Genomic DNA, 57671 nt, shown 5'->3' with positions numbered 1-57671 from the left:
GAGTTTCCTCGTCACTAATAACCGTTACTTTTTCATCTGACACAGTGACTGTATCGATTTTCACGCGAGAATCAATCTGGCTAGGATCTATCTCTGGCACAACGATTACATTGTCTCGTTTTGCTTTTTTACCGACCTTCACTGTTATCTTTTGCGGTGTTGCAACAGCGGTCAAACCACTTGGTAGATTTTCTATGGTTAGAGGAACTTCTATTGTTCCAACACCAGCATTTGTCAAGTCAGCTGTCACCTTGAATTTGCGCGTGCTTTCCTGCATTTCACTTGCCAAAGCAACTCGATTGGAACCTGTCAAGAAAACAGTTACTTCTGACGTGAAGCCACTAATAAAGTACTGATCACTGTCATAGCGGATATCAATTGGTACATTGAGTACTGTATTGGTATAGGTTTCCGTCCGCACCTGTCTGGCACTATTATTATTCTGATAGTTTGTAGAAGTCGCATAGATAAAAAGGATGCAGGCGAAAAAGAAGGAAGAAATAATATAAAGACTATTTTTTCTCATGTTTCAATCCTCCTAGCAAGCGCTCTTTCAGACTATGTTTTTCCTCTGATGCTGGAAGTAGGATTCTTCTCAACTCAGATTCAAACTCTTCCAAGGTCAAATCGTGCTTAAAGACTCCATTATAGGTGATTGAGATTCCACCTGTCTCCTCCGAAACCACAAATGTAAGAGCATCTGATACTTCCGACAAACCAATCGCCGCCCTGTGGCGTGTTCCAAACTCTTTGGAAATCTCTGTATTTTCAGTTAGTGGTAGATAGGCTGAAGTTACAGCAATCCGATCTTCTCGGATAATGACCGCACCATCGTGCAAGGGAGTATTGGGAATGAAAATATTGATAAGCAATTCAGCCGAAATCTTTGCATCTAAGGGAATCCCCGTCGAAATGTATTCCTGCAAGGTTCTCACTCGCTGAACAGCAACCAAAGCACCAATCTTACGCGGACTCATGTACTCGACTGATTTGACAAAGGCACGAATCATTTGCTCTTCTGCGCTAATTGGAGTATTGGAAAAGAAATCTGTCGCCCGACCCAATCTCTCCAAACCAGTCCGAATCTCTGGTGAAAAGATAACCACCGCTGCGATGACCCCGTAGGTGATGATCTGATTGATCAACCAGGAAATGGTCGTTAAACCAATCATATTAGAAAGAATCTGAGCTAGAATAAAGATCAAAACTCCCCGAACCAAGACCATGATTTTGGTACCTGCAATGGCCTTTGTAAAATGATACAAAATATAAGTCACAATGAGAATATCAATCAGATTGATGACTATAGTCCAAGGGCTTGAAAACAAACTCGTCCAGTATTGTAAATTGGATAATTGTTGAAAATTCATCCCTGGCCTCCTCCCTGTCAAAACACGTTCCGAACTATTATACCATTTTTTGCCCATTTTTTCTCTATCCTACCTCATTTTAAATTAAGCAAAAATATGATAAAATAAACTGACTAGAAAAAATGAAGGAGAAACCATGTCTCAACTCTATGATATTACCATTGTAGGGGGCGGTCCTGTCGGCCTCTTTGCTGCCTTTTACGCCCACCTACGCCAAGCCAAAGTCCAAATCATCGACTCTCTTCCCCAGCTCGGTGGTCAGCCTGCCATCCTCTATCCTGAAAAGCAAATCCTTGATGTGCCAGGTTTTCCAAACTTAACTGGAGAAGAGTTAACCAATCGTTTGCTTGAGCAGCTAGATGGCTTTGACACACCTATTCACCTCAACGAAACCGTTCTTGAGATTGAGAAACAAGATGGAGGTTTTGCCATTAAAACCAACAAAGGAACCCACCTGACTAAAACCGTCATTATTGCCATGGGTGGGGGTGCCTTTAAACCACGTCCGCTCGAATTAGACGGTGTTGAGGACTATGAAAATATCCACTACCACGTGTCCAACATTCAGCAATACGCTGATAAGAAAGTGACCATCCTTGGTGGAGGGGACTCAGCAGTTGACTGGGCATTGGCTTTTGAAAAAATTGCCCCAACTACTCTCATTCACCGTCGAGATAACTTCCGCGCCTTAGAACACAGTGTGCAAGCCCTGCAAGAATCATCAGTGACTATCAAGACACCATTCGTTCCTAGTCAACTCCTTGGAGATGGAAAAACACTTGATAAACTTGAAATCACAAAAGTCAAATCTGATGAATCCGAAACGATTGACTTAGATCACCTCTTTGTCAACTACGGCTTCAAGTCTTCTGTCGGAAATCTTAAAAAATGGGGTCTGGATCTCAACCGTCATAAGATTATCGTCAATAGCAAGCAAGAATCCAGCCAAGCGGGTATTTACGCCATTGGAGACTGCTGCTACTATGAAGGTAAGATTGATTTGATTGCGACAGGACTGGGAGAAGCACCTACTGCCGTCAACAATGCTATCAACTACATCGACCCTGACCAAAAAGTGCAACCCAAACACTCAACCAGTTTATAAGAAAATAACCACGAATCAATGATTCGTGGTTTTATAGTTCATCTGCAATCTTGTTTATTTTTCTGAGTCTGTGGTTGACACCACTTTTGGTCAGGGGATTGCTGAGGCTATCTGCCAACTGCTGGATAGAGTAGTCTGGGTGCTGGATTCGTAAGCGAGCCACCTCCTGCAAATCCACTGGTAGATTTTCTAGACCCATTCTATCTTTGATTTTACTGATATTGTTGATGGTCTTCATGCTAGCAGAAACCGTCCGAGCGATATTGGCTGTTTCAGCGTTATTGGCTCGATTGAGATCATTACGGGTTTCACGCAAAATCTTGACGCGCTCAAAGTTATCACGCGCCTGCATGGCCCCAATCACAATCAAGAAATCCATGATGTCCTCTGCACGCTGGAGATAGGTAACTGCACCTTTCTTTCGCTCAATAACCTTGGCGTCCAGCAAAAACTGCTGAAGGAGAGATGCCAGTCCTTGGGCGTGGTCCAGATAAACAGAACTGATTTCCAATTGGTATTTGCCAGACTCAGGATCACGAATGCTACCATTTGCCAGAAAGGCCCCACATAAGTAGGCACGACCTGCTTCTTCATCTGCTAAAATATCAGGATCGATACCCGTCTCCAAACCAAAGAAGGAATCCGCAAGCCGCAAATCAGCTAAAAGCTCCTGCACTCTCTCTTCAGTATAGACCGTATAGACACGGTTCTTGCGAAGATTGCTTCTCTGATGGTGACGAATCTCTGACTTGATTTCATAAAAATGGAGAAAGGACTCATAAAGGTGCCGAGCTAACTTGGCATTTTCAGTCACAACAGACAAGGTCAAGCCTGAAGTCGAGAGACCAATACTACCAGACATCTTGATGATGGCTGATAATTCATGACGACTGAGATGGTGTTGACCAAGAATTTCTTCTTTTACTGCAACTGTAAAACTCATTTTCGCACCTGTATAATTCGCATCAATTCATCAACAATCAAATCCCCATCGTGGAAGGCTCCTCCATTTTCCAAACGAAGGAAGTTGGATGAAATCACACGAGGAACCTGCTTGCAAAGACCAGCAAAATCATGTTCCACCTGAACCAAATATTCATCAAAACGATTGGTATCCATATACTCTCTAGGGACTTTTTCGATATTAACTAAGACTGTATCAATAAAAGGCCGACCTAAGTGTCGATGGAGGACTTCCACGTGGTCACTGTCTGAAAAGTGCTCTGTTTCCCCACGCTGGGTCATGATATTGCAGACATAGGCTATCTCCGCCTTGGTCTCTAAGAGTGCTTGCCCGATCTCCTCAATGACAATATTGGGCAAAATCGATGTAAAGAGGGAACCAGGCCCCAAGACGATCATGTCACTCTCAAGAATAGTATTGACTACTCGACGGCTAGCTTGTGGTGTTTCATCATTCAAAGTATTAGTCACATAAACATGATCAATCATGCCGGGATGATCCGCAATATGGCTCTCACCAGCTACTTCCGAACCATCCTTAAAAACTGCATGCAGCGTCAAAGGGCGGTCACTTGAGGGGTAAATCTTTCCTGTTGTATGAAAAAACTTACTGAGTAATTGCATAGCATTATAGGTAGAACCTTGCATTTCAGAGAGTCCTGCTATAACGATATTTCCTAGTGGATGGCCCGCAAAAGCTCCAGCCTCTTCTGAAAATCGGTACTGAAAAACCTTCTCATAAAACTTTGGCATATCCGACATGGCTACTAGGACATTACGGAGGTCACCTGGTGGTGTCAGCTGTTGGATATTCTTCCTTAGCTCACCAGAAGAACCACCATCATCGGCGACCGTTACGATGGCTGCGATGTCAACATCCTTTTCTCGCAAACTTTTCAAAATGACAGGGATACCAGTTCCTCCACCAATCACCGTTATCTTTGGTTTCCTCATGAACGGTTTACCGTTTCCTTTCTTCGGTCTTTGTCACGATGACTTTCATTGACAGGCCAGTTTTTAGCAAGGTCCTCAGCTATGCGCTTGGCAAAGGCTACACTACGGTGCTGTCCACCTGTACATCCCACTGCAATGGTCAAAACGGACTTGCCTTCTTTTTTGTAACTAGGCAAAATAGGTTCGATCAAAGCTAGTAAGTGCTGATAGAAACTTTCCGATTCTGCATGTTTCATCACATAGTCATAAACTGCTCGATCCTCACCTGTCTGATTACGGAGTTCTGGTAGGTAATAGGGATTTGGCAAGAAACGGACATCAAATACCAAATCCGCATCGATAGGAATACCATACTTGAATCCAAAAGACATGACCTCGATACGGAAAGACTGGGCTTGTTCTTGGTCCGAAAATTGCTCAGCAATAGTTTTACGAAGTTCACGCGGGGTGAGTTCTGTCGTATCCACCACATTTTGGCTCATGTTTTTCAAAGGTGCTAAAAGTTCACGTTCCAGCTTGATGCCATCTAAAATCCGACCATCTGCGGCTAGAGGGTGACTCCGTCTGGTTTCCTTATAGCGCGCGACTAATTCTTTATCCGCTGCATCTAAAAATAGAATTTTGAAATCCAAATCATCTTGGTTTTCCAATTCATCCAAAACAGCCTGAATCTCCGAGAAGAAGGAACGGCTACGCATATCTACAACCAAGGCCAGTTTGTGGTCATCATCCTTGGTTTCGACCAACTGTAAAAACTTTGGCAAGAGGGCTGGCGGCATGTTGTCAATGGTAAAATATCCCAAATCTTCAAAAGACTGAATGGCTACCGTTTTCCCTGCACCACTCATCCCTGTCACAATCACTAGGTGAAGTTGTTTTTTTGTCATCTATCTCTCCTTATATCAAAAGAAGTTTGGCAAAACCAAACTTCAACTAGCTTATCCAATCTCTGCGATGACTTCAATTTCGACTTTCACATCGCGAGGAAGACGAGCTACTTCCACAGCTGAACGAGCTGGGAATTCCTCTTTGAAGGCCGTTTGGTAAACCTCATTAAAAGGAACAAAGTCGTTCATATCGCTCAAGAAGCAAGTTGTTTTGACAACGTGGTCAAAGTCTGTTCCTGCTTCAGCCAAAATAGCACCGATGTTTTTCAAGACTTGTTCTGTCTGTTCTTGGATGGTTTCTCCAACGATTTCTCCAGTTTCAGGAGATAGGGGAACTTGACCGCTAGCAAATAAAAGATTGCCAACGATTTTCCCTTGAACATAAGGTCCGATAGCCTTTGGTGCCTTATCTGTATGAATTGTTTTTGCCATTTCTTTCCCTCACAATTTTTCTAATATTGCATCCCAAGCCTGATCCATCCCTGCCTTGCTGACAGATGAAAAGAGGATGAAGTCATCACTTGGATCAAAGTTTAATTTCTTTTTGATTGCAGATTCGTGCTTGTTCCACTTTCCACGAGGAATCTTATCTGCCTTAGTCGCAACGATGATAACCGGAATCTCATAATACTTGAGAAATTCGTACATCTGCACATCATCTGCTGATGGGTCGTGACGGAGGTCCACCAGACTGACCACTGCACGGAGATTTTCACGAGTTGTGAGGTACTCCTCAATCATGCGGCCCCACTTTTCTCGTTCCTTTTTAGAAACGCGAGCGTAGCCATAGCCAGGAACATCCACAAAGCGCATCTTGTCATCGATGTTAAAAAAGTTAAGAAGCTGGGTTTTCCCAGGTTTCCCTGATGTACGGGCTAGATTCTTGCGGTTGAGCATGGTGTTGATAAAGCTGGACTTCCCAACATTTGACCGCCCTGCAAGGGCAATCTCTGGCAGTTCATCCTGCGGATAGTGGGATTTGTTCGCCGCACTGAGCAAGATTTCTGCATTGTGTGTATTGATTTCCATAGTCACCTCTAGGCTGTTTCTAGGATTGGTTTTTCCGTTCCATCGACAGCTTCTTTTGTGATGCGGACTAATTTCACATTTTCCTGACTCGGTACTTCAAACATAACATCTAGCATGGTCTCTTCGATAATCGAGCGAAGACCACGCGCGCCAGTTTTGCGTTCAATGGCTTTATGGGCAATTTCTTGAAGAGCTTCGTCGTCAAATTCCAACTCAACATCATCATAAGATAGCAAGGTTTGGTATTGTTTAACCAAGGCATTTCTTGGCTCTTTCAAGATGCGAACCAAGTCATCGACCGTCAATTGCTCAAGAGCTGCAAAGACAGGCAAGCGTCCAATCAACTCTGGAATAATACCGAATTTTTGAATATCTTCTGCGATGATTTCTTGCATGTAGGAGCTGTTTTCGTCAATCGCCTTGTTATTTTGGCCAAAACCAATAACCTTTTCACCCAGACGTTGTTTGACAATTTCTTCGATGCCATCAAAAGCACCACCCACGATGAAGAGGATGTTTTTAGTATCCACCTGAATCATCTCTTGTTGCGGATGTTTGCGGCCACCTTGAGGCGGCACACTAGCAACAGTTCCCTCGATAATCTTAAGAAGGGCTTGTTGCACTCCTTCACCTGAAACGTCACGTGTGATAGAAACGTTCTCGCTCTTCTTGGCAATCTTGTCAATTTCATCCACGTAGATAATCCCACGTTCTGCACGTTCGATGTTAAAGTCAGCAGCCTGCAAGAGTTTGAGGAGGATGTTTTCCACGTCCTCACCCACATAACCAGCCTCAGTAAGAGCTGTCGCATCTGCGATAGCAAAAGGCACGTTCAAGCTCTTAGCCAATGTCTGGGCCAAGAAAGTTTTCCCTGAACCCGTTGGGCCAATCATCAAGATGTTTGACTTCTGTAAATCCACATCTTCTGACTCTTCACGCGTATCGTGGAAATTAATGCGTTTGTAATGGTTGTATACAGCCACTGCCAAGGCACGTTTGGCACGATCTTGACCAATCACATAGTGGTTCAAGATATTAAGGAGCTCGATTGGTTTTGGTACTTCAGACAAGTCTGCCAAGACTTCCTCAGCCAACTCCTCTCGAATGATTTCTTGAGCCAACTCCACACATTCATTACAGATAAAGGCGTTGTTCCCAGCGATTATTTTCTTTACTTCTTCTTGGCTCTTGCCACAAAATGAGCAATAAACCATCATATCATTTTTCCTATTTGTAGGCATGATTTCCTTCCATTCTAATTTATCATTCTATCTAAAATAAGGTCATATAAAAAGCGTGGATACTGTTTACTAAATTGGTAAAAGCATTCAACCAGAGTAAGGCAGACAGTCCATAGCGCTTCTTACGAAAAGCCTGTGCTCCTGCCAAAATCAGATTACACATAAGAAAGCTGTAAAAAATCCAAATATACTGCGCTCCATTAGACTTCCTTTCTCTTTCGGTATTGGATGGTAAAATCATAGTTGTTTTTCTCATCTCGCTCATAAGATTTGCTTGCAACTGTCTCAAAAAGAGACAAGTCAAAATCCTCAGGAAAATAGGTGTCTCCTTCCACCTGAGCATGAATCTGTGTCACGATGATTTCATCTAAATAGGGCTCAAAAGCCTGAAAAATCTGTTTCCCACCAATGATATAGAGATTTTTTTCCTGACTCTGATACCAAGTTAAAACAGACTTCACATCTTGAAATACGAGCGCACCATCCACGACTTCGTCACTGTTTCGTGTCAAAATCAAGGTTTGGCGTTTAGGAAGCAGACGACGCCCCATTCCATCAAAAGTCACTCGTCCCATCAAGATGGCGTGGTTCAAAGTTGTTTCCTTAAAATGTTGTAATTCTGCTGGCAAATGCCAAGGAAGACGGTCTTCTTTACCAATCACACCTCTTTCATCTTGGGCCCAAATGGCTACGATTTTCTTTGTCATGCTTCCATCCTTTTTATTGATACTACTATTTTATCAAAAATCTCCCAAAAAGACTGTTTTCAAATGCTCCCCAAAGAGATAAAAAAAGCAGGCTAACCTTAGCCTGCTTCTCTTGTCACTAGGACATGCGTTTTTTTGCTTCTGATTCAATTTTTTCGACTACTTCTTGGATACTTAGTCCAGTTGTGTCGAGGTAAACTGCATCCTCTGCTTGTTTGAGAGGCGAGGTTTCGCGATGACTATCTTTGTAATCACGCGCCGCAATCTCTTCTTTCAGAGTTTCTAGGTCTGTCTCGATACCTTTAGCAATATTTTCCTTGTAACGACGCTCTGCTCTTTCTTCAACAGAAGCCACCAAGAAAATTTTGAGCTCAGCTTGGGGCAAAACAACCGTTCCGATATCACGTCCATCCATGACAATACCACCTTGCTGGGCAATCTCCTGCTGGAGAGATACTAGTTTTTCACGTACTTCTGGAATAGCAGCAATGCTTGAAACCTTGTTGGTCACTTCATTTTCACGGATAGGATGAGTAATATCAACATCGCCAACAAAGACAAGTTGTTCACCTGTTTCTGAACGTCCAAAACTAATGGGGTGTTGGTTAAGAAGCTCAAGAAGTTGATCTACATTTTCTGCGTCCAACTGGTGTTTGAGCGCTATATAAGTCGCAGCACGGTACATAGCACCCGTATCGAGATAAGTGTATCCAAAATCCTTAGCGATAATCTTTGCGACCGTACTCTTACCACTCGAAGCTGGACCATCGATAGCAATTTGAATTGTCTTCATGACCTGCTCCTATCTTGTTTTAATCACATCACCTGGGTTAGCAAACCAAGAGCCAGATGACATATGAGAAGGATTCAAAGCTTCCAACTGGGCAATAGAAATTCCTGCACGTTGTGCAAGAGCTGCTTCACCCTCTCCTGGATGAACAGTAATTGTTCCTTCACCGTCGGTATGCTCTTCAGAGCTACTTTCTGACGGAGTTGTTTCAGAAGAAGATGTTTCTTCTACCTTGCTGCTTGACGATGAAGACTCTTCCACTTTTGAAGTGGAGCTGCTAGCAGGTGCTGAAGGATCATAAAAATCCTTCAAGGCAGCTGTGCGGTTGCTTCCTCCGGTAGAAAGGTAAATCAATACAACAACCATTGCTACAACGATTACAAAGAAGAGGCTAGCTAGGACTGTCAAGACACGATTGGCAACAACGCCTTTCCCCTTTTGTTTACGGCGACGACGATCTGTTCTTGATTCTTCCTCATTATTTTCATAAATATCTTCTTGCCATGGTTCTTTTTCCATACCTTACTCCTTGTATTTTTTAAACTTTCTTATTACAATATAAATATGAAACTCACACTTATACCTGAACGATGCATCGCCTGTGGGCTTTGCCAAACCTATTCTGAACTCTTTGATTATCACGATAATGGAATCGTTCGATTTTACGATGATCCAGTTGAATTGCAAAGAGAAATCACTGAGACCAGTGATGTTCTGGAGGCCATTAAAAATTGTCCTACACGTGCACTTCTAAAAGATCCGTCATAGTTTAAAAGGGAGACTGATTTTGTAAATTCTTTTTTATCACTTTAACCCCTTCATCTACTAGTTTAGCATATTTCTAGGTAAAATTATAGTCTTTTTCGGTTATTTTTCCTTCAAAATAGAAAGATCACTTTTTTCTTTAATGAGATAGAGTGGTCTTTTTTTGGTCTCTAGATAAATCTTACTGATATACTTGCCTAGAATCCCGATGGTCAGGAGTTGAATCCCTCCAAGAAAGAGAATCACAGCCATCAGAGAGGTCCAGCCAGATGTCGGATTCCCCAAGATAAGAGTCCGAAACACCACAAAAACAGTCATCATAAAAGAAATAAAACAAGATAGGAGTCCCGCTACAAAGGCTATACTCAAGGGAAAATCTGAAAAATTGAGAATTCCTTCAATCGAGTAGAAAAAGAGTTGCCTAAAACTCCAACTAGTCTTGCCAGCCTGTCTTTCGACATTTGGATAGTCAAGATAGTGCGTTTTAAAACCCACCCAAGCAAAGAGGCCCTTAGAAAAACGATTGGACTCGGTTAAGGTTAAAATAGCATCCACCACAGACCTTCTCATCATGCGAAAATCACGGACACCCGAGGGCAAAGCTACTGGACTAATTTTTTGCATGAGGTGGTAAAAGAGGTCAGCGCAGAAGCTGCGAAAGAAGGGTTCTCCCTCCCGACTGGTTCTCCGTGTCCCAACACAGTCTAAGTCTGCATTCTGGTCCAGTAAGACTTTCATTTCGAGCAACATACTAGGAGGATCCTGAAGGTCTGCATCCATCACGACCACCAAGTCTCCAGTTGCATGCTGCAAACCTGCGTATAAGGCCGCCTCTTTCCCAAAATTTCGTGAGAATGAGACATAACGTACCGCAGGATTTTGCACCCGATAGGACTTCAAAAGCTCCAAGGTCCCATCGCTTGAGCCATCGTCCACAAAGACATACTCAATCTCTGCTCCCAATTCTGGAAGCAAATCTTCAACAGACTGATAAAAAAGAGGAAGTACTTCCTCTTCATTTAAACAGGGGACAATGATTGAAATCATCATCTTAGTCTTCAAATCCATTTGGATGCTTGCTTTGCCAACGCCATGCGTCTTCACACATTTGAGTGATGTCGAGTTCAGCTTCCCAGCCCAGTTCTGCCTTGGCTTTTGCAGGGTCTGAGTAGCAGGCAGCGATATCACCTGGGCGACGGTCTACGATGCGGTAAGGAATGGGACGGCCTACCGCTTTTTCCATATTTTGGATAATTTCAAGAACTGAATAGCCTTTACCTGTTCCAAGGTTGTAAATGTTGAGTCCTGAACCTTTTTGGATCTTTTGTAGAGCCGCTACGTGTCCTTTGGCTAGGTCCACAACGTGGATATAGTCACGAACACCAGTTCCATCTTCCGTATCGTAATCATCTCCAAACACTTGCACTTGCTCTAGTTTGCCCACTGCTACTTGTGAAACATAAGGCAAGAGATTGTTTGGAATTCCGTTAGGATTTTCTCCCAAATCTCCACTTTCATGCGCTCCGATTGGGTTAAAGTAACGAAGCAAGACCACGTTCCATTCTGAGTCTGCCTTGTAGAGATCGGTCAAAATTTCCTCTAGCATGAGCTTGGTACGACCATATGGATTGGTCACTGAAAGCGGGAAATCTTCTAAGATTGGAACTGTATGAGGATCTCCGTAAACTGTCGCAGAAGAACTGAAGATGATGTTCTTACAGTTGTTTTCTTCCATAGCTTTCAAAAGGCTGACAGTTCCTGCGATATTATTGTCATAATAGGCAAGAGGGATACGTGTTGATTCACCAACAGCCTTCAAACCAGCAAAGTGAATGACACCAGTCGGCTCTTCCTGCTTGAAAATATCTCTGAGGGTATCTGTGTCACGGATATCTGCCTCATAGAAAGGAATCTCAACTCCTGTAATTTTTTCAACAACTTCTAAACTCTTACGATTGCTGTTGACAAGATTATCCACCACAACGACTTGATGACCTGCTTGGATCAACTCAATAACAGTGTGGGTTCCGATAAATCCGGCACCGCCAGTTACCAAAATCTTTTCTTGCATCTTTTTTCCTCGATTCTCGGATTATTTTTTCTTATTTTACCATTTTTGATAGGGAATGTCATTTGCCATCCTAGAGGGAAGGATAAAATTTCAGTAAAATTCTTATTCGCTTTTTACTCGTTTGACATAGTTTGCAATTGGATAATTTATTGGGTCCAAGGTCAACTCCTTGTCTTGGATCAGTTGAGCTAAGTGGTAACCAATGATAGGACCCGTTGTGAGACCTGATGACCCTAGTCCGCTAGCCGCATAGACACCTGCTAAACCTGGGACTTGCCCAAAGAAAGGAGAGAAATCACTGGTATAGGCACGGGTTCCTACTCGCTCACCTCTTATAGTAGCTTCAGCCAAGACTGGGTAGTATGGTAAGGCTGCTTCCCCCATTTGTTGGAGTAAGCCTTCATCTACCGTCAAGTCAAATCCCATGTCATTTTCATGGGTAGCTCCTAGGGACAATTTCCCACCTGCAAAAGGAATCAAATCCCACTCCCCTTCTGGCATGACAACAGGGTAAGATTCTATATCTTTGGAAATCTGATAATCTCGGAGTTGCCCTTTCTGAGGACGAACATCTACCTCATATCCTAAAGGTTCCAAAATGTCCCCCAACCAAGCTCCCGTCGCTAAAACAACCCGTTCAAACACCTCTTCGCCAATCTGATAGCCGGATGCTAATGGTGTCAGACTCACTTTTTCTTTGACATGCTTGACCTGACTGGCTTCTAGCAAACGAGTCACTAATAGGTGACCATCTACTCTCGCCCCACCAGAAGCATAGAGCAGGTGGTCAAATCCCTGCAAGCCAGGAAATAATTCATTAGCTGAGGCTTGGTCCAGAATAGCTAACTGGCCTATCAAGGGGGATTCTTCTCTACGCTGAAGGGCTAGCTCATAGAGTTCTTCCAACTTGGATTCATCCTTTTTCAAGAGAAAGACTCCCGAACGCTGGTAAAAGTCGATTTCCTGACCAGACTTTTCTAAATCAGCCAACAAATCCACATAAAAGTCAGCTCCCAAGCGAGCCATCTTATACCAGGCTTTATTTCGGCGTTTGGAAAACCAAGGACTGATAATTCCCGCTGCTGCCTTGGTTGCCTGCCCCTGTCCATGGTCAAAAACGGTTACCTCTAGCTCGCTTTCTTTAGATAGGTAGTAGGCAGCTGTCGCCCCCACAATCCCTGCTCCAATAATGGCAACTTTTTTCATTGTCTTCACCTTCTAACTAGATATGGTGGAAAGGATTGGTCGATGCTTGACTAGGCAAGATATCAATGTCCCAGCCTTTCTCTTCCTTCCATTGAGTAAGGAGTGCAGCGATTCTTTCCACAAAAAGCACTTCAATATAATGACCTGGGTCCAGCGCCAACAAGCCATCAGACAGCATATCCTGTGCTGTATGGTAGTAGATATCACCAGTAATATAGACATCTGCCCCCTTTGCCAAAGCATCAGGATAGAAAGATTGCCCGCTACCACCACAAATGGCCACTCTTGAAATCGGCTTCTGCAAATCACTCTCTTGATAATGCACCATTCGAAGACTATCTAGGCCAAAGACTTCTTTGACATGCTGGGCCAATTCTCCAAAGGTCTGAGTCGGAATATTCCCAATCCGCCCAATCCCACGTTCAGGACCTGTCGCCTGCAGATAAGTCGCCTCCTCAATTCCCAGCATCTGGCAGAACCAGTCATTGAGGCCATTTTCAACGATATCAATATTGGTATGGCTGACATAAACTGCGATGTCATGCTTGATGAGATCGATGTAAATCTGATTTTGTGGACGGCTGGCGACCAAGTCCTTGATGGGACGAAAGATCGGCGCGTGCTTGACGATAATCAAATCCACACCCTTTTCAATGGCCTCTGCCACCGTCTCTTCACGAATATCGAGGGCAACCATGACCCTTTGGATATCCTTGTCTAGAGTCCCGATTTGCAGACCACGACTATCCCCTTCCATAGAAAATTCCTGAGGGCAAAAGGCTTCATAGCGTTTAATCACTTCATTTGCTAGCATGGAGTACCTCCTTGATGGCTTGAATTTTATCTACCAGAACTTGACGTTCCACCAGATTTTTTTCTGGGATTTGACCAAGAGCAAATTCTAGCTTAGTTGCTTCTTTTTGCCACTTTTGAACGAAGACTGGGCTGACTTCTTTGGACAAGAAAGGTCCAAATCGAATATCACTGGCTGATAGCTTCATTTGTCCTGCTTCCACCACTAGAATTTCATAAAACTTGCCAGCTTCTTCTAGGATACTTTCGGCTACAATCCGAAAATCATGGTCTTGTAACCAGATACGCAAGTCATCTTCACGATTATTAGGCTGGAGAATTAAACGCTGGATATTCGATAACTTGTCCAAGCCTTCTTCTAGGATAGTTGCAATCAAACGCCCGCCCATACCAGCAACGGTGATGACCGACACTTGGTCTTCCTCTTCAAAGGCTGCCAAGCCATTGGCTAAACGAACTTGGATTTTCTCCTTTAACCCGTGAGCTTCAACATTTTTAACCGCGGACTGGCAGGGTCCTTCTACAACCTCACCTGCAATGGCACGCTCAATTTGCCCTTTTTCTACCAACTCAATAGGCAGATAAGCATGGTCACTCCCCACATCTAGTAAAATGGTCCCCTGTGGCACAAAGGAAGCCACTAATTCTAATCTCTTTGAAATCATCTTTTCTCACTTTCCAAAACTCTATTACCTCTTATTATACCATATTTCAGTTAGCAATCTTGCTCCTAAAAAGACCGCAATCCACAGATTACAGTCTTACTTTATTTTTTCGTTTGGTAACGACTGGTTAGAATGAAAATCACCGTAAAGACCAGCATCATAACTCCATAAACAGGCAGCGTTTGTCCTGTCAAGGTCGAAATTTCAAGCAGTTTCTGGATCCTCGGGAAAAGAGCCGTAGCTAGAAAGCCTCCTACTGACCAGACAATCAAGAGGACACGCCAGAGGGTGAATGGCATGCAGGCTCTAAATACGGATAAGAATCCAATAGACCCAAGGAGATAATAGAGTAGGGTTGAGATTTCTAACTCAGACCAACCTTGACTAGTTCCAAATATTTTCACAAAGAGAACGCTGAACACAACCATGAGGGCACTTGGTAGGGCACGAAGCATGGATCTTCTGAGGAAATTTGGCTCAACAGGTTTGATATTTCGCTCAAAAGTCAAGACAAATGGCGGGAAACCTTCCACGAACTGGTCGATCATGGTAATCTGAATCGGGATGAAAGGGAAAATCAAAATCCACTCAGACCGTCCCAGAAGAACACTGGCGATACAGATCACAGCGAGCAAGAAGGAATAGATGGTCTTTATCAAGAAAATCGGGGCGATATGGGCAATGTTATTGACCACGCGACGACCTTCAAAGAGAATCTCAGGAACATCATTAAAGTCTGAGTTCAATAGAACCAGATTAGCAATCTGACGAGTCGCAGGATCTCCCTCAGCCATCACGATAGAACAATCTGCTTCACGAAGAGCTAAGATATCATTAACCCCGTCCCCCGTCATAGCCGTTGTATGACCCGCTTTTTTCAGCGTTTGGATGATGAGTTTCTTTTGATGAGGAGAAACACGTCCGAAAATAGCTGTTTCTTCAGCCATGGCGATCAATTCCTCATCGGTAATTTTTGAACAATCTACATAGCTGTGATAGTCTGCAAAGCCAGCCTTCTGGGCAATGCTGGATACAGTAACCGGATTATCCCCAGAGATAATCTTGAGTCCCACTTCCTGAGAACGGAGATAGTCTAGCGTCTCAGCAGCTCCCTCTCGAATCGGATCTAAAATCTCCAGCAAGGCCAAAGCTTGAATATCAGAAGGTTTCTGGGGCTTGTGATGGTCCAGTTTTTCGTGACTGAGAGCCAAGACCAAGACACGAGAACCTCTCTCCAAGGCCTCTCTGGCTTCAGGGACTTCATTTTCCAGCAACATCTCAGGCGCCCCTAAGAAAACCGTCCCCAAACCTTCTAACTCCATAGCTCCCCACTTGCGGTCGCTAGAGAAGGGAAGATTGGAAATCATAGGATAAGCAACTTCTCCCATAAAACGCTTTCGAATAGCTTGGGCTGTGGGATTTTTATCCTCACTATGAGCTATGTAGCTAGTCAAAATGCTGGCAATAGTCCCTTCGCCATAAGTTTCCGTCAGCGGAAGAACGGCCTCCACCTGCATCTTTCCTTGGGTGATGGTGCCCGTCTTGTCCAGACAGAGCATATCCACGCGCGCCAAGGTCTCAACAGAGTACATCTCCTGCACCAAGACCTTTTTTAGACCCAGCTTAATCACCGCAGTCAAGAGCGAGGTGATGGTCAAAAGGGCGATTCCTTTAGGCAACATGCCCAAAAGTGCTGTCGACGAATTTACAACGGATGACTTGAGAGGTAAGCCTTTTAAAATCAAGGCTTCTAGCAAGAGAGCCAGACCAAAAGGAATGATAATCTTCCCAGTAAAGCCAGCTAGCTTGTCCAGTGATTTCATGATACGGGAGTTGATGGGTCTCACAGTCTTAGCTTCCAGCATGAGTTTGGCAGCATAGTTGTCTGCACCGACATGATGGACACGAGCCAAAACCGACCCACTGGCTAAGAAACTCCCAGACAAAAGCAAGGCGTCCACTTCCTTTTGCACCAAATCACTCTCTCCCGTTAACATAGCTTCATTAACTTCTGCGAAACCTTCCAGAACCAGAGCATCACTAGGGATCTGCTCCCCAGCAGACAAACGAATGACATCTCCTAGAACCAATTCTTCTGGATTAAGAGCGACTTCTTGGCCATCACGGATGGTTTTGACCTTTTCCTTGGTCATGAGATTGAGCTTGTCCACCATGTGTTTGGCCCGTAGCTCTGTCACAATCCCCGAAAATGCGTTAAAACAGATAACCGCAAAAAAGACCAGATTGCTCCAAGCCTGCACAAAGGCAAGTGCTAAAGCAATGGCAAAGTTCAAAGCGTTAAAAAGGGTAAAGACATTTCGTTTGATGATTTGCCAAGTACTGGTACTGGCCGATGCGGTAAAGTCATTGACCAAACCTTGAGCTTGTCTTTCCTTGACTTCTCTTTGGGTTAATCCCATTATCTTATTTTTATCCATAAACTCTATCATATCATTTTTTCTAGCAGAATTCTAATCTCATCCAAAATATCTCCACTGATAACTGAAAAAGTTTGCCAGTAGTCTTTCGATAAGGTATAATAATAAAAGCAATACAATCGAAGGAGAGCTCATGTTTTATACTTATTTGCGTGGACTAGTCATGCTGATCTTGTGGTCCATCAACGGCAATGCCCACTATCATAATACTGATAAAATCCCTAGCCGAGACGAAAACTATATCCTCGTCGCTCCTCATCGTACCTGGTGGGATCCTGTATATATGGCCTTTGCAACCAAGCCAAAACAGTTCATCTTTATGGCCAAAAAAGAGCTGTTTAACAACCGCATCTTTGGCTGGTGGATCCGTATGTGTGGCGCCTTTCCTATAGACCGGGAAAATCCTAGCGCTTCTGCTATCAAGTACCCTATCAACGTCCTCAAAAAAAGAGACCGTTCTCTCATCATGTTCCCAAGTGGGAGCCGCCACTCAAACGATGTCAAGGGGGGCGTAGCCTTGATTGCCAAAATGGCCAAGGTCCGTATCATGCCTGTCACCTACACAGGTCCCATGACCTTGAAAGGCTTGGTTAGCCGTGAACGTGTCGATATGAACTTTGGAAATCCAATCGATATCTCAGACATCAAGAAAATGAATGATGAGGGGATCGAAATGGTTGCAGATCGTATCCAAGCAGAATTCCAACGTTTGGATGAAGAAACCAAACAATGGCACAACGATCAAAAACCAAACCCACTCTGGTGGTTTGTCCGTATCCCTGCCCTTATCCTTGCAGTGCTTGTTGGTATCCTAACAATTATCTTTACCTTCATCGCAAGCTTTATCTGGAATCCAGATAAAAAGAGAGAGGCTCTTGGTTAAGAAAATGAGAACCGCTGGACAAAAACTCGATTTTAAGAGAAAATCCAGCAAGCCTTTCCATAAAAATGCATAGTATCAATGTTTTTGGACACTTGATGCTATGTATTTTTTATGATCTTTATCCCCGTATAACCAGAAGAAAACTCTGCATTCTATATAGAAATTTTTTGACAAATTACTTTGATTTTGATATTATATTATTAAAAAAAGGGGGGATTTTTATAATGAATCATAAACATTCTTTATTTGGGAAGTGCAAGTCTGTTTTATTGACAGTTGCTCTAGCGTCTGCCTTTACAGCAGTGGGGCAAGTTGATGCTGATGAGGTAAAAAAACCAAGTCAAGTTGCTAATGATCTTGCTCAAGTAGGTTCAAATGAACTTTCCACTAAAACTACTCAAACTAATCAGCAAATTTCCGAAACAGTTAAGGAGATTCAAGATAAAGTTAATGTCTCTGTAGTACCACTTGATAAAGCTCAACCTGGTGATATAGTTAAAGTAACTACTACTTCAACGGACGCCAAGGTAGATGCTAAAGAAAACACAGCTGGTACAGAAGCAACTGCCAAAGCAGAGACTTCTGTAAGTGTTGAAACAACTCATTTAGCTGCTAAGGGAACTGCCGTTGGAGAAAAGACACCTGTTACAACAACAAAGACTGTTACAGATCACGTTAATACAGATGACTATGTAGCTAATGTTACTCAAACTATCAAGAAAACTACATTTGAAAAAGTTTTGAAAGAAGCAGATGTAATAATTACTAAACAAGCGGCTGGTTCTGCAGATATCGTCTTTACTATTGATAAGTCAGGTTCAATGGATTCTTCTATTCAAAATGTTGTACAGAATATCGAGAACTTTGTCCGTGATTTGGCTAATAAAAAAGTTGATGCGCGTCTTGGCTTAATCGCGTATGAGTCTGCTGGCAATGTTCAATATTTCGATTTTAATGGATCTAAATTCACTAAGAATGTAGAGGAGTATATTAATGCTCTCAAGTCTATTCGAACAGGTGGCGGAACAGAAGAGCCTACAGTCCCTCTACATCATATCGCAACCTCAAAAGATTATGATTGGTCTACAGCTTCTAATAATCGTCGTTTTGCATTCTTAATTACTGATGAAAGCATTGATTTCCGTAGTCCAGGCATTCCAACAGTAGAAGAGACTCTGAAAGCTCTTAAAGCAGCAGATATTTCTCTATCAGTTGTAGGGATGAGATACGAAGAATCAACCTTCAAACCTTTAGTTGAGGGGACAAAAGGGCTTTATCTTAATATTAATCAAGAATTTTCTAGTCTTTTAAATCGTGATTTTACAAATCATGTTGTTAAGACTGTCCAAGAAGGACGTGTTTACCGCATCGTAACAGAGAAATATGACTTCTTAACAGAGGCGCATGTCGTACTTAAACCAAAACCTATCGGAAGCACAAAGGCAGTTTATCATACTTCTGCACTTTCTAATAAGGTATCTGAATTACCTAAAACTGGTGAAAAGGCATCTTCTAATTTATCCGTACTTGGAGTTGCCTTAATTGCAGTAGCCTCTGGTTTGACTGTTGGTGTTAAGAAAAAAGATTAAAGAGATTTTTTTCATATAGAAGGTAGAGAAAAGGAGTTTTGCACCATTTAGATTCTTTGCCAACTATATAGTTAACAATGAGAGAGGGCCTCTTGGTCTTCTCTTTTAATATATTCAGAGCAAATTTCATATCCTACTCTATCATCTCAAAAAGATTTTGTCTCTCTTTCTTTGGAAATAAAGAAGTATTTTCTTTTATCGAATAAATTCATGATGAAAATGTCGGTCTTCAAAAATACATATTCCTAGTGTTAGTAATATAAAAATGACTGAGATTAAAGTGTGTAATTTTCTATAAATATCTATCATTTCATCAATCCTATAATATTCTTAATAAATCTCGTCTGCTCCTTTACAATGACAATCCAGTCACTTTTCATTATAGAACATGTATTTTTCTGCATTCAAAGAAATTCTAAAATCATAAAAACGCATAATATAAGAAATTCAAAGAGTTCAATATTATGCGTTTTATTGTGGAAAGTTTTACTGGATTTTCTCCTCAAATTTAATTTTTGCCTTGTCTCTCCTCTTACTTTATTCAATCTCCCATTTCTTTGCCAACCAGTTAGAAAAAGCTAGAAATCGCTCAGCCACTTGTTCATGATGCCCATAAGGATCAAAGACAAACTGACCAGTCGGATAGTGTTTCTGAAGACTGGTATGGATCTGCTCAGCATAGGCTGGTGCTTGAGCTAAGCGATTGGTATGATGGGCTCCTTCTGTTTGACCATTCTGTAAATACAGCAAACAGTCCAAATTTTTCACCTTTTCTTCCTTGCAGTAAGTTGCAAATTCAGGATACCAAAAGGACCCGCAAATGGAGAAGACACAGGAGACCTTGTCAAAGCTGAAAAGACTGTGGACGGCCGCCAAACCACCTAGTGAATACCCTCCATAGGCAAGGTGATTTTTGTCCAGTTGATAAAGCGACTTCAACTTATCTAAAAGACCTCCAAACAAATGACCATGATAGGCATTTGCCTGACCGCCAAAATCTGGAGCTCCATCTCTCAGAGCAGATGCCTTCCAGGGAGTGTAGTCATCTAGGCGATTTTCAGAAGTCAAACCCACTAAAATCACAGATTCGGAAAGGGTCGATAGGAAATCCAAGTTTCCATCATTTAAGAGAATAGCTGGATAGGTTTGATTAGGATCATAGGTCGAAGGAAGGCTGATTTTGACTTGGATTCCTTCCCAATCAAACTCATTATTTATTGATAAAGTCATTGATTTTCTCAAGGGAATCAATCACTGCTGGACCATAGTCCATCAACTCATCGTAAGAGATGGTCATGATTTTTTGATTTTTAATTGCAGAAACGTTTCCCAATACCTCATTTGCCTTCATCAACTCTACTGCGTTGGCATCCAATTTTTTATTGCGGTCGCTGGTTACATAGATAATCAATTCGGGATCCATTGACACGAGATTTTCCAAGGTCAAGCCTGATGTTCCCGTTGCAACGTTTGTATAACCAAGTTGATTCAACAAGCTCTCTTGCAAAGCAGACTTGTAAGCACCGAAGGTTTCGTCGTTATATGCAACCATAATCAAAGCCTTTTTCTTCTCACCTTGGCTTGCTGGATTTGCTTTCTTAACAGCCTCAATTTTAGCTTGTAATTGAGCTGCGTATTCATTAGCCTTGTCCTGAACATTGAAAATCATTCCAAGATTTTTGACATCTTCTACAATATTTCCCAAATCTTGCTGAATCGTTGAGAGAGAGGCTTTTTGCGTATAGACTGGGATTTTGTTTTCATTCCAAGTGCTAACTGTCCCCAAGGATTTTTCAGAAAACATCATGTTTCGACCCATCACAGCATCTGGCTCATAAGAAAGGACTGTCTCTTGTGACACTGTTTTTTTATCCCCAATTTGAGGAATCGTCGCAATCGCGTCCTTGTATTTACCTGTTACGGCATTGTCTGGGTTGAGCATGCCAGCAATTTTATCCTTCAACCCTAACTCCAACAAGATTTCAGTGGTTGACAGATTGTTGGTGATAACTTTTTCAGGTGTCTTGTCAAAGACTTGTTCGACTTCATTTCCCTTAGCATCATAGGTTTTGACCGTTAGTGGATAAGTCGTCTCTGTGCTCGCCTTTTGACTTGTTTCTGTACTAGATTGTGTGGTAGCTTTTTCTGTAGTAGTATTGCCACAAGCTGCCATGGTTAAGGTAGCTACTGTTACGAGTAAAATACTGAGTGTTTTTTTCATCTTGTTTTCCTTTTCATTTTTTATAAATAGTGAATCATGGCTTGCTGATCCTCGGTCCAAGTAACCTGACTTTGAACTCCGTATACAGTTTGCAATGACTCTGGAGTAATGGTCTCCTTTGGAGACCCTTGATAAAGGATTTTCCCCTCTTTCATCAGATAGAGATAATCCGAATAGCGACAAGCAAGTTGAATGTCATGCAGGACAGCTAGAACATTGATTTTGAGATCTTTCACAATGGCCAACAAGTCTAGCTGATACTTGATATCCAGGTGATTAGTTGGTTCGTCCAAAAGCAAGAGAGTTGGTTCTTGTGCCAAGGCGCGTGCTAACAAGACTCGCTGTTTCTCTCCCCCCGACAGGGACGAATAGAGACGAGTTTTCTTCTCGAGCATATCCACCTTAACGAGGGCATCTTGAACGAGGGCATAATCCCTTTCCTTTTCCTTCTGTAAAAAAGAAAGGTGGGGAGTTCTTCCCAGCAAGACGATTTCCTCAACTGTACAATCAAACTGCAATTGATTAAACTGGGTTACAACTGCCATCTGCTTAGCCGTTTCTTTGAGCGACCAATGCTCCAGTGGCTTTCCATCTAGGCTTATCAAGCCTTTGTCCGCCTTTTCCTGACGATAGAGGAGTTTAAGAAGGCTGGTTTTTCCACTTCCATTGGGTCCTAGTATCGTATGAAATTGATGTCCCTCAACCTTAAGAGAAACTCCTTTGAGGATTTTTTTCTCTCCTAGTCCAAAGTGGACATCCTGACAAATCAAGTCCATATCAGGCCCTCACCTCCCTTCGCCTACCTCCAACAATGTAGATAAAGAAGGGAGCACCTACTATGGCTGTGAAAATACCAATAGGCAACTCAGCATTTGGAATGATGATACGGGAGAGTACATCTGCCCAGACCACAAAGAGGGCACCAAGTATGGTCGCAACAGGAAAAAGTCTCCTGTAATTCGTTCCTACTAACCCTCGAGCTAAGTGAGGAGTAATCAGACCAACAAATCCAATAATCCCACAAGTTGCCACTAAGACAGCTGTCAGCACAGCCACCACGGTCACGTAAAGATACCAATAGAAGCGTAAGGGAATTCCCAAAGTTAAAGCAGCCTCATCTCCCATCATCATCGCATTGAAAACACGATACTGAGTAGAGAAAAATAGAAAGGCTATTCCTACTACCATAGTTGGCAGGACCAAGTCAGACCATGTGGTCCCAGCAAGCGAACCCATGGTCCAAAATTTAATGGTCATCACACTGTCCGCATTAGCGCCGACTGAGATAATAAAGTTGGAAAAAGCCAGAAAGAGAGCGTTGACCACCGTTCCTGATAAAATCAGGCTGGAAGTTGTCATTCTTCCCTGCATAGAGGCAATGATGAGGACAGCGACTGTTGCCAAAATAGCTCCAAGGAAAGCTCCAAGGCTAATCATCACTTTTAAACCAAGAATGATGCTCAAAGTTGCCCCTAGAGTTGCACCCGCAGAAATTCCTAAGACATAGGGCTCTGCGATGGGATTGTTCACTGTAGACTGCATCACGCTACCACACATAGAAAGTCCAGCCCCTACTATCAGACCGAGCAATACTCGGGGGAATCTCATGTTCCATACAATGGTAAGAGTAGACTTGGAAACCTCTCCTATCTCAAGAGGAAATCCTAACCTGCTTAAAATAATCCGATAGGTATCTCCTAGATCAATCGCAACAGATCCCATTGAAACTGCTAGAAAGAGAGAAATCCCTAAAACACCTAACAAAATACCTAAAAGTAGCACAAATTGCAGGTCCTGTCGGCTTCCAGAAAATTTGGAAAGCATGCAAATCTCCTTTGATAGAATCTTAAAAATTTAGAAAATTCTCATAAAAATTATACCATATTTCCATTAGATGAACAAGAATAGAAACATATATAGAAAAAGCCCTCTGAAATCAGAGAGCCAATTTGAGCTCGGGCTAAAATCCTAGTGAAAAAGATGAAACTCCTTATGTTCATCGAACACGGTGTCGTTTCCCTATTTTCATACGGATTTCTTACGCCCTTAGCATCATGATTCTTGCTGGATAAAACGTTTATAGACTAGGCGACGAGGCGAAGAGTGGACAAAAATTTTAGTGAAACAAAAAAAATCTCCCCGAAGGGAGATCATTCTAGTTTATTTTACCTTATAGTGCTAGGAACCGTAACCGAAGATAATACTTGAGTATATCAAGGTACGGCGACAACATAAAAAGCTCTCTGAAAATCAGAGAGCTGTCTGTTTATATAATCAGTGAGAATCTTTATATCACCAATTCTCCCACTGGGTTTCAACCTTAACATCACCATAATTGCTTGGCGAGTATTTACTGTCATAAATCGAGCACCAATCTTTCAGGACTTTCTGGTTGACGATTTCATCGTAGTAAGAATCTAGGTCCTTAGCTGTAATACCGTACTGCTCTAGGTAGGATTTCACCTGAGCTTCGTCTTCGATATAACTATCCTCATTTCCTGATATTACAATCTGAATTGACTTTGTAATTGTTTTAGTATTTGGATTATATTTGTTGACCATCCATAACTTCGTACCATCAGCTATTTTCCTCTCAAATGAAACAAACAGTTTACTATACGCTTTCTCAAAATTAAATCCAACTCTCAGTTCAAGATAATCCTCCGGAAGAGTCTTATACTTCCCTAAAGGGCTATATTTAAAATAATCTCCATCACTTGGCCAGACATCATCAATTTCAAAACCTTCTATATTTCTTAAAATATTATTTGTGCGATAGGTTTTCTCTGTTTCTTGGTAGATTTCATCAAAAATATTTTTAGGTTGATGCGTAAAGAAGTAAAAACAAACTGATACAAGTAATACTACTATTATTAAAACACCTAGTATTTTCTTCATAGATTTCCTCCTAATCCGCCACGGCTTCCAAGCGATTTAAAAACTTGGACACTCCCGGATAGTTACTTTCAATATAAGCTTTAATGGCATCTTCCCCTTTTTCCATAATCTCTAATGGGAGGATACTAGAGTAAATAGTACTTCTAACCTGTTTCCAATCTTTATTTTTTAAGAATTCTCTTTCTCTAAGAGTCGAATCCTTTTGAAGGTCAGCATAATAGGAAGATATGGCTTGGTCATAGGATTGCCCCTTCTGCATACGGCCGATAAGATTGACCGAGTCCAAATCTGCCTTGTAGTCGTCTTCACCAATGCTTGGTTTCTTATCCGTAGCGTTAAAGGTCGTGTCTCCCTCCCAGCCTGAAAGGTCCTTGACATGCTCTCTACCACCATAAAAATCAGATAACTGGAAACTACTGGGATTTAGATGAGTAGCCATAGTGATGGACTGGTGAGTGAAGTCTGCATGGCCTGCTCCGTTATTAGAGTAGGCCTTGAGTTTCTCATCCCAAAACTTATCAAAACCTTCTTCTTTATTATAAACTTCGGAATAACGCTTTTTGAAAGTTTCATATAATTCAGGGTCCTCAGATTTTAACTTATTTGAATAACTAGCTTTTCCACTAGCCAGTTCATGTTGCAATCGAAGGTTATAATAGAGTTCTTTGGCCTTTTCTTCTTTCAACCCCAGTTCTTGGAAGATTTCAAGAAGTGGTTTTTCTATTCTCATTTTTTCAACCGTAGATGGACTGCTAACAACCTCATCAAAAAAATAATTTTTTAAATACCCTGCAGTTTCATTCCACTGAACACCATCATAGTAGGCGGCACCGATAACTCGCAAAAAGATATAGTCACGGAACTCTTGACTAGAATTTGGAAACTTCCTGTCTATCCCTTGCTTGATGGTCAAGAACTGTTGGGCTGTCTCTGCGTCAAAGCCGTATTCTGCCATCATGGTCTGGACAAAGGCCTTCTCTTGACGGCTAAGTTTTATGTCCTTTGTATCAGAATAGGCAGATAGGTAGTTGGCCCAAGTCCGGTCAGATGGAACTTTAAAGACCCCATTTTTTGCATCCCAACTACTTTCAATCTGAGACAGTCCACGACTCAGTTGCACATCGATACTGTCTAGTTCATCGAACAGGCCTCCTGAATAGCTATCATAGGCTCGTAGGTCTCTCAAAATCGTTTCATAGACACGTTTATTGGCATGATGTCCTCGCATGAGTTCCACATTACTGCGTCTCAATCTCCCCTTTTCTTCACTATCCATGGTCAAGCTAGAAAGAGATTGGTTGACTTCATCTAGATAGGCGATCATTTGCTCTTCCTGACGGATCTTATCAAGCAGATTATCCTCGCGCCAACTCTTGCTGTCGACCATCGTTTGATAGTCTTCTGGTAGTTTCTTGATGGCTTGAGAGAAGGTTTCTGCATAGAGCTGCCCCCCTTTGCTCAAGGGCAGTAAGACACTTGCAAAAAAACTTCTAGCCGAATCATAAGCCTCGCCCTTTAAACTCTCCTTATCCTCTGAAAACTTTTGAATGGCTGATTGCAAGTCTTGATAAACCTCCACCTGTGATTGGCACATGGTCGCTACACTCGAACTTTGTAGTTGTGATTGTTCCAAGTACATATCAATGCCCATGTCGTTTCTCCTCCTCTCTTTCTAGTTCTTTTCGTCTTTCATAGTAAACCGCATCCAAGTCTCCCTCTAACCGGAACTTTTCTTTTTTCAAATCATCCATGTGGTAGCTGAGGTCCTCAAGGATTTGGTTTTTGAGTTGGTTTCTCTGCAGGAGCGTTTCTTCCAACTGTCCTGCATATCGGCTCTGATAGGCCGCCTCCCACAAATCATTTTGATAACGGTGACTAGCTCTATCATACCCTTCAAAGGTTTCTATCAGTTCTTTGGTGCGGTACTTCTCTTTTCCATTGTCTTCTAGCTGGTACAAGAGGTCTCGTTCTCTTTTCTTCAACTCATCTAACTTGCTCATGTATGACTCCTAAAACCATTGGCAGCTGCTTCATCTAGCGCCTCAAAATCACTCGCTACAGAGTGCAGTCGTTCTGAAGTCAGGGTGACAGCAGCTGAAATCTGACTAGCGAGATTTTGAGCCTTTGTCAGACATTGATGGGCTTTGTTATTTCCTTGAAGAGTCGTTAGGTCATCTTGACTAGCCACAGCGATAGTTGTTAAAGATTGACAAGCATTTTTCAGCTGACTCGCATACGTTTGAGCAATATTTAGATCACTTTTTACTGTTGACATGACTGTTCTATCCTTTTTCTTAATCCCTTGTGATAGGTTTACTTCATTTAGCTATATAGGCCTATTATACCATGTTTTGAATACAAACCCTAATTTATACTATATTTTGATAATAGAATAATCTTACGATGAAAAAACTACCCAATTGGAGTAGCTTCATTATTAAGATATGCTCAATTGAACACGGTCTAAGCACTTGGCAAAAAAGATAAAATCTCCTAGAAACTGAAGTTTCTTCGTCACTTTTCCTATTTTTGCTTTGTGCTTTTGACTGCCTTTGTATCTTGTTAATTGAACACAACCTAAGCACTTGATAAAAACAAAAAAATCTCCCCAAAGGGAGATCATTCTGGTTTATTTTACCTTTATAGTGCTAGGAACCGTAACCGAAAATAATACTTGAGTATATCGAGGTACGGTGACAACATAAAAAGCCCTCTGAAGTCAGAGAGCTAATTTGAGCTCGGGCTAAAATCTATACAAAAAAAGCTACCCAATAGAGTAGCTTCACTATCAAGAACTGCTCAATTGAACACAACCTAAGCACTTGGTAAAAACAGAAAAATCTCCCCGAAGGGAGATCATTCTAGTTTATTTTACCTTATAGTGCTAGGAACCGTAACCGAAGATAATACTTGAGTATATCGAGGTAAGGTGACAACGCAATGTAAGTGGAAAATAAAGCAGATTAACGACGAAGTCCAAGAGAGTTGATTAACTCACGGTAACGGTTAACGTCGTTTTTACGCAAGTATGCAAGCAAGTTACGACGGCGACCGATTTTCTTCATCAATCCACGGTATGTAGCGTGGTCTTTTTTGTGTTGTTTGATGTGTTCGTTAAGGTGGTTGATTTCCCAAGTAAGGACAGCAACTTGAACCTCTACTGAACCTGTATCACCTTCGTGACGTGCATATTGTGCGATGATTTCATTTTTTTTCTCTTTTGAGATTGCCATGATGTTTCTCCTTTTTATTTGGCTTCATCCGAGTGACAGGTTGGCATGCCTGCAACCAAGAAGAAGTTATTTGTCTTTACGACAGTTCTTATTCTACCAAGAAGCAGGGACTTTGTCAACTGATTTACTGTTTAAAACCGTGAATTACTCTACTGATTTCAGGGCTTCGAGCATATCCACTTTTCTTAAGTGGTGATTGACAAAGAGGCCCAGTAAGGCTAAGATTACAGTCACTGCGACGATTGGAAGAGCAGAGACTTCCCAGCTGACTCGTGGATAAAAAAGTATGGTGGCAGGTGAAATCATTTGTATCAAAAATTGATGTAAATAGTAGCCTGCTATCAAACCGAGAACAATCCCCACAAGGGATAGCACTATGGTCTCTCGGTAGATGTAGAGGGTCACTTCTTTATTGTGGAAACCGAGAACCTTGATAGTGGAAAGTTCGCGGATACGTTCTGCCACATTGATATTGGTGAGATTGTAAAGAATGACAATGGCTAGTAAAACGGAAACAAGGACAAGGATGGCCATGGTTTTATTGAGCGAACTAGCCACGGATTCAAAGAGATGGATGGCCGTCGCATTTTGGACGACCCCAGAAACAGCTGCTTTTTCCATAAAGATAGCAGCTTCTTTCTCCGTATTGGAAGGTGTTGGATCTTTTAATTTTACTAGGTAGGTATTGTCTTGTGGACTGGTACCGTAGACTTGTTCGTATGTCGCTCGGTTGAGATAAACAAAGTGTCCGACATAGTTTTCAGAAATCGCCGCGACCTTGATTTCTTTCCCATCAAGCTCTAGCTTGTCTCCAACCCTAACATCTGCTAATTGAGCTAGTTTTTGACTCACGACCGCTCCATCTGTGATCTGCACCTCTTGGCCATTTTCCTCTAATGCGATAAAGGGCTTGAAGTCTTCTCCACTAGTAACCATTATGGTGATAGTCTGAAGTCCTGCTTTTCCTTTGAAATCTTTTTCAATGGATTTAGAGTAAATCTTTTGGGAAGCATGGATAGGCTCAGCTTGCAAGGCACTTTCTAGATCTGCTTTTTCTTTCTCACTCACACTGCTCTTTTCTGCCACTATCATCTGATATTGCTGGATTTGTTCAAATTGACGTTCGACAACTCCTCCCACAGAAGACTGAATGCCAAGACCTGCAAATAGGAGAGCAACCGAACCCGCAACTCCAAAAATGGTCATCAACATTCGTTGCTTATAACGGAAAATATTTCGCGCTGTAACCTTATGAGTGAAGCTCAAACGACTCCATATAAAGCTCAAACGTTCCAGCAAAATCTTTGATCCTTCAACGGGAGGTTTGGGAAGCAAAAGTTGGGCCGCTTCATCGTGTAATTCCCTCCGCGCCACCAGATAAGCCGGCAAGACACTGGATAACCAACTCAAGGCTAGGGCAAGGAAGCTATAAGACCAGTAAAAATACTCCTTGCTTTTACCAACGACCAGTCCAGCTGTTATAACATCCGAAATCACACCTGCAAGGAGATAATGTCCTAGAAGCGTTCCTAAAATGGTTCCTACAGTTCCTGCAAGAAAACCATAGAGAACAAACTTGGCAATTATATCTTGATTCCGGTAACCTAGAGCCTTGAAAATACCAGCATTGGTACGTTCTTCATCCACAAAGCGAGTCATAGTTGTAAAGGTCACCATCGCAGCGACCATATATAGCACCACGGGGAAGATATTCCCGACGGAACGAATGCTTGCTGAAGCGTTACTGTACATGAGATAGCCTTGACCACCTGGCATAGTTTGGCGGTTGTATACATGGTATTTCGGCTCTGCCAGTTCATCAAACTCTTTCTGACGCTGTTCAAGCTTCTCTTTTTCCTTAGTTAGATCACTCTCTGTCTGAGCCAGTTTTTCTTTTTCTGTAGCCAATTCTTCCTTAGCTTTTGTCAATTGCTCCTTGGCTTGACTCTTTTGAGGCTCAGGCAAAACGGTCACTTGTTCTTCTTGAGTTTTCAAGCGACTTTCAGCCTGCTCTAACTGACTCTTGCCTTTTTGAAGGTTGCTTTCAGCTGTTTGGAGCTGTTCTTTTCCATCTTCCAAGTTCTTTTGACCATGTGTTTTGATGCTGGCCAATCGTTTTTGACCATTATCAGCCAGCAAGCCTTGCAAGTCTTCCTGATGTTGAGCTCGTTTGGTCCTATAGTCTGATGAAAAAGCATCCAGATTTTTTAAATCATCATAGCGCACACGTGCAATACTGTACACTTCTGTATCAAACTGACTGGCTAATATCACCCCATAACCAGCCAGACTTCCATTTCCACTACTAGCCCCTCCCAAGTCTTTTTGAGAAAGCATCTCACCCGACTGAACAAATCCAGTAATGGTGAAAGATTGGGATTTTATGACAGTATTCCCTTCTTCTTTCTTGCTAAAGGTGATAGTCTGTCCAATCTGATAGCGGCCTTTCCAGAAATCTGCCAAGGCAATTTCCCCGTCAGCCTCTGGAAGTCGCCCTTCTGTCACTTGGAAGGTTGAAATGCCCTCTGGCTTGGAATAAAGTCGAACCGCTTCTTCACTATTTTCAACGGTTAGGTCTGCCATATAACCAAACTCAACACTTGCTCCTTGAAGGGTTTTTAGTTCGTCTTGGTCTTCTTTGTCCAAGCCATAATCAGCTATCACTGCCAGATCCAGGGTATTGGCTTTACGGAGATAATCCCCTGCCGTACGTTCCATATTTGGACTGGCTACTTTAAGACCTACTAGGGCCAGGGAACCCAGCATCATCAAGGTCAAGATAGAAACAAAGCGTCCCTTGGAGGCAATCACCGACTGGAGCAAGTCTTTTCGGTATGTTTTTTTCATGCTAGTACTCCAATGTTTCGATATCCTGTGGATGCTCATTGATTGTTACGCTCTTAACCGTAGCATCACGCATGTGAATCACCCGATCTGCGATAGGAGCTAGAGCGCTATTGTGGGTCACGATAATCACCGTTGCTCCTTTTTGACGAGACATGTCCTGGAGAATCTTTAGGACTTGCTTCCCCGTCTGGTAATCCAAGGCACCTGTCGGCTCATCACAGAGAAGGATTTTAGGATTTTTGGCTACTGCGCGTGCGATGGAAACTCGTTGTTGCTCCCCACCAGAAAGCTGGGCTGGAAAATTATTAAGACGATGATCTAGTCCCACATCTTTGAGCACCTGCTCTGGATCCAAGGCATCCGCTACAATTTCTGAGGCCAATTCCACGTTTTCCCTGGCTGTCAGATTGGAGACTAGATTGTAAAACTGAAAAACAAAGCCCACATCATCTCGACGATAGTTTGTTCGTTGATGCGAAGTGTAGTCGGCGATATTGGCACCATCGATCCAAATCTCCCCCTCATCATTGGTATCCATACCTCCTAGCAGATTGAGAACGGTTGACTTTCCAGCACCAGAAGCACCAAGGATAATAACCAGCTCCCCCTTTTCAATCTCAAAATTCACATCACGATTAGCCACAATATCCGTATCCCCAACTCGGTAACGCTTGTAGCTGTGTTTCATTTCAATGTAAGCCATCGTCTTTCTCTCTTTCTTACAATTAAGTCACTCTTTACTATCATTATAACGCTTTTTCAACTAGTTGGAAACTAGAAGCAAAAACAAAAAAGCCTAGGAATCCTAAGCTTTCTGTTTATAGATTATTTTCCAAGGTAGTATTCAGAAACCACGTTCAATTTTTCGTCGAATTCGAATACCAATGGTGGGAAGTTAGGGATTTCCACGTCCATGATTTCGTCATCTGACAAGCGTTTGATGTGTTTTACAAGGGCACGGATTGAGTTACCGTGAGCTCCTACGAATACGTTTTTACCATCTTTAAGTGCTGGAGCGATTTTGTCTTCCCAGAATGGAAGGGCACGTTCCAAAGTCACTTTCAAGTTTTCAGCATCTGGAATGACTGAGTCGTCAAGTGAAGCGTAACGACGGTCAGTGTGAGCTGAGTGCTCATCGTCACGATCCATGTTTGGAGGCAATACATCGTATGAACGACGCCAGATGTGAACTTGCTCATCACCAAATTGTTCAGCAGCTTCAGCTTTGTTTTTACCAGTCAAACCACCGTAGTGACGTTCGTTCAAGCGCCATGATTTTTCAACTGGAACCCACAATTGGTCAGCAGCTTCAAGAGCCAAGTTTGTTGTTTTGATCGCACGTTTCAATACTGAAGTGTAAGCTTGGTCAAATTCGATACCAGCTTCTTTGATCAATTTACCAGCGTCAATCGCTTGTTGTGTTCCTTTTTCAGACAAATCAACATCAGCCCAACCAGTGAAAAGGTTAGCTTTGTTCCATTCAGACTCACCGTGGCGAGCAAAAACCAATTTTACCATTAGATGGATTCTCCTTTAATTTTTCGAGGTTGCCCTCATTTATCTATTCCATTTTACACAATTTTTCACAAAAAAGCTAGTGAAAATCAACGAAAAAGAGAAGAGCTTTTCAGTCTTCTCTTTATCACACTATCATAATTGTTCTCGATGGAGGATGAAATATTCCCACCCAAATAATTGGAAAACTACTACTCTTCAATTACAAATTTTTTCAATGTTCCAAAGTAAAGTGAACCACCAATAATGGTTAGAATTCCACCTACCCATCCCAAAAATGGAATCAAGCCGACCGCACCACCTACAATGAGCAAAACAGAAGGTGCATTCGTAACACGTTCATCATCTTTATAATAAACAATAGCCACAATTCCCAGTACTAAAACAGCAATTTTAACCAATGACAAAATAATTGAGAGCCCTGTCAATGTCCCAACTGTTACATCTGCGTTTTCAGTTGCCGCAGCAGCTCCAACAGCCATCATAAACATGATAGCTGGCGCTAAAAGCAATACAATTCCTGAAATAAGGCCAAAAATAGCATTGACACGAGCAAGTGTATTTGTTTTCATAATAATCTCCTTAAAATTTTTATAGGTATTATTCTATCATAATTTCTCTAAAAATTAAACAGTCTTATAAAATTTTATAATAAATATTGATTTTCAAAAAATAGTTTTAAGTTCTATAGTCTCTTGATAATTATTAGAAATCTAAAATTATGAAAAAACTGAATAGTTATTTATTTTAATTATCTACACGGACAGGTTAGGAAAAACTTCATTTGAAGAAATGGACTAGTAAATTTTCCCATGATAAAACGCATAATATCAAAGTACTTGAACTCTTGATATTATGCGTTTTTATGATTTTAGCGACTTTTCTCAGTCTCTTTCTGATTATTTCGCTTCAAATCCTTCTGCGACTGCATCCGCAAAGTTTTCTTCTACGATGCTTGCACAGTGGTCACAGATGACTGCGTGGTAGCTACGTTCTGCCGTTGTTGGATCGATACGACGGCAACGGTCACATACTTCACCTGCTGCACGTTCAACTGTAAAGGCTACATCCTCAAAGGCAACTGCACCCTCTGGAGCTGGTCCTTCTGCTATGGTCAATTCAGACACGATCAAAAGTTGAGCTACATTGCTGTCCACTGCTCCAAGAAGAGTTTTCACCACTTCATTTGGATAAACTGTCAAGTGTGCTTCAAGTGATTTACCGATTACTTTTGCATTACGAGCTTCTTCCAGGGCTTTTTGAGCTTGTCCACGGAAGTCCATGAAAGCTGACCATGTATCCAAGATTTCTTCTTGGTTAGCAAAGGTTTGAGCTTCTGGTAATTCTGACAATTGAACAAAGTCTTCTGCTTCAAACTCAAGATAGGACCAGATTTCTTCCGCAGTGTGAGGAAGGATTGGTGTCAAGAGTTTCGTGATTTTCACAAGAATGTCATAGAAGACCGTCTGCATTTGACGGCGTTCGAGTGATTTTGCACCTTCAATGTAGACAACATCTTTGGCAAAATCAAGGTAGAAGGCTGACAAATCAACATTGATAAAGTTCACCAAGGCCTTGTAAATTGTCAAGAATTCAAAGTTAGCATAAGCGTCGCGAATGATCTTGACAAGTTGGTTAAAGCGGATGGTCATATACTTATCAACGGAACGAAGTTCTTCGTAAGCTACAGCATCCTCAGCTGGGTTAAAGTCAGAGGTATTGGCAATCAAGAAACGAAGGGTGTTACGAATCTTACGGTAAGTTTCAGAGACTTGGCTCAAGATATCCATAGAGATGCGCACGTCATTGCTTGAGTCCACACTTGTTACCCAAAGACGCAAGATTTCCGCACCAAATTGTTTTTCAACATCGCTTGGCGCAATTGTATTTCCAAGAGATTTAGACATCTTTTCACCTTTGCCGTCCAAAGCAAAACCTTGTGACAAGATTTGTTTGTAAGGAGCCACGCCATGGTTGGCAACAGATGTGATAAGAGATGAGTTGAACCAACCACGGTATTGGTCAGAACCTTCCAGATAGAGGTCTGCTGGGTATTTAAGCTCTGGACGGTTAACCACCACTCCATTCCATGATGAACCTGAGTCAAACCAAACGTCCATGATATCCGTTTCTTTCTTGAACTCGCCATTTGGTGAACCTGGATGGGTAAATCCTTCTGGCAAGAGGTCTTTAGCATCACGTTCCCACCAGATAATAGAGCCATGCTCTTCAAAGAGTTGAGCCACATGTTCGATGGTTTCAGTTGTCATGATTGGTGTTCCGTCTTCTGCGTAGAAGATAGGAAGGGGAACTCCCCAAGCACGTTGACGAGAGATGACCCAGTCACCACGGTCACGAATCATGTTGTAAAGGCGCACTTTACCCCATTCTGAATGGAACTTCACTTTTTCAATTTCATCCAAGATTTCTTGACGGAATTTTGATACAGAAGCAAACCATTGTGGCACTGCACGCCAGATGATTGGTTTCTTAGTACGCCAGTCAAATGGGTATGAGTGAGAGATTTCTTCTTGAGCAAGGAGCAAATCACCAAGTTTTTCGATAACAGTTGGTACAACCTTGTCATAGAACTGACCTGCAAAGTCAGGACCAGCATTTTCCATCATGATACCGCGTTCGTTAACTGTTACAGCAACTTCAAGACCATTGGCAACACCGACATTGTAGTCGTCCTCACCAAAACCAGGGGCTGTATGGACAATACCAGTACCAGAGTCAGTCGTAACGTGGTCACCAAGGATTACCAACTCATCTACAGCCGTATCCCATGGGTGGACTGTCACAATGTGGTTCAATTCTTGACCACGGTAAGTCGCCAAGACTTGAACATCAGCCCAGCCAAATTTCTCAGACAAACTAGTCAACAACTCTGCAGCAACTACAAACTTACGAGATTCATCAGCTGGTTTTACCAATACATAATCAATATCTGCTCCAACTGTCAAACCGCGAGAAGCTGTGATGGTAAATGGAGTTGTTGTCCAGACAACGATATAAGTATCTGTATCAAGCACACCTTTTCCGTCTTTGACGCGGTTAGCATAGTAAAGAGAAGTTGAAACCAAATCATGGTATTCAATTTCAGCTTCAGCCAAGGCTGATTCAGATGACCATGACCAGTAAACTGGCTTAGCGCCACGGTAGATGTAGCCTTTCTTAGCCATTTCACCAAAGACGCGGATTTGAGCTGCCTCATAGTCTGGAGTCAAGGTCACATAAGGATTTTCCCAGTCACCAGAAACCCCCAAACGCTTGAAGTCTTCCCGTTGTTTATCAACTTGAGAAAGAGCATAGTCACGGCAAAGTTTCAAGTACTCAACCAAGTCCATTTCTTTGCGTTTGACACCTTGTTTCGCCAAAACTTGCTCGATTGGCAGACCATGTGTATCCCAACCTGGAATATAAGGCGCGTAAAATCCTGACATAGACTTAGAACGAACAATAATATCTTTAGAAATCTTGTTCATAGCGTGTCCAACGTGGATATTTCCATTTGCATAGGGAGGACCATCATGCAAGGTGAAATGCGGTTTTCCTTCATTTAATTCTTGACGACGTTGGTAAAGTTTTGCTTCTTCCCATTCTTTTTGCCAGATTGGTTCTTTATTAGGAAGTCCAGCACGCATAGGAAAGTCTGTTTTTCCAAGATTAAGGGTATCTTTGAGTTTCATATTATCTCCTTTAATTATATACTAAAATACAAAAACCACGACTCGCTAAAAAGGACGAAAATCGTGGTACCACCTTTGTTCGAAAAAAGACTTTGTCTTTTCCCCTCTTGTCCCGTAACGTGGGAAACGTCCAATCTTACTGCTTTCAGACTGGATTGCTTGAGAGGATAATCTCACCACTAGGGATTGCAGGACTCACACCGTCTCCTACTCGCTGGAAATATAGTTGGTCAGTTCTTGTTCTCACATTTATTCTTTATAATATTGTAACGGATTCTTTTTGTGCTTCATGTCCAGTAGTTGAAGAAGCAGTTTCAGTTGCTGATGGCGATACTGAGAAATACTCTGTCACGATTTCTGAATCCTCATGTTGTGACTCAACTGAATGAGACTGTATCTCTTCTACAAGCATATCAATGTCTAGGCCATGATTTTCCACTTGATTGTTAACTTGCTGGGCTTCAAACTCAGCCAATTCTTTGTTGCCCGCCTCAATCCGTGCTTGTAACTCCGCCATTTCCTCAGGTGAAAATTGACGTGTCATATCAATTGGCTCTTCTTCTGGTTGCGAAGGAACAGCTTCTCCCAAGACCTCACCTACGACCTCCTTGAAGGCTTCATCACTTGTTTGGAGATAAGTCGCAGTCGGACGAAGAATATCTTCCCAGTCTGAAGATTCGACAATAGCCAACTGGCTTTCAATCGTAGATTTGAGACGTTGATGAAATACACGGCTTTTATTTTTCAATTCCTCTGTCTCAACAGCTACTTTCTTAGCATTATCTGTGGCCTGACGTAGGATTTCATTAGCCTTATATTTTGCCTCTTCAAGGAGGCGCTGGGCATCTTGCTCAGCCTGTTGAATAATATTATTTGAGCGTTCTTGAGCAGCTTGCTTTACACGTTCAGCCGTATCTTGAGCAATCAAAACAGACTGGCTCAAAGAATCTTTCATCTCATCAAAGTAAGATAAGCGCTCTTCTAAACTTCTAATGTGCCTTTCCATTTCGTGATTATTGCGAACCAAATCCTCGTAATCACGAACAACAATATCAAGAAATTCATCTACTTCTTCTGGATCAAACCCTCTGAATTTCGTAGAAAAGGTTTTATCTTTAATTTCTAATGATGTAATTGGCATACTTTTCCTCACTTACTTAATAATAATTGGATAGTCAGTTTTATCTTATCCCTTTTAGTTTGTCCATTTTCTTTGACAATCTTCAGACGACCAAACTTTCTCACACTAATCAAATCCCCTACAGCTACTAGATAATCTAATTTTTCAATGGGGTGGTAGTTTACCTGAACAGATTTTTTCTCTATGAGTTGACTAGCCTGTTTTCTGGATAATTTCAAGGCACTTGATAAGAGGGCATCCAAACGAAAACTGGAAATCAAAATCTCTTGTTCTTGATAATTGATCTCAGATATAATTTTATCGGTGAAAGGACATTCCTCCAGCGACACAGGTAACCTGGCAATCTTTTGTATCCCATCCTGAAACAGAGGGATAAAATTACGATTGACAAAAATCTGTGCTCTCTTTTCATCTACCAAGATATCACCAAAGAGCTTACGATCAATTCCTAGTTGATTGATGATTGTCCCCAAAATCTTTGCATGTGTTAGCTGTTCAAATCTACTTGGATAACGAATCTCTAGCAATGCCATTTCAAAATCTGACAGTGTCGGACGGAAATAGTCCGGATACAGAAGGACACGGACAAATTCCGTATGGATATATTCTCCGCTACTCACACAGCCCAGTCCATAGGTCCCAGCCAAAACTTTCAATATATGTTCCTGATGCGGGTTGACAAAAGCAGTGAGGACAGGAGTATAAGTATCTTCCACCCGCTTGATCCACTCTAATCCCTTATCAATAAAGGGAGCATCATCGAGGGAAAAGTGCTGGTAAATCGCTTTATTTGTCATCATAATATTAACAAGAAACGAATCAAGCTGTCACCCAAAAAACGGACGATTAGAATTGCCAGCCAAATGGATAAATCCAAACCTCCAAATTGTAAAGGTAAACGGCGAAGTGGATCAACAATCGGTCTAATAAGCTTTTCCAGTAAACGTTCTAGTGAACTACCGTAAGAATTTGGAAACCAAGAGAGGAGTGCATAGATTAACAAAAGCAGGGAATAGATATTCACTGCATTTTGGATTAGACGAATCAGAAAAATCATCATCTTGCTCTATTTCGTTTAATATCAAAACTAAATTCTGCACTTTGAGAATCATCTGGCAACTTGATATCTTCAATATTCACAACCACATTGACTGGTGTCAACAAATACATTGTACTCGCAACTTTTTTCAGATTACCTGCCAAAACATGACGGGCACCGTCCAGATAATCTAGACAACGACGAGCCTGAACTTCTGTCATGTACTGGAAGTCAATCAAGATACTTTCATTTCCAGCCAATAAATCCACAATCTCTGTTGCATCCTCATATTTTCTAGGATAACGAACATCAATCGTTACTTTTTCATCTGTACGATGACTTTGCATAGCCAATTCTTGTTGGCGAGCATGTAAGCGAGTGATGTTGGCATCTTTTGAAGTGGTTGATTGAAACTGCGCTGGCAGTTCTTTAGAAGCTGAACTGGATGAAGCAATCATCTGCTCATCCTGAGGTTGATAAGTCGCAGTTGTTTCTTCCCCATCTTCTGTAAAATAATCTATAAATTTATCAAATCTATCTTTTAAAGACATAGATCTCTCCTATTTAAAAAATGCTGTGCCAATTCGAACAAAGGTCGAACCAAATTGAATCGCTTCCTTATAGTCACGACTCATGCCCATGCTCAACTCTGTCATCGGCATATTAGGAATTTGTTTTTCCCTAATTTCCGCTTGCAGTTCCTGAGTTTTCTTGAAAATTTGTTTCAATTCATCAGAATCTGCCTCAAAAGGAGCCATGGTCATCAAACCAACATACTCAATCTGATCTAGCTGAGCCAAGTCCGGCAAAAGTTCTAGTAATTCTTCTTTGGAAAAACCGTGCTTGCTTTCTTCTCCTGAAATATTGACCTGTAGGAAACACTTGATAACATGATCTGTTCTCTTTTGAATCTCCTGCGCCAATTTTAAGGAATCTAAAGCATGAAAGTAATCCACAAAAGGGATTACTTCTTTGACCTTCCGTCTTTGTAGCGTTCCAATCAAATGCCAAGTGACTGGGAATTCTTTTAACGTCTGATATTTTTCTAAAAATTTATCAACACGATTTTCACCAATATGATGAACACCCAGGGGAAGCAGGGCTTCCGCTGTTTTTACGTCCACATATTTCGTCACTGCAATAATTGAAACAGAAGCTGGATCACGATTGGCTTCTCGGCTAGCTTCAGCGACCTGCTGAAAAACGAACTCTGTATTTTTTTTCAAATCCATTGATTAACGATTCTTGAAGAATGGAGGTGTGTCCAACTCATCTTCGTCCTGATAAGTTGGTGCTTCAAAACGTTCCACAGGTGATACGACTGAATCAGTTTGACGAACGATTGATTCACGACGCAGGTCCCAATCACCAAAAGCAGAAGATTGACTTGTTTCAAAGCGTCGTTGGCTTTGTTTTGGTAATTCTGCTGTATCTTCTAGGTCAAAATGACGATCAACTGTGTGTGAATGCGGAGCTCTAGAAGCTTCTCTACGAGCTGCTTGCTTAACTGGAGAACCAACAACTTTTTCTACACGTTCTTGACGAACACCAGTCGCTACAACAGTAACACGGATTTCATCTTTCATGCTTTCGTCAATAGAAGTTCCAAGCCAGATATTCACTCCTTGGCCTGCTGCTTGATTGACGATTTCAGAAGCTTCTTCTGCTTCAATCAAGGTCAAATCAAGACCACCAGTAACGTTGACGATGACATCCTCAGCACCGTCAATGGTTGTTTCAAGAAGTGGTGAGTAAATCGCTTTACGAGCCGCTTCAACGACACGCTCTTCTCCACTACCAATACCGATACCCATGAGGGCATTCCCTTTGTTTGCCATAACCGTTTTCACGTCAGCAAAGTCAAGGTTGATCAAACCAGGGTTGGTAATCAAGTCTGTAATCCCTTGAACACCTTGACGAAGGACGTTATCTGCCTCGCTAAGAGCTTCAAGAAGTGGTGTTTTCTTGTCAACAATTTCAAGCAAGTTGTTGTTTGAAATGATCAATAGTGTATCTACATGTTCACGAAGTTCGTTGATTCCCTCTACAGCGTACTGACCACGTTTGCTTCCTTCAAATCCGAAAGGACGTGTCACAACACCGACTGTAAGAGCACCAAGATCTTTAGCAATGCGTGCAATCACTGGGGCAGCACCTGTACCAGATCCTCCACCCATACCAGCAGTGATAAAGACCATGTCTGCCCCGCTAATTGCTGCTGTCAATGCCTCTTCGCTTTCCTCAGCAGCTTTACGTCCAACTTCTGGACGACCTCCTGCACCCAAACCACGAGTCAACTTTGGTCCGAGTTGGATAACTGTTTCAGCTTTTGTACTGCTTAGGGCTTGCACGTCTGTGTTCGCTGCGATGAATTCTACGCCTGAAACACCTTCGTCGATCATACGGTTAATGGCGTTACCACCACCTCCACCGACACCAATTACTTTAATAACTGCACCTTGAGCAGCTGCTGTATCAAATGAAAATGTCATAGTTTCTTTTCCTCTTTTATTCGTCAAACATACTTCCGATCAAGCTACGGAAACGATCTGTTAATTTTGGTTTATCTTGAGAACTTGCTTGGAATTCGTCTCTTGGAGCAAGGCCACTGTCAGGTGTGATTTCAGTTGCTGCAGTAGCTGGTTGCACTGGAGTTGATTGTATAATCGGTGTCACACTTTGATTTGAAACACCAAAATTAATTGGTTTTTGACGAAGGAATTCATCTCCTCTGACTGCCTTTTGAGCCAGAAGATTCACTTCTGTCAATTTACCTGCAAACTCAGACAAGCTGATTACATGTGCAAAAGCAGGATTGCGAATTCCCACTTGATTTGGCACATAGAGTTTCACTCGAACACCAAACACTTCTTGCGCCAATTCGACAACTCCTGGTAAAATCGCATTTCCACCAATCAGAACGATACCACCTGGTAGATCCAACAAGTGTCTTCTATCTAATTCCTGTTTAATTTGATCAAAAATATGTTTGATACGTGCTGAGATAATTTCTGCCAAGTAACTTTCTGTCACTTCAACAGGCTCTACTTCACCAATAACTTCTACTTGGAAAGTCTCGTTACTTGCTAGTGGAACATAAGCTTCACCATAGTTTAGTTTCAAACTTTCCGCGATTTTTTGGGATGTTTTTAAGACCTTGGAAATATCTTTAGTGACATATTCCCCACCCTCTTGGTAAATGTTTGTAAATTGCAATTCTTGATTGCGAATGGTTGCAACTGTAGTCTGCCCACCACCCATATCAATCACTGTCGCGCCAAACTCACGTTCTCCCTCATTGAGAACTGAATTTACAATCGCTAATGGTGAGATGATGACGTTGTCAACATGGATTCCCACGCGCTCCACTGTTTTACGAAGGTTATGAAGGATGGTACGAGGTCCTGTGTACAACAAACCACGCATTTCCAAACGCACCCCCATCATGCCACGAGGGTCACGAATACCTTGGAAACCATCCACGATAAATTCTTCTGGAATGAAAGTAATCACTTCACGATCAGGCGTCATGCTCTTTGTCAAAGCTGATTTGACAACATTCTCTACGTCTTGATCTGTAATTTCTTTTGTATCTGATGTTACAGGAATCATTCCTTGAGTTGGTTCAACCTGCAAAAGGTTTGCTGGTAAACCAACATTGACAGACTTGATTGAAATTCCTGCCTTCTCTTCTGCCTGGGAAATTGCGGATTTAATTGCTGAAGCAGCAGCCTCAATATCAACGATAATCCCGTCTTTGACACCTTTACTCTTGGCATTGCTAACGCCAATTACATTTACTTCACCATCTCTATGTTCGGCAACTAGCACTTTGATGGAGCTAGTTCCGATATCTAATCCTGTAAAAAAACCATCTCTAGTCATTACATTGCGTCCTCTCTGTCTTCCAAGTTTCTCACTTCTATTTTCAATAACTGTGACAAGGCACAGCTATTCACAAAATATTATAACACAAAAAATCCAATCGTGCTTAGTTTTTCATAAATTTCCTCTAGGTTTTTTGTAAAAGTCTTTTGACCAATTTTTCTCAGGAGCAATCATTATTTTTATATCCTTACAGCTATATTTTAAATATTTAATCAAAAAAAGAGAAGGCCTTCTTAGGCTTTCTCTTGAATCATTTTTTCTGCTCTTTGTTGCAAAAAGACCTCTAGTACTTTTGCAGTCAAGCTGATAGTTGCTACCAACACACTGGACACGATGAGGTAATTCGCCAATAGTCCGTGATTCCCCACTAGTGGTGGTTTCGTTAAAAATCCATAATCTCCACCTACAACCAAGTTGACAACACCTATCAAGGCATTTAGAGAAAATGTAATCACTGTCACATTTTTCAAATTGAGCAGGGAAGCTTCATAATTCTTAAACAAGTATAGGAGCGCATTCCCCAAAAGTGCCACGTGCCCGATGATAAAGGACAAGATGGTCACGTGCGGAAACGGATAAGGATCAAAGAGTGGGTATGCCAGTGCTGCAGTTGCTCCAAAGGTTCCTAGAAGGGCAAAGTATTGCTTGTACTTGGAAGTACCTGGAATCAAGAGCATGACAAACATGGCGATACGGCAATGATAAAAGGGCAAACTTTCTGATAGGGGCATTTGATTCCCCCAGTACCAGCTATACAGAGCAATCAGTTGAAGAGACTGAAGAATCTGAATAAAGCGCTGGTAAGCCACCTTGTCGCGGTAACGATATGAAACATAGAAAGTAAGAGCCAGTAAACATAACAATCCAATATACCAGTGGAGTTCAAACTGGGGCGGTTCTGATATCTGTGTGGTAAATAATTGTTCCCACAAATTCATATTCTATTCCTCGTTCATCTAGCCGGAGCAGTAGAAAGTTCACTACTCGACCTTTTTAAATTTTTTGAAAAAGCTTGATTCTATACCGTGCATAGAATACTTGCGTCTTAAATTCGCAACCTATTATATCATTTGTGTCACAGAAATGCACTAATTTAAAATCTACAGTTTTTTTATAGATATCACTAATCTACATTAGACTTTCTACCAACTTGGCTAGATTCATAGAGTTCGAACCTTTGAGCAGGATTTGGTCATTGGCACCAAGACTTTCCTTAACCTGCTTGACTAGGTCTTCAAATTGATCCTCGTCAGCTATTTTCTTGAAGTAAAAAACATGACCAATTGGGAACATTTGACTAGCCAATTGGGCCAATTCAGCAATGTCTTCTCCATAGAAAATAACAGTATCAAGCACATCTGGGGAAAGGCTCAAAATCATCTGATTATGGAGTTGAACAGACTGGTCACCGAGTTCTTTCATATCTGCTAGAACAGCAATTTTCTTGCCTCCTTCGTTGGCTGGAATAGCTGAAAAAGTCTCCAAAATCAACTTCATCGCTGTTGGATTGGCGTTGTACACATCTGACAGGATGTCTGCTCCATTGGCAGCCTTCTTCCACTCGGTACGGTTACGAGTCAATTCAATATTTTGAAAAGCCTGACGAATTTGCTCCTCGGAGACTCCTTCCTGGAGAGCCACGTAAGCAGCTATCATGGCATTGGTAGCATTGTACTTACCAGTTACTGGCAAATCAAGGGCTTGCTCCAAGAAATTGGCCTTGAAGGTCAGACTGTCCTTGCGCTCAACCAAGTCTGTAATTTCCAGCTCTGCTCCTTGACCAAAACGAATCACCTTTTTATCAGTAGGCAAGTAGTCCTCTACAATAGGGTCAGCTGGCGCTAAAAGCAAGGAACCAGGTGCCATCCCGTCTGCAATTTGCATTTTTCCTTTAGCAATCTCTGAACGGTCTTTGAAAAAGGCCAAATGAGCTTCTCCAACCAAGGTCACGATGGCTGTCTTTGGGTGAGCTATTTCAGACAAGAGATGGATGTCTCCCAAGTGATCCTGCCCCATCTCCAAGACCAACTTTTCTGTTCCTTCAGGCATATGGAGAACTGTATAGGGAAGACCAATCTCATTATTGTAGTTACCTTGTGTTTTGTAGGTTTTGTATCTTGTTGACAACAAATGCGCCAGCATATCCTTGGTCGTCGTCTTACCATTTGAACCTGTGACAGCAAAGACATCAACCGCTGTTTTTTCAAGATAGTAGGCGGCTAGGGTTTGAAAGGCAGTCAAGACGTCGTCTACTAGAATATAGGGATGATTTGCAACCTCTTTCTCAGACAGCGTTATAGCAGCGCCATTTTCAAAAGCTGTTTCGATAAAGTCGTGACCGTCACGCGCTCCCTTGAGCGGAACAAACAAATCTCCCGTCGCGATTAAACGACTATCAAACTCAGCTTTTTCTAACTGGGTATCCTCAAACACGCTGACATCATTTTTAGCTCCAACAGCTTGGGCCACTTCATGGATTGTTAATTTCATTTCTACTCCTTTAAAAAGGGTTGAAGTCCACGAACTCGACTCACCATACAGTGATAGTTCTGGCTTCTACCCTCTCTTTCTTTTTTATAGTAAATGCGCTTCGCGCTTGTCAAAACTTTCCTTAGCAAGGTCAACCAAACGCTCGATTAGTTCTGGGTAGCTGATTCCCATATTGTCCCACAGTAGTGGATACATAGACCACTGGGTAAAACCTGGCATGGTATTGAGCTCGTTTAGGAAAATCTCCCCCTTATCTGTATAGAAGAAATCGCAACGAGATAGACCGAGGCCACCAATCGCACGGAAGGTTGTTTCAGCATTTTGACGCATAACAGCTACCACATCATCACTGATTTTAGCTGGAATGTCCATGGTAATCTTGTTGTCGATATACTTGGCATCGTAATCATAGAAGGCAACATCCTTGACAACTTCACCTGGCAACGTGCTCTTGACATCGTAGTTGCCCAAGAGACCAACCTCAATTTCACGCGCATTCACTCCTTGTTCTATCAAGACACGGCTGTCATATTGGAAGGCAAGTTTCAATGCTTGACGGAGTTCCTCTTGGTTTTCAGACTTAGAAATACCGACACTGGAACCCATGTTTGACGGCTTAGTGAAGACTGGATAAGTCAATTTTTCTTCAACTTCAGCGATTTTAGAAGTTACATCATCCCCTTCGACAATGGCCACATAAGGAACTTGGGCAATCCCGACAGATTCTAACACACGCTTGGTCGTGATTTTATCCATGGCAAGGCTGGATGACAAGATATTACAGCCGACATAGGGCATTTTCAAAACTTCTAAAAATCCTTGAACAGAGCCGTCTTCTCCCATCGGACCATGAAGAACTGGAAAGACCACCGCGCCTTCTTCGTAGATAGCACTTGGCGCGATTTTCTTGTCCCAGTCAATGGTCGCATTGGTCATAAGACGATCCTCTTGACCTGGAGTCTGGCTAAATTCTTGCGTTTTGATAAAGTCACCTGACTGACTAATAAAGAAAGTCTTGACTGTGAAACGATCGTAGTTGACCGCACGCATGACACTCTCAGCTGACAGGACAGAGACCTCACGCTCTGCACTACGTCCACCGTATAAAAGAATAATCGTTTGTTTCATATTATTGTCCTATTTTCTAATAGAATACTCGTTCTTTAGTATATCATATTTACTTCTTTTTTGAAACTTGAACATGGTACTAGAATTCAAGAAAGATAAAAAGAGACCGATAAAAACAAATTCGGTCTCCTTGTTTTTTTACTAAATGAATTGAATTCGTAAGTTTATTTACTCCTACAACTCTGTCCGATTTTCAATGGCTCGTAAGAGTGTGACTTCGTCCGCATACTCGATATCTGCTCCCACGGCTAGGCCTCGTGCTAAACGAGTGACCTTGATACCAGCTGGCTTGAGGAGACGAGAGAGATACATAGAGGTCGCTTCTCCATCTGCTGTCGCATTGGTCGCCACGATCACCTCTGAAACCTCACTATCCATGAGACGGGTCATGAGGCTCTTGAGATTGATATCATCTGGACTGATGCCATTCATAGGAGAAATGAGTCCATGCAAGACATGATAGAGTCCGTGATATTCTTGGATATTTTCCATGGCAGCCACATCGCGACTATCTTCTAACACTAAGATGGTCGTCTGGTCTCGAGTCGGATCCGTACAGATAGAGCAGGGGTCATCATCGGTCAAGCGACCACAGATAGAACAATAGGTTAATTCCCGCTTGGCAGATAGGAGATTTTTAGCAAATTCATTGACATCGTCATCAGACATTCCAATAGTATAGAAGGCTAGGCGGGTAGCCGTTTTAATCCCGATACCCGGAAGCTTTGAATAGCTATCAATCAACTTAGCAATAGGCGTTGGATACAGCATAAGTTCCTTTCTAATTCATTGGGTGGTGTTGGTTATAGAGGTTGATAATGTCTCGTGCAATCGAAGGTCCGACACCATTTGTTAGATTGGTGTTATGAGGAAAGACGACTGCGACCGCGATTTGAGGATTATCGGACGGAGCATAAGCAACTGCGTTGGTATTATTGGCCTTTTGACCGCCATTAACGTAACTTTCGGCTGTACCCGTCTTCCCACTTATGGAAACGGCTGCGCCATTTGAGAAGGCACGACCAGTTGTCAAAGCGCTCGTTCCATGGGAAACTTGATAGAACCCTTGCTGCAAAATAGACATATCTGCTTCTGATATATTGACCTTATTCATCTCCTTGGTAGCTGTTTCCTGAACCAGACTTCCTAGTCCACCTTGATCATTGTTACCATAAACCCCTTCAACGATGTGGGGAGCCAAGCGCACACCATTGTTTGCGATTGTTGCGACATACTGAGCTAACTGCATCGGTGTGTAGTTATCAAACTGACCAAAGGCATTATTTAGATAGTTGGCCAAATCAAACTCTTTTGGTATAAAACCTGTTGATTCATCTGGAAGGTCAATCCCTGTTGAAGCTCCGAGCCCGTATTCCCCAAAGGTTGATCGCAATTTGCCCATCGCTGTCTCTAGTTGGCTCGTTGCTACCATCATATTTGGTTTATAGGTTTGTCCCATGATTCCCAGTGCTGTTTGCACCATGTAGGTATTAGAGGAGTACTCTAGTGCCTCCACTGCTGTGATAGGAAAGGATCCGTAGGACAAGGTGTACCATGAATTGATAGGAGAGGAAGCTTGAAAGACTATGGGCTGGTCAAGCAAGGTTTGGTTGCCTGACAAGACCCCGTTTTCCCAGCCAGAACTAATAGTCGCTGCCTTGACAACAGACCCTGGTACAAAGACGTTAGTGACTGTTCCTAGAGAGTCCGAACTCAGTTTGCCTGATTCAACATCATGCTTGATACCTGACATGGCTAGAACTGCACCTGTTTTAGGATTAAGAGCTACGGCGTAAACTCCTTCAGAATATTTAGCCCCACCGTTACTCAACTCCGAGTTAAAGTAGCTCTTAAGTAGGTCATCCACTCCATTTTGGAAAGCTAGGTCAATCGTTAGTTTGATATTGTTCCCTTTGCTTCCTTCCTCGACATTTTCCACACTTTCCATATTTCCGTGTTTGTCGAGATGAACTTCTTTGACGGAGCGTTTACCTTGGAGGACATCTTCATATTGCTTTTCAAGATAAGAAGTTCCCACTCGGTCATTGAGAGAGTATCCTTTCTTGAGATAAGCATCAACTTCCTCTGCTGGAAGACCTGACTTTTCACTTGAAACGCTACCGACGATAGACGATAGAGAAGTGTCCAGTACTTTTCTGTCCCATGAGGTTGAAATGCTAATGCCCGGTAATTCCTTGGATGCAGAAGCCACAAGAGCAACTTGAGTATCATCCAAGGCATCTGTTGAAATAGTTCCAGTGGCGAAATTTCCAACTGCATTGAGCTGGCTAAACAGATAGATTTCCTTTTTCTGATCATCCGTATAGTTAAGCTGGCTCACGTCTATACTCTCAACCGCATTATTGTAGAGAGTTGCTTCTGGTAAGCGATTCCCATCTGAATCTAGGCGTTTGTCACTTGGCAGAGCCTCGACTGTTTTTTTGTAAATGTCCTGATCAGCCAAATAATAGTCCGCAATCTGACGATCTGTGAGTTCAGGGGAAGTGACATTCACATATGTCAGCAGTTTTTTAGCCGTCTCCTTTAATTCAGCTGCCGTCATCTTATTGTTTCGTGTGAAAGAAACAACTTGCTTGACAGTATTTTCTACCAAGGGTTTCCCTGATGCATCGTAGATTTGTCCACGAGCTGAACTGGTTGTTACCCTAGTCTGGCTGGCTGATGCCAACTTCGTTTCATAGAAATCTTTATTCAGTACCTGCATGTATAAGAGTCGACCGATAATGGCCATAAATAGCAGGATAACTATCGCAAACAGTATATTAAGCCGAATCGGAATCGAATGGCTATTGAATTTTCTCATACAACTAAGTCTCTTTTCTAGAAAAATTCCAGTTTTCCCTGACAAATCCACCTAAAAAATCTAGGATTTGACTAGAAACCAGTACTCTTCATTGTACCATATTTTACGGAGAAACTCTTGGAAAAGGAGAAGCATTTTTTGACTTTTATCTGAAAATGCCTTTTTATTTAGTTATCCTATCTTCTATGATATAATGATGTTAATAAGCAGGCAATCGTCAACTTTTAAGAGTTTGACTCATGAAAAGGAGCTCCATGAAAAAGCAGGATATCGCAACTATTATTGATCTTCATTTTGAAGAATTAACAGAGTTAGAGCAGGAAATCGCTCGTTATTTCTTGCAGGTAGATACAATTGTGGATGATTTATCATCTCAACAGGTTACTCAAAAACTGCATGTTTCCCAAGCTGCCCTTACTCGTTTTGCAAAAAAATGTGGCTTTACTGGCTATCGAGAATTTGTTTTTCAATACCAACACCAAGCTAACAAACAGGACACCCATTCCCACAAACATAGTCCTTTGACCAAACGTGTGCTTCGAAGCTACAGCAACCTACGGGAACAAACACAGGATTTGATCGATGAAGCGCAGCTTGAACGTGTAGCTCAATTGATTGATCAGGCTGAACGGGTCTACTTTTTTGGAACAGGGAGTTCCGGTCTGATTGCCCGTGAGATGAAGCTGCGTTTTATGCGTCTAGGTGTGGTCTGTGAAGCCTTGACCGATCAGGATGGCTTTGCATGGACGACCAGTATTATGGATGAAAATTGTTTGGTACTAGGTTTTTCCCTATCAGGCACTACCCAATCCGTCCTAGATAGTTTGCTGGATGCCAAGGACATGGGTGCCAAAACCATTCTCTTTACCGGTTCTCCTAGCAAAGACTGTCAAGCCTACACTGAAACAGTCCTCGTCGCAAGTCATAACCAATCTTCTTACATCCAGCGTATTTCCGCTCAGCTCCCTATACTCATCTTAATAGATTTGATTTATGCCTACTTTTTAGAAATCAATCGTGAGAGCAAGGAAAAAATCTTTAATAGCTATTGGGAAAATAAAAAACTCAACGGCTATCGTAGACAAAAACGCGTTAGAAAATCCTAGTTTGGTTGAACCAGACTAGGATTGTTTTGTTTTGAAATGATAATAGGCTCCCAACATACCTGCTGTATTTTGGTGATGGGCAAATTCTAATCGTGTTTTTTCAGCTAGGCTTGGTACCAAGGCCGCCTTCAAGGCTGCGCGAATCTTTGGTTTGAGGATAGCCTCTTGCCCCATGATACCGCCACCGAGAATGACCACTTCTGGATTGGCCACATAGCAAATATTTGCCAGACCTTTCCCAAGGTAATCTACCATGCGGTCAATGCCAGCCATGCAAATCTTGTTGCCTTCAGTAGCTTCCTTGAAAATGCGTCGACCATTCCACTGATCAACTGAATCTCCATGAGCTGCTGCTACATATTCTACCAAAGCTGTCGTAGAAGCCAAGTCTTGGAAAGCTCCATCCTGCATATGCATATAACCGACTTCACAAGCTGAGTTGCTAAATCCATGGAAGACTTTCCCATCCATAATCAAGCAACCACCGATACCTGTTCCAATGGTCAAGCAAAGTGTCACACTCGCTCCCTTGCCTGAACCAGATACTGCCTCAGCTAGACCTGCACAGTTGACATCATTTTCAATCTCACAAGGGATATTAAAGCTCGTCTCAATTTCCTTCTTGAACTGAGTTCCTGCATAGTTGGGAATCTGAGGTCCAGCGTAGAAAATCTCACCCTTATCTGGGTCCACCATTCCCGCCGAAGAAATGGCAACACCTGCTACTGGGCCTTTTTCTAAATAGCTGGCTACGATATCTTTTGTCTTTTGTAAGATATGGGGACCACCCTTTTGCGCCTCAGTTGGCATTTCATGGGATTCAACAAGTTGGCCTTCTTGGTCGATCAAACCATATTTGATATTAGTTCCACCGATATCAATTGCAACGTAGTGTGTCATAAATACCTCCTTATGGATTAGAGGAAGCGCTCCTTGGTTTCACGAATCAAGGCTGCAGCTGCTTCTACAACTGGGCAATCTTCTTCAGTCACTGGTGTCAATGGTGAACGAACAGAACCAATGTTAAGTCCTTCATTGATTTTCAAGACTTCTTTGATGACACCGTACATATTTCCATGTGCAGCAGTCAATTTACCAATGATTGCGTTGATAGCGTATTGCAATTCACGAGCTGTTTCCAAGTCTTTCTCAGCAATCAACTCATTGAGTTTCAAGAAGAGTTCTGGCATCGCACCATAAGTACCACCGATACCAGCTTTAGCACCCATGAGGCGTCCACCTAGAAACTGTTCATCTGGACCATTAAAGACGATGTGGTCTTCTCCACCAAGGCTGACAAAGGTTTGGATATCTTGAACTGGCATAGAAGAGTTCTTCACACCGATAACACGTGGATTCTTCAACATTTCTGTGTATAGACTTGGAGTCAAAGCAACACCCGCTAACTGAGGAATGTTGTAAATCACATAGTCTGTGTTTGGAGCTGCAGCACTGATATCGTTCCAGTATTTAGCAACTGAGTACTCAGGCAAGCGGAAGTAAATCGGTGGAATTGTTGCAATGGCATCTACACCCAAGCTTTCTGCGTGGCGAGCAAGTTCCATACTGTCTTTGGTATTGTTGCAAGCTACGTGAGCGATGATGGTCAATTTCCCTTTGGCAACTGCCATGACTTCTTCCAAAATCAATTTGCGGTCTGCCACACTTTGGTAAATACATTCACCAGAAGAACCATTGACATAGAGACCTTGAACTCCCTTATCAATGAAGTATTGAACCAAGGCACGCGTACGCTCTGGACTGACTTCTCCTTGATCATCATAACATGCGTAGAAGGCTGGAATGACACCTTCGTATTTTTTCAAATCTGACATAGATTTTCTCCTAAGATTTCTTTTTTTCTGCTGAGAGCAGTTCTATTTTTTACAAGTTTAGTATACACCTTGTGAAAATCGCTTTCAATATCTTGTATACACTTAGATTTTAGTTTCTACTTGAATTTTAGAAACTGTAACGATTGAAAGTAGTTTCAGAAACAAGCCATCCTACTGGTATTTGGCGAAGATTTTCTCCATCAATCCTGCTTGGAGAAAGACTAGCAAACCAAAACCAAAGAGGATAAAGGCTGACCCACCCAAAAGGAGAGTGAAGGCGGATAGATAAAGAACCATCACAATAAGAAAGAGAATGGCTAACATGAGGAAGAACCATGGAAAGTTAAAACTTGCCAAGATAAGCCCTTTTTGCAGCACTTCTTTCCATGACAAATCATAGCGCGCAGCGATGGGATAACTAGCCAGCATCATGAGAGTGAGGAAGATGAGAATCCCCAAACAAATTGCTTTCACAATCTGGAAAGGCAAAGCTGTCTGGCCCCAGAAGAGATAGAGATCTAAAAGGCTTAATGACACAATGCCCAACTCTAGCAAACCTAACTGAAGCCCCAGTTTTAGATTTTGCTTGAAAGCTCTCAGATAGGTTCTAAAAACAGGTACTCGCCTGCTTCTCTTAATCTCAAACATGGTTTGGTAGAGGCTGATTTTAGCTACTCCAATCGTCACGATGGGCAAACAAGAGACAACAAAAAGAAGATTGGCTGTCACGATATCCAAGACCTTTTCACTGAATCGCATGAGAAAGTTATCTGTATCAAATGCTGCCTTGATAAGGCTTACTCCTTTTTGTGCCATGTTTGCTCCTCCTGATTCTTTTAATCAATCAAAATTTTAAAGAGATATTTGCGAACCTTCTCTTCCATACCTGCATAGCCATTTGGCTGATGAGGTTCTCCTGGGAAGAAAATCGCAAAATTGTGATAACCCAACAAGAGTGGGTAGTGTTCATGACAATGGACAAAACCAATGTCACTCGCTTCATCGAATGCTACCGCCTCGTCTTTAATACGTGAACCGTAGCTCGAATATTCATGTCCTTCTACCAGCAAATGCAAATCTGCATAGTTCTTATGGTGCTCAAATTGATCATTTTCAGCTTGATTGAGGACATTTTCCTGAACAACTAGAAAGACCTTGTCCCCGTCAATCTCATACTTACCTAATTCGAAAGAATCCTTACGGTGCTGATAGAGATAGTCGATCGCTTTATCTAAATTGGGATGAATCCCTTTGTAAAAGGTGATATTTTTCAAATCGTCAAAAATCATACTGTTTCCTTCGTTTCTGATAGTTAACCAAAATCATAGATTAAGTTTATAAGTGTCTGACAAAATCTCTAAGGCAAGCAAATACCTAACATTTTGTAGACACTTATAACTCTGTATTCTCTTATACTCAATGAAAATCGAAGAACAAACTAGGAAGCTAATCGCAGATAATACTTAAGTATGGCAAGGTGATGCTGACGTAGTTTGAATTCGATTTTCGCAGAGTATTATCCTTTAACAGCTCCCATAGTAATACCCTGTGTAAAGGATTTTTGGAAGACAAGGAAGACGGTTACGATTGGCACAGCTGCAAGAGCTGCACCCGCCATGATCAAACCATAGTTAGTTGCCATTTCGGCCTGCATGGTCGCAACCCCTAGTGAGATGGTCAAGTTTTGACGTGAAGTCAACATAACCAACTGCATAAAGTAGTCATTCCAAGTATTGATGAAGGTAAAGATCGCAAGAGCTGCAAATCCTGGTTTCACGATAGGGAAGGCTACGCTCCAGAAGGTACGGATCTCACCACAACCGTCAATTTTAGCTGATTCAAGCAATTCTGTCGGGATGTTTTCGCTGAATTGTTTCATGAGGAAGACCCCAAATGGCCATCCAATCAAAGGCAAGATAACTGCCCAGAGAGTATCGTGAATTCCCATGAAGTTGACGATACGTACCAATGGTACAAGGACAACTTGTTTTGGAAGAGCCATGGCTGCGATAAAGACTGCAAAGAGGATGCGTTGACCATAGAAACGTTTTTTAGCCAAGACATAACCTGCTAGAGAAGAGGTTGCACAGACTAAGAACATGGTTACCAGTGAGATAAATACAGAGTTCCACATCCACTGCATAGCAGGGTTTTGCACCATGAGTTGTTGGAAGTTCTCCATAGTTGGCATTTTAGGGAACCACTGTGGTGGAATCATAATGGTATCCGGTTGTGATTTGAAGGCCCCTGTCAAAATCCAGTAGAATGGAAAGATGAACAGCACGGTCAACAAGAGCAAGATAATCGTTGAAATAACAGTGAAAGCTGTTAAAGGTTTCTTTTGTGTAGGTTGCATAACTGTCTCCTTTCTTTAGTATTCTACGTCATTTCCGAGGATCTTGAATTGAGCAAAGCTGACAATGGCAATCATCACTGCCAAGAAGACACCGATGGTATTGGCATAGCCGTATTCTGTCAATTGGAAGGCTTTTTCGTAAAGGTAGTACATCAGTGTACTTGTTGAATAGTTTGGACCACCAGATGTCAAGAGCTGAATCAAAGCGAAACATTGGAATGAGTTGATGGTTGTGATAATCGCGATGTAAAGAGTTGTTGGAAGAAGGCTAGGCCATTTGATCTTCCAGAACACTTGGAACTCAGTTGCACCGTCAACACGCGCTGCTTCAACTAGTGAGTTATCAATATTTCCCATGGCAGCGATATAAAGGATAATCGGTTGACCGACAGATGTTGTCAAAAGGATAATCATAATCGCTAGCAAAGCCCAGTTTTTATCACCCAACCAAGAAATGTTTTGGCTGATGATGTGGCTTGACTTAAGGACAAAGTTTAGAATCCCTGATAGTGGGTCATAGATCCATTTCCATACAACCGTTACGGCAACACTACCTGTAACTACAGGAAGGAAGAAGACGAAACGATAGAAAGATCGAGCAATAGCATTTTGATGATAGGTTTGAGATGCTACAAAGAGCGAGAAGAGTACAACAATTGGTACTGATCCGATAACCAGGATAACGGTATTGATCAAAGACTTAGTAAAGACAGGGTCTTTAAACATACGAATGTAGTTGTCCAAGCCTACAAACTCAAAGCTGGTCATAGAGTAGTTAAAGAAACTTGTAATGAATCCCATAATCATAGGAGCCAAGACGAAGATCACAAAGAAGAATAATACTGGTGCTAGGAAAGCGTAGGAAATCACTGTTTCCCGCATGCGAATTTTATTGACTTTCACAGTCGGCACCTCTCTTTCAAATAGAATAGTTTTTGATTTTCTTGAACTGTTTTAAAATCAAAATGAAATTTTTTAAGATTCGCTTATGTAAGAACTTCATTTTAATTTCGTGACAGTTCCTTACATTTCAAACAAAAGTCCCCCTTTTCTTACACCTTAGTGCACAGGGAAAAGGGGGAATCAATCTGACTTAGTGCTTATTGTTTTGTAGCTTTTTTGATTGTTTCGTTAGCTTTTTCAGTGAAGGCTTTCAAAGCATCCGCTGGTTTTTCGTCACCGTTTGATACAGATTGCAACATTGGGAACCAAAGTGTTCTCATTTCAGCAAATCCATCGATAGTGTTGTAGTATGGTGAGTAGTATTTAGTCCAGCCACTGATTGTTTCCATACGTTTGTCATCATAAAGTTTGCCAAATGAAGTACGAACTGGGAAGGCACCTGTACGAACTACGTCTTTAGGACCCCATTCTTTGTCATCTGCGATGAATTGAACGAATTTCTTAGCAGCAGCGATTTTCTTATCATCTTTGTTGTTGAATACTGCAAATCCGTTTACAAGGTATTCAAGAGATGGTTTACCAGAGTCTGATGGGAATGGTACTTCTACCACATCTACTTTACTTGCTTCCAAGAGCTTCGCTTGGATACCGTTTTGAGCTGGAGCCCAAAGGATTGTGTATGAAGTTTGACCGTTAGCAAAGTTTTGGATGTCTGCTCCACCGTCAAATTGTGAACCATTGTTCAATAGACCATCCTTGATCCAGCTAGCAGCTTTTTCAAGACCTTTGACGAATTTAGGATCGTCAGTTGTATATTTCGTTACATCTTTGTCTGTTACAGAACCGCCATAAAGGTTTGCAATGAAGGCACGTGTTCCTTGGTCTCCCCCTTGACCAGAACTGAACAATGAACCTGGTGTGTAGCCTTTATCTTTAAGCGCTTTCAAAACTTTTTCAAAGTCATCAGTTGTCCAACCTTCTTTTACTAGGTTTGCAACTCCTGCATCTTCCAACATCTTCTTGTTCATGGCCATGTAGAATGGTGCTGAACTGATTGGATACATGTAAGCTTTGTCACCGGCCTTACTTGCTTGTACGATGTTTTCGTTGTTAACATCTTTGACGAATTCGTCTGTGAAGAGGTCGTTCAACTCAGCCAATTTCCCATTTTTACCGTATTGGATGATACGTCCTGGTGCGTCAAAGAGTACGTCTGGCGCTGTTCCTGCTTCGATAGCTGTTGTAATCTTTTCTGGACCTGACTTGAAGTCGATGGTTTCCAATTTCACTTTTACATCTGGATTTGCTTTTTCAAAAGCTTCGATGATTGATTTTTCATAAGTTCCAACACCGTCACCAGTTTTTTCTTGTGTGAAGACTGGGAATGCCCACCAAGTGATTTCTGTTTTTCCGCTATCGCTTCCTGATTTTCCAGCATCTTTACTTCCACCAGAGTTACCACAAGCAGCAAGGCCAAGAATCGCAGCACCCGCAAGTACTGTACAAGCTAGTTTTCTAAATTTCATTTGTATTCTCCTAATTGATAAGCGTATCCATATTGGATAGTGAGTAAGCTTCTGTTTGTATACGTTTTCATTTCATCCGACGCATCGACCACTCTCCTCTGTTTTGAGATTGTATTATTTAAGACCGGCAACAAAGCGTTCCGTAATCTCTTTTGGTCTAGTAATAGCTCCACCAACAACGATACCTCGCACCCCATATTCAAGGATTTGCTTGGCTTGTTCGGGTGTATGAATTTTCCCTTCAGCGATAACATCCACACCTGCTTCACAAAGTTTTTTGATTAGTTCAAAGTCTGGACCATCTACTTTCGGACTGTAAGAGGTATAACCTGATAGGGTTGTTCCGACAAAATCAACACCTGCTTCAACTGCTGCAATTCCTTCTTCAAAAGTACTGGTATCAGCCATCAAGAGTTGATGCGGATACTTTTCTTTGACTTGTCGGATGAAGTCCTGAATTTCCAAACCGTCGTAACGTTCACGTTTGGTACAATCCAGAGCAATAACCTCAATGTCTAGTTCAGCCAATTCATCAACTTCTTTCATCGTAGCTGTAATGAATGGCTCCTGTGGCGGATAGTCACGTTTGATAATCCCGATAATCGGGAGTTTCGTAACCTCCTTAATCTCCTCGATATCGCGAACACTGTTTGCTCGGATACCGACTGCTCCACCTTGCTCAGCCGCTTTGACTAGCAAGGGGATAACCCCTCCCGCTTCTGTATAAAGCGGTTCGTGAGGAAGTGCCTGGCAAGAGACAATGATTCCATCTTTGATTTGTTCAATCAAGGCTTCTTTGCTGATTTGTGGCATCCTCTTTCCTCCCTTTCTTTCTTCTATGGGCTTATTATATATCATTTGTTAAGCGCTTTCAATAGTTTATGGTAGAATAGATTTCAGTTTCAAAACTATTTTATAGAACAGACTATCCTGAAAGTAGTTTCAGACATCTTAGAATTTCTTATTAGTACACCTTGAGTCGAAAGAAAAAGATAGCAGGCTGAAAAACCTACTATCTCCTTCTATGTTTTACAAAGCCAAATGCTTAAAATTATTCTCTTATTCTTCTCTCTTTTTCCCCATTGCAAACAAACCAAGGAAGAAAGCTGTTAGCCCTAGTGAGGCAAGGATTCCACTCTCCTTGTTCCCTGTATTAGGAAGTGTCTGCTGAGCAAGAGGAGCTTTGTAAGTATAATCTTCTGTAGCAAGAGTCACAAGCGAATTAGCTCCCTTATATTCTGCGAGTTCATGTACAGCTGCATCGGCTGCATTCACGCCACCTTTGTACTCAGGGACTTCATGGACAGCTGCTTCGACAGCATTCACACCGCCTGTAAATTCAGGCTTCTCGACTGTTGGAGCTACCTCGTCGCCCGCTGTACCTAATGAGTCTGTATACTCTGGTACTTCATGAACTGCGGCCTCAACAGCATTAACTCCGCCTGTAAATTCTGGTTTCTCGACTGTTGGAGCTGCCTCGTCGCCCGCTGTACCTAGTGGGCCTGTGTACTCCGGCTTCTCTACTGTCGGTGCTGGCTCTTCACCCGCTGTCC

General features: G+C 42.0%; 57 protein-coding genes (1 of these 57 running past the window's edge). 5 read left to right on the top strand and 52 right to left on the bottom strand.

Features of this window, described 5'->3' with window-relative positions; genetic code table 11:
- Positions 1 to 526 carry the 5' portion of a CdaR family protein gene (locus HMPREF9184_RS03775; RefSeq protein WP_001230926.1) on the bottom strand. Its footprint begins 260 nt before the window's first position, so 526 of the gene's 786 nt are visible here — the first part of the coding sequence; its start codon is at positions 524 to 526; its stop codon lies beyond the left edge, outside the window.
- Entirely contained in the window at positions 513 to 1370 is an 858-nt protein-coding gene (gene cdaA / locus HMPREF9184_RS03770; RefSeq protein WP_001011085.1) for a diadenylate cyclase CdaA, read from the bottom strand. The genes HMPREF9184_RS03775 and cdaA overlap by 14 nt, the downstream gene beginning before the upstream one ends.
- Before the next feature lie 136 nt (positions 1371 to 1506).
- Between cdaA and HMPREF9184_RS03760 the strand changes: the two genes are divergently transcribed.
- A complete protein-coding gene (locus HMPREF9184_RS03760; protein ID WP_000081036.1) occupies positions 1507 to 2475 on the top strand; it encodes an NAD(P)/FAD-dependent oxidoreductase in 969 nt (322 codons plus the stop codon).
- A 31-nt stretch (positions 2476 to 2506) separates the two neighbouring features.
- On the opposite strand, the gene whiA is transcribed toward HMPREF9184_RS03760, so the two are convergent.
- From whiA to HMPREF9184_RS03710, 9 genes are all read right to left on the bottom strand, one after another.
- Positions 2507 to 3418 carry a DNA-binding protein WhiA gene (whiA, locus tag HMPREF9184_RS03755; protein WP_000011292.1) on the bottom strand — a complete coding sequence of 304 codons (912 nt, stop codon included), beginning with the start codon at positions 3416 to 3418 and terminating at the stop codon, positions 2507 to 2509.
- Positions 3415 to 4392, bottom strand: a complete 978-nt coding sequence (locus tag HMPREF9184_RS03750; protein ID WP_001231061.1) for a YvcK family protein — start codon at positions 4390 to 4392, stop codon at positions 3415 to 3417. The genes whiA and HMPREF9184_RS03750 overlap by 4 nt, the downstream gene beginning before the upstream one ends.
- The gene (rapZ, locus tag HMPREF9184_RS03745) at positions 4389 to 5279 is read right to left on the bottom strand and encodes an RNase adapter RapZ (RefSeq protein ID WP_000163041.1); all 891 of its coding nucleotides are present in this window, start codon (positions 5277 to 5279) and stop codon (positions 4389 to 4391) included. The genes HMPREF9184_RS03750 and rapZ overlap by 4 nt, the downstream gene beginning before the upstream one ends.
- Before the next feature lie 51 nt (positions 5280 to 5330).
- Positions 5331 to 5711 carry a RidA family protein gene (locus HMPREF9184_RS03740; RefSeq protein WP_001140420.1) on the bottom strand — a complete coding sequence of 127 codons (381 nt, stop codon included), beginning with the start codon at positions 5709 to 5711 and terminating at the stop codon, positions 5331 to 5333.
- Positions 5712 to 5720: 9 nt separating this feature from the next.
- Entirely contained in the window at positions 5721 to 6308 is a 588-nt protein-coding gene (gene yihA, locus HMPREF9184_RS03735) for a ribosome biogenesis GTP-binding protein YihA/YsxC (RefSeq protein WP_000405203.1), read from the bottom strand.
- A gap of 8 nt (positions 6309 to 6316) precedes the next feature.
- Complete coding sequence (clpX, locus tag HMPREF9184_RS03730) at positions 6317 to 7549, bottom strand: ATP-dependent Clp protease ATP-binding subunit ClpX (protein WP_009755188.1); 1233 nt, start codon at positions 7547 to 7549, stop codon at positions 6317 to 6319.
- A 200-nt stretch (positions 7550 to 7749) separates the two neighbouring features.
- Positions 7750 to 8256, bottom strand: coding sequence for a dihydrofolate reductase (locus HMPREF9184_RS03720; RefSeq protein ID WP_000162501.1), 507 nt, complete (start codon positions 8254 to 8256; stop codon positions 7750 to 7752).
- A gap of 118 nt (positions 8257 to 8374) precedes the next feature.
- On the bottom strand, positions 8375 to 9049 hold the full coding sequence (cmk, locus tag HMPREF9184_RS03715; RefSeq protein ID WP_000849390.1) for a (d)CMP kinase: 675 nt from the start codon (positions 9047 to 9049) through the stop codon (positions 8375 to 8377).
- A gap of 9 nt (positions 9050 to 9058) precedes the next feature.
- Positions 9059 to 9565, bottom strand: coding sequence for an SAG1386/EF1546 family surface-associated protein (locus HMPREF9184_RS03710; RefSeq protein ID WP_000410183.1), 507 nt, complete (start codon positions 9563 to 9565; stop codon positions 9059 to 9061).
- Between the two features lie 45 nt (positions 9566 to 9610).
- On the opposite strand from HMPREF9184_RS03710, the gene HMPREF9184_RS09450 reads away from it, so the two are divergent.
- Positions 9611 to 9814: a ferredoxin gene (locus tag HMPREF9184_RS09450; protein WP_009755186.1), complete on the top strand. Its 204-nt coding sequence runs from the start codon at positions 9611 to 9613 to the stop codon at positions 9812 to 9814.
- 99 nt (positions 9815 to 9913) lie between these two features.
- Here HMPREF9184_RS09450 and HMPREF9184_RS03705 read toward each other — a convergent pair whose 3' ends face one another.
- The 6 genes from HMPREF9184_RS03705 to HMPREF9184_RS03680 all read right to left on the bottom strand — a co-directional run bounded on the left by HMPREF9184_RS03705 (position 9914) and on the right by HMPREF9184_RS03680 (position 17004).
- Positions 9914 to 10861 carry a glycosyltransferase family 2 protein gene (locus tag HMPREF9184_RS03705; protein ID WP_033585916.1) on the bottom strand — a complete coding sequence of 316 codons (948 nt, stop codon included), beginning with the start codon at positions 10859 to 10861 and terminating at the stop codon, positions 9914 to 9916.
- A gap of 1 nt (position 10862) precedes the next feature.
- On the bottom strand, positions 10863 to 11882 hold the full coding sequence (galE, locus tag HMPREF9184_RS03700) for a UDP-glucose 4-epimerase GalE (protein ID WP_001156519.1): 1020 nt from the start codon (positions 11880 to 11882) through the stop codon (positions 10863 to 10865).
- 102 nt (positions 11883 to 11984) lie between these two features.
- Complete coding sequence (locus tag HMPREF9184_RS03695) at positions 11985 to 13088, bottom strand: NAD(P)/FAD-dependent oxidoreductase (protein ID WP_000754643.1); 1104 nt, start codon at positions 13086 to 13088, stop codon at positions 11985 to 11987.
- A 16-nt stretch (positions 13089 to 13104) separates the two neighbouring features.
- Positions 13105 to 13902 (bottom strand): Nif3-like dinuclear metal center hexameric protein, encoded by a 798-nt coding sequence (locus tag HMPREF9184_RS03690; protein ID WP_000880657.1) that lies wholly within the window; start codon positions 13900 to 13902, stop codon positions 13105 to 13107.
- Entirely contained in the window at positions 13889 to 14566 is a 678-nt protein-coding gene (locus HMPREF9184_RS03685) for a tRNA (adenine(22)-N(1))-methyltransferase (RefSeq protein WP_000624082.1), read from the bottom strand. Before HMPREF9184_RS03685 ends, HMPREF9184_RS03690 begins: the two co-directional genes overlap by 14 nt.
- A 101-nt stretch (positions 14567 to 14667) precedes the next feature.
- Complete coding sequence (locus HMPREF9184_RS03680) at positions 14668 to 17004, bottom strand: cation-translocating P-type ATPase (RefSeq protein WP_033585946.1); 2337 nt, start codon at positions 17002 to 17004, stop codon at positions 14668 to 14670.
- Between the two features lie 133 nt (positions 17005 to 17137).
- Here HMPREF9184_RS03680 and HMPREF9184_RS03675 point away from each other — a divergent pair, with 133 nt between their 5' ends.
- Together HMPREF9184_RS03675 and HMPREF9184_RS03670 are read left to right on the top strand one after the other, a co-directional pair.
- Entirely contained in the window at positions 17138 to 17887 is a 750-nt protein-coding gene (locus HMPREF9184_RS03675; protein WP_000500184.1) for a lysophospholipid acyltransferase family protein, read from the top strand.
- A gap of 224 nt (positions 17888 to 18111) precedes the next feature.
- The gene (locus HMPREF9184_RS03670; protein ID WP_001015738.1) at positions 18112 to 19476 is read left to right on the top strand and encodes a VWA domain-containing protein; all 1365 of its coding nucleotides are present in this window, start codon (positions 18112 to 18114) and stop codon (positions 19474 to 19476) included.
- Between the two features lie 537 nt (positions 19477 to 20013).
- Here HMPREF9184_RS03670 and HMPREF9184_RS03665 read toward each other — a convergent pair.
- From HMPREF9184_RS03665 to pbp2b, 26 genes are all read right to left on the bottom strand, one after another.
- Positions 20014 to 20706 (bottom strand): alpha/beta hydrolase-fold protein, encoded by a 693-nt coding sequence (locus HMPREF9184_RS03665; RefSeq protein ID WP_000175767.1) that lies wholly within the window; start codon positions 20704 to 20706, stop codon positions 20014 to 20016.
- Positions 20687 to 21697, bottom strand: a complete 1011-nt coding sequence (locus tag HMPREF9184_RS03660; RefSeq protein ID WP_000753260.1) for an ABC transporter substrate-binding protein — start codon at positions 21695 to 21697, stop codon at positions 20687 to 20689. Before HMPREF9184_RS03660 ends, HMPREF9184_RS03665 begins: the two co-directional genes overlap by 20 nt.
- Before the next feature lie 20 nt (positions 21698 to 21717).
- Entirely contained in the window at positions 21718 to 22473 is a 756-nt protein-coding gene (locus HMPREF9184_RS03655) for an ABC transporter ATP-binding protein (protein ID WP_000364119.1), read from the bottom strand.
- Between the two features lies 1 nt (position 22474).
- Positions 22475 to 23521: a FecCD family ABC transporter permease gene (locus HMPREF9184_RS03650; protein ID WP_000949305.1), complete on the bottom strand. Its 1047-nt coding sequence runs from the start codon at positions 23519 to 23521 to the stop codon at positions 22475 to 22477.
- A 468-nt stretch (positions 23522 to 23989) separates the two neighbouring features.
- Complete coding sequence (locus HMPREF9184_RS03645) at positions 23990 to 24595, bottom strand: TipC family immunity protein (RefSeq protein ID WP_000721863.1); 606 nt, start codon at positions 24593 to 24595, stop codon at positions 23990 to 23992.
- A 10-nt stretch (positions 24596 to 24605) separates the two neighbouring features.
- Positions 24606 to 26246, bottom strand: a complete 1641-nt coding sequence (locus tag HMPREF9184_RS03640; RefSeq protein WP_000510506.1) for a T7SS effector LXG polymorphic toxin — start codon at positions 26244 to 26246, stop codon at positions 24606 to 24608.
- Positions 26236 to 26595, bottom strand: a complete 360-nt coding sequence (locus tag HMPREF9184_RS03635; protein ID WP_000039825.1) for a DUF3958 family protein — start codon at positions 26593 to 26595, stop codon at positions 26236 to 26238. The genes HMPREF9184_RS03640 and HMPREF9184_RS03635 overlap by 11 nt, the downstream gene beginning before the upstream one ends.
- Positions 26592 to 26870 (bottom strand): TIGR04197 family type VII secretion effector, encoded by a 279-nt coding sequence (locus HMPREF9184_RS03630; RefSeq protein WP_000108754.1) that lies wholly within the window; start codon positions 26868 to 26870, stop codon positions 26592 to 26594. Before HMPREF9184_RS03630 ends, HMPREF9184_RS03635 begins: the two co-directional genes overlap by 4 nt.
- A 688-nt stretch (positions 26871 to 27558) precedes the next feature.
- Positions 27559 to 27828 carry a 30S ribosomal protein S15 gene (gene rpsO / locus HMPREF9184_RS03625; RefSeq protein ID WP_001018251.1) on the bottom strand — a complete coding sequence of 90 codons (270 nt, stop codon included), beginning with the start codon at positions 27826 to 27828 and terminating at the stop codon, positions 27559 to 27561.
- Positions 27829 to 27972: 144 nt separating this feature from the next.
- Positions 27973 to 30675: an FtsX-like permease family protein gene (locus HMPREF9184_RS03620; RefSeq protein ID WP_000754609.1), complete on the bottom strand. Its 2703-nt coding sequence runs from the start codon at positions 30673 to 30675 to the stop codon at positions 27973 to 27975.
- A 1-nt stretch (position 30676) separates the two neighbouring features.
- Entirely contained in the window at positions 30677 to 31378 is a 702-nt protein-coding gene (locus tag HMPREF9184_RS03615; protein WP_000323390.1) for an ABC transporter ATP-binding protein, read from the bottom strand.
- 122 nt (positions 31379 to 31500) lie between these two features.
- A complete protein-coding gene (locus HMPREF9184_RS03610; protein ID WP_000240126.1) occupies positions 31501 to 32193 on the bottom strand; it encodes a phosphoglycerate mutase in 693 nt (230 codons plus the stop codon).
- A 188-nt stretch (positions 32194 to 32381) separates the two neighbouring features.
- Positions 32382 to 32762, bottom strand: a complete 381-nt coding sequence (locus tag HMPREF9184_RS03605; RefSeq protein ID WP_000856377.1) for a hypothetical protein — start codon at positions 32760 to 32762, stop codon at positions 32382 to 32384.
- A 327-nt stretch (positions 32763 to 33089) separates the two neighbouring features.
- Complete coding sequence (ileS, locus tag HMPREF9184_RS03600; protein ID WP_000768063.1) at positions 33090 to 35882, bottom strand: isoleucine--tRNA ligase; 2793 nt, start codon at positions 35880 to 35882, stop codon at positions 33090 to 33092.
- 256 nt (positions 35883 to 36138) lie between these two features.
- The gene (locus HMPREF9184_RS03590) at positions 36139 to 37023 is read right to left on the bottom strand and encodes a DivIVA domain-containing protein (protein WP_001123196.1); all 885 of its coding nucleotides are present in this window, start codon (positions 37021 to 37023) and stop codon (positions 36139 to 36141) included.
- Positions 37024 to 37031: 8 nt separating this feature from the next.
- Positions 37032 to 37823, bottom strand: a complete 792-nt coding sequence (locus tag HMPREF9184_RS03585) for a YlmH family RNA-binding protein (RefSeq protein ID WP_000988887.1) — start codon at positions 37821 to 37823, stop codon at positions 37032 to 37034.
- Positions 37820 to 38080 carry a YggT family protein gene (locus HMPREF9184_RS03580; RefSeq protein WP_000576497.1) on the bottom strand — a complete coding sequence of 87 codons (261 nt, stop codon included), beginning with the start codon at positions 38078 to 38080 and terminating at the stop codon, positions 37820 to 37822. The genes HMPREF9184_RS03585 and HMPREF9184_RS03580 overlap by 4 nt, the downstream gene beginning before the upstream one ends.
- Positions 38080 to 38613, bottom strand: coding sequence for a cell division protein SepF (locus HMPREF9184_RS03575; protein WP_000053361.1), 534 nt, complete (start codon positions 38611 to 38613; stop codon positions 38080 to 38082). Before HMPREF9184_RS03575 ends, HMPREF9184_RS03580 begins: the two co-directional genes overlap by 1 nt.
- 9 nt (positions 38614 to 38622) lie before the next feature.
- Entirely contained in the window at positions 38623 to 39294 is a 672-nt protein-coding gene (locus tag HMPREF9184_RS03570) for a YggS family pyridoxal phosphate-dependent enzyme (protein ID WP_000364414.1), read from the bottom strand.
- A gap of 3 nt (positions 39295 to 39297) precedes the next feature.
- The gene (gene ftsZ, locus HMPREF9184_RS03565) at positions 39298 to 40554 is read right to left on the bottom strand and encodes a cell division protein FtsZ (protein WP_000144252.1); all 1257 of its coding nucleotides are present in this window, start codon (positions 40552 to 40554) and stop codon (positions 39298 to 39300) included.
- A 16-nt stretch (positions 40555 to 40570) separates the two neighbouring features.
- A complete protein-coding gene (ftsA, locus tag HMPREF9184_RS03560) occupies positions 40571 to 41947 on the bottom strand; it encodes a cell division protein FtsA (RefSeq protein ID WP_000196334.1) in 1377 nt (458 codons plus the stop codon).
- 236 nt (positions 41948 to 42183) lie between these two features.
- Entirely contained in the window at positions 42184 to 42888 is a 705-nt protein-coding gene (locus HMPREF9184_RS03555; protein WP_001055275.1) for a YwaF family protein, read from the bottom strand.
- A 190-nt stretch (positions 42889 to 43078) separates the two neighbouring features.
- The gene (locus tag HMPREF9184_RS03550; protein WP_000778739.1) at positions 43079 to 44440 is read right to left on the bottom strand and encodes a UDP-N-acetylmuramoyl-tripeptide--D-alanyl-D-alanine ligase; all 1362 of its coding nucleotides are present in this window, start codon (positions 44438 to 44440) and stop codon (positions 43079 to 43081) included.
- An 84-nt stretch (positions 44441 to 44524) separates the two neighbouring features.
- Positions 44525 to 45568: a D-alanine--D-alanine ligase gene (locus tag HMPREF9184_RS03545; RefSeq protein WP_000814664.1), complete on the bottom strand. Its 1044-nt coding sequence runs from the start codon at positions 45566 to 45568 to the stop codon at positions 44525 to 44527.
- A 174-nt stretch (positions 45569 to 45742) separates the two neighbouring features.
- Entirely contained in the window at positions 45743 to 46339 is a 597-nt protein-coding gene (recR, locus tag HMPREF9184_RS03540; protein WP_000966754.1) for a recombination mediator RecR, read from the bottom strand.
- 10 nt (positions 46340 to 46349) lie between these two features.
- Entirely contained in the window at positions 46350 to 48392 is a 2043-nt protein-coding gene (gene pbp2b / locus HMPREF9184_RS03535) for a penicillin-binding protein PBP2B (protein ID WP_001224832.1), read from the bottom strand.
- 254 nt (positions 48393 to 48646) lie between these two features.
- Between pbp2b and HMPREF9184_RS03530 the strand changes: the two genes are divergently transcribed.
- Positions 48647 to 49498, top strand: coding sequence for a MurR/RpiR family transcriptional regulator (locus HMPREF9184_RS03530; RefSeq protein WP_000743705.1), 852 nt, complete (start codon positions 48647 to 48649; stop codon positions 49496 to 49498).
- A 15-nt stretch (positions 49499 to 49513) separates the two neighbouring features.
- On the opposite strand, the gene HMPREF9184_RS03525 is transcribed toward HMPREF9184_RS03530, so the two are convergent.
- The 9 genes from HMPREF9184_RS03525 to HMPREF9184_RS09640 all read right to left on the bottom strand — a co-directional run.
- Positions 49514 to 50398 (bottom strand): ROK family protein, encoded by an 885-nt coding sequence (locus tag HMPREF9184_RS03525; RefSeq protein WP_000150265.1) that lies wholly within the window; start codon positions 50396 to 50398, stop codon positions 49514 to 49516.
- 17 nt (positions 50399 to 50415) lie between these two features.
- The gene (locus HMPREF9184_RS03520; RefSeq protein WP_001281469.1) at positions 50416 to 51333 is read right to left on the bottom strand and encodes a dihydrodipicolinate synthase family protein; all 918 of its coding nucleotides are present in this window, start codon (positions 51331 to 51333) and stop codon (positions 50416 to 50418) included.
- A 171-nt stretch (positions 51334 to 51504) separates the two neighbouring features.
- A complete protein-coding gene (locus tag HMPREF9184_RS03515; RefSeq protein WP_000057499.1) occupies positions 51505 to 52149 on the bottom strand; it encodes a YesL family protein in 645 nt (214 codons plus the stop codon).
- 20 nt (positions 52150 to 52169) lie between these two features.
- The gene (locus HMPREF9184_RS03510) at positions 52170 to 52622 is read right to left on the bottom strand and encodes a YhcH/YjgK/YiaL family protein (RefSeq protein ID WP_000575448.1); all 453 of its coding nucleotides are present in this window, start codon (positions 52620 to 52622) and stop codon (positions 52170 to 52172) included.
- 227 nt (positions 52623 to 52849) lie between these two features.
- Positions 52850 to 53689: a carbohydrate ABC transporter permease gene (locus HMPREF9184_RS03505; protein ID WP_001183243.1), complete on the bottom strand. Its 840-nt coding sequence runs from the start codon at positions 53687 to 53689 to the stop codon at positions 52850 to 52852.
- Between the two features lie 15 nt (positions 53690 to 53704).
- Positions 53705 to 54571 carry a carbohydrate ABC transporter permease gene (locus HMPREF9184_RS03500; protein ID WP_001209417.1) on the bottom strand — a complete coding sequence of 289 codons (867 nt, stop codon included), beginning with the start codon at positions 54569 to 54571 and terminating at the stop codon, positions 53705 to 53707.
- Between the two features lie 218 nt (positions 54572 to 54789).
- Positions 54790 to 56118, bottom strand: a complete 1329-nt coding sequence (locus tag HMPREF9184_RS03495; protein WP_000672108.1) for an ABC transporter substrate-binding protein — start codon at positions 56116 to 56118, stop codon at positions 54790 to 54792.
- A gap of 114 nt (positions 56119 to 56232) precedes the next feature.
- The gene (locus tag HMPREF9184_RS03490) at positions 56233 to 56931 is read right to left on the bottom strand and encodes an N-acetylmannosamine-6-phosphate 2-epimerase (protein ID WP_001135640.1); all 699 of its coding nucleotides are present in this window, start codon (positions 56929 to 56931) and stop codon (positions 56233 to 56235) included.
- A 246-nt stretch (positions 56932 to 57177) separates the two neighbouring features.
- Positions 57178 to 57671 (bottom strand): SIALI-17 repeat-containing surface protein (locus HMPREF9184_RS09640; RefSeq protein WP_009755178.1); only part of this gene is annotated, 494 nt, incomplete at its 5' end.

Source organism: Streptococcus sp. oral taxon 058 str. F0407, assembly GCF_000235485.1.
Lineage (GTDB): Bacteria > Bacillota > Bacilli > Lactobacillales > Streptococcaceae > Streptococcus.
The sequence above is the reverse complement of the archived record's forward strand: the minus strand, read 5'-3'. Positions and strand labels throughout refer to the sequence as shown.

Bases quoted from the DNA above. Each gene is read 5' to 3' on its own strand.
- recR (WP_000966754.1), bottom strand. From the start codon at position 46,339: ATGCTGTATCCAACGCCTATTGCTAAGTTGATTGATAGCTATTCAAAG.
- HMPREF9184_RS03605 (WP_000856377.1), bottom strand. From the start codon at position 32,762: ATGAAAACAAATACACTTGCTCGTGTCAATGCTATTTTTGGCCTTATT.
- HMPREF9184_RS03620 (WP_000754609.1), bottom strand. From the start codon at position 30,675: ATGAAAAAAACATACCGAAAAGACTTGCTCCAGTCGGTGATTGCCTCC.
- ftsA (WP_000196334.1), bottom strand. From the start codon at position 41,947: ATGACTAGAGATGGTTTTTTTACAGGATTAGATATCGGAACTAGCTCC.
- HMPREF9184_RS03660 (WP_000753260.1), bottom strand. From the start codon at position 21,697: ATGAAAAAAACACTCAGTATTTTACTCGTAACAGTAGCTACCTTAACC.
- HMPREF9184_RS03750 (WP_001231061.1), bottom strand. From the start codon at position 4,392: ATGAGGAAACCAAAGATAACGGTGATTGGTGGAGGAACTGGTATCCCT.
- HMPREF9184_RS03645 (WP_000721863.1), bottom strand. From the start codon at position 24,595: ATGAAGAAAATACTAGGTGTTTTAATAATAGTAGTATTACTTGTATCA.
- HMPREF9184_RS03695 (WP_000754643.1), bottom strand. From the start codon at position 13,088: ATGAAAAAAGTTGCCATTATTGGAGCAGGGATTGTGGGGGCGACAGCT.
- HMPREF9184_RS03665 (WP_000175767.1), bottom strand. From the start codon at position 20,706: ATGACTTTATCAATAAATAATGAGTTTGATTGGGAAGGAATCCAAGTC.
- HMPREF9184_RS03685 (WP_000624082.1), bottom strand. From the start codon at position 14,566: ATGATTTCAAAGAGATTAGAATTAGTGGCTTCCTTTGTGCCACAGGGG.
- HMPREF9184_RS03670 (WP_001015738.1), top strand. From the start codon at position 18,112: ATGAATCATAAACATTCTTTATTTGGGAAGTGCAAGTCTGTTTTATTG.
- HMPREF9184_RS03585 (WP_000988887.1), bottom strand. From the start codon at position 37,823: ATGATGACAAATAAAGCGATTTACCAGCACTTTTCCCTCGATGATGCT.
- HMPREF9184_RS03630 (WP_000108754.1), bottom strand. From the start codon at position 26,870: ATGTCAACAGTAAAAAGTGATCTAAATATTGCTCAAACGTATGCGAGT.
- HMPREF9184_RS03720 (WP_000162501.1), bottom strand. From the start codon at position 8,256: ATGACAAAGAAAATCGTAGCCATTTGGGCCCAAGATGAAAGAGGTGTG.
- HMPREF9184_RS03550 (WP_000778739.1), bottom strand. From the start codon at position 44,440: ATGAAATTAACAATCCATGAAGTGGCCCAAGCTGTTGGAGCTAAAAAT.
- HMPREF9184_RS03530 (WP_000743705.1), top strand. From the start codon at position 48,647: ATGAAAAAGCAGGATATCGCAACTATTATTGATCTTCATTTTGAAGAA.
- HMPREF9184_RS03655 (WP_000364119.1), bottom strand. From the start codon at position 22,473: ATGGACTTGATTTGTCAGGATGTCCACTTTGGACTAGGAGAGAAAAAA.
- ileS (WP_000768063.1), bottom strand. From the start codon at position 35,882: ATGAAACTCAAAGATACCCTTAATCTTGGAAAAACAGACTTTCCTATG.
- HMPREF9184_RS03545 (WP_000814664.1), bottom strand. From the start codon at position 45,568: ATGAAACAAACGATTATTCTTTTATACGGTGGACGTAGTGCAGAGCGT.
- HMPREF9184_RS03490 (WP_001135640.1), bottom strand. From the start codon at position 56,931: ATGCCACAAATCAGCAAAGAAGCCTTGATTGAACAAATCAAAGATGGA.
- pbp2b (WP_001224832.1), bottom strand. From the start codon at position 48,392: ATGAGAAAATTCAATAGCCATTCGATTCCGATTCGGCTTAATATACTG.
- HMPREF9184_RS03610 (WP_000240126.1), bottom strand. From the start codon at position 32,193: ATGGTAAAATTGGTTTTTGCTCGCCACGGTGAGTCTGAATGGAACAAA.
- cmk (WP_000849390.1), bottom strand. From the start codon at position 9,049: ATGAAGACAATTCAAATTGCTATCGATGGTCCAGCTTCGAGTGGTAAG.
- galE (WP_001156519.1), bottom strand. From the start codon at position 11,882: ATGCAAGAAAAGATTTTGGTAACTGGCGGTGCCGGATTTATCGGAACC.
- HMPREF9184_RS03705 (WP_033585916.1), bottom strand. From the start codon at position 10,861: ATGATGATTTCAATCATTGTCCCCTGTTTAAATGAAGAGGAAGTACTT.
- HMPREF9184_RS03760 (WP_000081036.1), top strand. From the start codon at position 1,507: ATGTCTCAACTCTATGATATTACCATTGTAGGGGGCGGTCCTGTCGGC.
- rpsO (WP_001018251.1), bottom strand. From the start codon at position 27,828: ATGGCAATCTCAAAAGAGAAAAAAAATGAAATCATCGCACAATATGCA.
- HMPREF9184_RS03710 (WP_000410183.1), bottom strand. From the start codon at position 9,565: ATGGAAAAAGAACCATGGCAAGAAGATATTTATGAAAATAATGAGGAA.
- HMPREF9184_RS03680 (WP_033585946.1), bottom strand. From the start codon at position 17,004: ATGGATAAAAATAAGATAATGGGATTAACCCAAAGAGAAGTCAAGGAA.
- yihA (WP_000405203.1), bottom strand. From the start codon at position 6,308: ATGGAAATCAATACACACAATGCAGAAATCTTGCTCAGTGCGGCGAAC.
- HMPREF9184_RS03525 (WP_000150265.1), bottom strand. From the start codon at position 50,398: ATGACACACTACGTTGCAATTGATATCGGTGGAACTAATATCAAATAT.
- HMPREF9184_RS03740 (WP_001140420.1), bottom strand. From the start codon at position 5,711: ATGGCAAAAACAATTCATACAGATAAGGCACCAAAGGCTATCGGACCT.
- HMPREF9184_RS03635 (WP_000039825.1), bottom strand. From the start codon at position 26,595: ATGAGCAAGTTAGATGAGTTGAAGAAAAGAGAACGAGACCTCTTGTAC.
- HMPREF9184_RS03555 (WP_001055275.1), bottom strand. From the start codon at position 42,888: ATGAATTTGTGGGAACAATTATTTACCACACAGATATCAGAACCGCCC.
- ftsZ (WP_000144252.1), bottom strand. From the start codon at position 40,554: ATGACATTTTCATTTGATACAGCAGCTGCTCAAGGTGCAGTTATTAAA.
- clpX (WP_009755188.1), bottom strand. From the start codon at position 7,549: ATGCCTACAAATAGGAAAAATGATATGATGGTTTATTGCTCATTTTGT.
- HMPREF9184_RS03675 (WP_000500184.1), top strand. From the start codon at position 17,138: ATGTTTTATACTTATTTGCGTGGACTAGTCATGCTGATCTTGTGGTCC.
- HMPREF9184_RS03580 (WP_000576497.1), bottom strand. From the start codon at position 38,080: ATGATTTTTCTGATTCGTCTAATCCAAAATGCAGTGAATATCTATTCC.
- HMPREF9184_RS03690 (WP_000880657.1), bottom strand. From the start codon at position 13,902: ATGCTAGCAAATGAAGTGATTAAACGCTATGAAGCCTTTTGCCCTCAG.
- HMPREF9184_RS03500 (WP_001209417.1), bottom strand. From the start codon at position 54,571: ATGCGGGAAACAGTGATTTCCTACGCTTTCCTAGCACCAGTATTATTC.
- HMPREF9184_RS03570 (WP_000364414.1), bottom strand. From the start codon at position 39,294: ATGGATTTGAAAAAAAATACAGAGTTCGTTTTTCAGCAGGTCGCTGAA.
- HMPREF9184_RS03510 (WP_000575448.1), bottom strand. From the start codon at position 52,622: ATGATTTTTGACGATTTGAAAAATATCACCTTTTACAAAGGGATTCAT.
- HMPREF9184_RS09450 (WP_009755186.1), top strand. From the start codon at position 9,611: ATGAAACTCACACTTATACCTGAACGATGCATCGCCTGTGGGCTTTGC.
- HMPREF9184_RS03520 (WP_001281469.1), bottom strand. From the start codon at position 51,333: ATGTCAGATTTGAAAAAATACGAAGGTGTCATTCCAGCCTTCTACGCA.
- HMPREF9184_RS03640 (WP_000510506.1), bottom strand. From the start codon at position 26,246: ATGGGCATTGATATGTACTTGGAACAATCACAACTACAAAGTTCGAGT.
- HMPREF9184_RS03495 (WP_000672108.1), bottom strand. From the start codon at position 56,118: ATGAAATTTAGAAAACTAGCTTGTACAGTACTTGCGGGTGCTGCGATT.
- HMPREF9184_RS03650 (WP_000949305.1), bottom strand. From the start codon at position 23,521: ATGCTTTCCAAATTTTCTGGAAGCCGACAGGACCTGCAATTTGTGCTA.
- whiA (WP_000011292.1), bottom strand. From the start codon at position 3,418: ATGAGTTTTACAGTTGCAGTAAAAGAAGAAATTCTTGGTCAACACCAT.
- HMPREF9184_RS03505 (WP_001183243.1), bottom strand. From the start codon at position 53,689: ATGCAACCTACACAAAAGAAACCTTTAACAGCTTTCACTGTTATTTCA.
- cdaA (WP_001011085.1), bottom strand. From the start codon at position 1,370: ATGAATTTTCAACAATTATCCAATTTACAATACTGGACGAGTTTGTTT.
- HMPREF9184_RS03515 (WP_000057499.1), bottom strand. From the start codon at position 52,149: ATGGCACAAAAAGGAGTAAGCCTTATCAAGGCAGCATTTGATACAGAT.
- HMPREF9184_RS03590 (WP_001123196.1), bottom strand. From the start codon at position 37,023: ATGCCAATTACATCATTAGAAATTAAAGATAAAACCTTTTCTACGAAA.
- HMPREF9184_RS03575 (WP_000053361.1), bottom strand. From the start codon at position 38,613: ATGTCTTTAAAAGATAGATTTGATAAATTTATAGATTATTTTACAGAA.
- rapZ (WP_000163041.1), bottom strand. From the start codon at position 5,279: ATGACAAAAAAACAACTTCACCTAGTGATTGTGACAGGGATGAGTGGT.
- HMPREF9184_RS03615 (WP_000323390.1), bottom strand. From the start codon at position 31,378: ATGGCTTACATTGAAATGAAACACAGCTACAAGCGTTACCGAGTTGGG.